This window comes from Streptomyces sp. NPDC053079 (assembly GCF_044546695.1).
Classification (GTDB): Bacteria; Actinomycetota; Actinomycetes; order Streptomycetales; family Streptomycetaceae; genus Streptomyces.
This window is the reverse complement of record NZ_JBITZJ010000006.1, coordinates 394,159-450,794: the sequence shown is the minus strand read 5'-3', so window position 1 is coordinate 450,794 and position 56,636 is coordinate 394,159. Positions and strand designations below refer to the sequence as shown.

50 protein-coding genes, 1 tRNA gene and 2 pseudogenes (2 of these 53 only partly in view) are annotated in these 56,636 nt (G+C 73.2%); 29 read left to right on the top strand and 24 right to left on the bottom strand.

All coding sequences use genetic code 11. The features are described from left to right. Positions 1-251, top strand: partial view of an SLATT domain-containing protein gene (locus ACIGXW_RS24335; protein ID WP_399574989.1) — the end only. The gene continues 379 nt to the left of window position 1, outside the view; the window shows 251 of its 630 coding nt (coding positions 380-630); its start codon lies off the left edge, out of view; its stop codon occupies positions 249-251. Positions 252-266: 15 nt separating this feature from the next. Here the strand turns inward: ACIGXW_RS24335 and ACIGXW_RS24330 are convergent. Then, positions 267-404 (bottom strand): annotated as a pseudogene (locus ACIGXW_RS24330) (IS5/IS1182 family transposase); the annotation flags it as partial. Between the two features lie 97 nt (positions 405-501). Next, entirely contained in the window at positions 502-1,164 is a 663-nt protein-coding gene (locus ACIGXW_RS24325) for a TetR/AcrR family transcriptional regulator (RefSeq protein WP_399574988.1), read from the bottom strand. 157 nt (positions 1,165-1,321) lie between these two features. On the opposite strand from ACIGXW_RS24325, the gene ACIGXW_RS24320 reads away from it, so the two are divergent. The 7 genes from ACIGXW_RS24320 to ACIGXW_RS24290 all read left to right on the top strand — a co-directional run bounded on the left by ACIGXW_RS24320 (position 1,322) and on the right by ACIGXW_RS24290 (position 7,427). Next, on the top strand, positions 1,322-1,837 hold the full coding sequence (locus tag ACIGXW_RS24320; protein WP_399574987.1) for a hypothetical protein: 516 nt from the start codon (positions 1,322-1,324) through the stop codon (positions 1,835-1,837). Positions 1,838-1,944: 107 nt separating this feature from the next. Continuing rightward, positions 1,945-2,895 (top strand): EamA family transporter, encoded by a 951-nt coding sequence (locus tag ACIGXW_RS24315; protein ID WP_399574986.1) that lies wholly within the window; start codon positions 1,945-1,947, stop codon positions 2,893-2,895. A 2-nt stretch (positions 2,896-2,897) separates the two neighbouring features. Then, positions 2,898-3,656, top strand: a complete 759-nt coding sequence (locus tag ACIGXW_RS24310; protein WP_399574985.1) for a 2OG-Fe dioxygenase family protein — start codon at positions 2,898-2,900, stop codon at positions 3,654-3,656. A 220-nt stretch (positions 3,657-3,876) separates the two neighbouring features. Further along, positions 3,877-4,836 (top strand): iron-containing redox enzyme family protein, encoded by a 960-nt coding sequence (locus ACIGXW_RS24305; RefSeq protein ID WP_399574984.1) that lies wholly within the window; start codon positions 3,877-3,879, stop codon positions 4,834-4,836. 2 nt (positions 4,837-4,838) lie between these two features. Then, positions 4,839-5,780 (top strand): fatty acid desaturase family protein, encoded by a 942-nt coding sequence (locus ACIGXW_RS24300; protein ID WP_399574983.1) that lies wholly within the window; start codon positions 4,839-4,841, stop codon positions 5,778-5,780. Beyond that, positions 5,777-6,382: a pyridoxamine 5'-phosphate oxidase family protein gene (locus tag ACIGXW_RS24295; protein WP_399574982.1), complete on the top strand. Its 606-nt coding sequence runs from the start codon at positions 5,777-5,779 to the stop codon at positions 6,380-6,382. The genes ACIGXW_RS24300 and ACIGXW_RS24295 overlap by 4 nt, the downstream gene beginning before the upstream one ends. Before the next feature lie 97 nt (positions 6,383-6,479). After that, positions 6,480-7,427: a LysR family transcriptional regulator gene (locus tag ACIGXW_RS24290; protein ID WP_399574981.1), complete on the top strand. Its 948-nt coding sequence runs from the start codon at positions 6,480-6,482 to the stop codon at positions 7,425-7,427. 36 nt (positions 7,428-7,463) lie between these two features. Here ACIGXW_RS24290 and ACIGXW_RS24285 read toward each other — a convergent pair whose 3' ends face one another. The 6 genes from ACIGXW_RS24285 to ACIGXW_RS24260 all read right to left on the bottom strand — a co-directional run bounded on the left by ACIGXW_RS24285 (position 7,464) and on the right by ACIGXW_RS24260 (position 14,358). Beyond that, positions 7,464-9,506: a M6 family metalloprotease domain-containing protein gene (locus ACIGXW_RS24285; RefSeq protein WP_399574980.1), complete on the bottom strand. Its 2,043-nt coding sequence runs from the start codon at positions 9,504-9,506 to the stop codon at positions 7,464-7,466. 166 nt (positions 9,507-9,672) lie between these two features. Next, positions 9,673-11,244: an ATP-binding protein gene (locus ACIGXW_RS24280; RefSeq protein WP_399574979.1), complete on the bottom strand. Its 1,572-nt coding sequence runs from the start codon at positions 11,242-11,244 to the stop codon at positions 9,673-9,675. Between the two features lie 23 nt (positions 11,245-11,267). Further along, positions 11,268-11,846 carry a hypothetical protein gene (locus ACIGXW_RS24275; protein ID WP_399574978.1) on the bottom strand — a complete coding sequence of 193 codons (579 nt, stop codon included), beginning with the start codon at positions 11,844-11,846 and terminating at the stop codon, positions 11,268-11,270. Next, on the bottom strand, positions 11,843-12,037 hold the full coding sequence (locus tag ACIGXW_RS24270) for a hypothetical protein (RefSeq protein WP_071964682.1): 195 nt from the start codon (positions 12,035-12,037) through the stop codon (positions 11,843-11,845). Before ACIGXW_RS24270 ends, ACIGXW_RS24275 begins: the two co-directional genes overlap by 4 nt. After that, positions 12,034-13,809 (bottom strand): hypothetical protein, encoded by a 1,776-nt coding sequence (locus ACIGXW_RS24265; RefSeq protein WP_399574977.1) that lies wholly within the window; start codon positions 13,807-13,809, stop codon positions 12,034-12,036. The genes ACIGXW_RS24270 and ACIGXW_RS24265 overlap by 4 nt, the downstream gene beginning before the upstream one ends. 75 nt (positions 13,810-13,884) lie before the next feature. Continuing rightward, complete coding sequence (locus ACIGXW_RS24260; protein ID WP_399574976.1) at positions 13,885-14,358, bottom strand: hypothetical protein; 474 nt, start codon at positions 14,356-14,358, stop codon at positions 13,885-13,887. Between the two features lie 181 nt (positions 14,359-14,539). On the opposite strand from ACIGXW_RS24260, the gene ACIGXW_RS24255 reads away from it, so the two are divergent. After that, positions 14,540-16,459: a caspase domain-containing protein gene (locus tag ACIGXW_RS24255; RefSeq protein ID WP_399574975.1), complete on the top strand. Its 1,920-nt coding sequence runs from the start codon at positions 14,540-14,542 to the stop codon at positions 16,457-16,459. Here ACIGXW_RS24255 and ACIGXW_RS24250 read toward each other — a convergent pair. The 11 genes from ACIGXW_RS24250 to sbnB all read right to left on the bottom strand — a co-directional run bounded on the left by ACIGXW_RS24250 (position 16,440) and on the right by sbnB (position 34,449). After that, entirely contained in the window at positions 16,440-20,168 is a 3,729-nt protein-coding gene (locus ACIGXW_RS24250) for a CHAT domain-containing protein (RefSeq protein ID WP_399574974.1), read from the bottom strand. The two genes, ACIGXW_RS24255 and ACIGXW_RS24250, sit on opposite strands and share 20 nt — an antisense overlap. Continuing rightward, entirely contained in the window at positions 20,165-20,818 is a 654-nt protein-coding gene (locus tag ACIGXW_RS24245) for an RES family NAD+ phosphorylase (RefSeq protein ID WP_399574973.1), read from the bottom strand. The genes ACIGXW_RS24250 and ACIGXW_RS24245 overlap by 4 nt, the downstream gene beginning before the upstream one ends. 4 nt (positions 20,819-20,822) lie before the next feature. Further along, positions 20,823-21,473, bottom strand: a complete 651-nt coding sequence (locus ACIGXW_RS24240) for a hypothetical protein (protein WP_399574972.1) — start codon at positions 21,471-21,473, stop codon at positions 20,823-20,825. Further along, the gene (locus tag ACIGXW_RS24235; protein ID WP_399574971.1) at positions 21,470-22,531 is read right to left on the bottom strand and encodes a hypothetical protein; all 1,062 of its coding nucleotides are present in this window, start codon (positions 22,529-22,531) and stop codon (positions 21,470-21,472) included. Before ACIGXW_RS24235 ends, ACIGXW_RS24240 begins: the two co-directional genes overlap by 4 nt. Positions 22,532-22,671: 140 nt before the next feature. Continuing rightward, complete coding sequence (locus ACIGXW_RS24230; RefSeq protein ID WP_399574970.1) at positions 22,672-24,672, bottom strand: BTAD domain-containing putative transcriptional regulator; 2,001 nt, start codon at positions 24,670-24,672, stop codon at positions 22,672-22,674. Between the two features lie 332 nt (positions 24,673-25,004). Further along, positions 25,005-25,427: an aspartate 1-decarboxylase gene (gene panD, locus ACIGXW_RS24225; protein ID WP_360912454.1), complete on the bottom strand. Its 423-nt coding sequence runs from the start codon at positions 25,425-25,427 to the stop codon at positions 25,005-25,007. 63 nt (positions 25,428-25,490) lie between these two features. Further along, a complete protein-coding gene (locus ACIGXW_RS24220; protein WP_399574969.1) occupies positions 25,491-26,423 on the bottom strand; it encodes an ornithine carbamoyltransferase in 933 nt (310 codons plus the stop codon). A 7-nt stretch (positions 26,424-26,430) separates the two neighbouring features. Next, entirely contained in the window at positions 26,431-30,432 is a 4,002-nt protein-coding gene (locus tag ACIGXW_RS24215) for an amino acid adenylation domain-containing protein (RefSeq protein WP_399574968.1), read from the bottom strand. A gap of 52 nt (positions 30,433-30,484) precedes the next feature. Further along, positions 30,485-32,299, bottom strand: a complete 1,815-nt coding sequence (locus ACIGXW_RS24210; protein ID WP_399574966.1) for a non-ribosomal peptide synthetase — start codon at positions 32,297-32,299, stop codon at positions 30,485-30,487. Between the two features lie 78 nt (positions 32,300-32,377). Continuing rightward, positions 32,378-33,379, bottom strand: coding sequence for a 2,3-diaminopropionate biosynthesis protein SbnA (gene sbnA, locus ACIGXW_RS24205; RefSeq protein WP_399574965.1), 1,002 nt, complete (start codon positions 33,377-33,379; stop codon positions 32,378-32,380). Positions 33,380-33,420: 41 nt separating this feature from the next. Beyond that, a complete protein-coding gene (gene sbnB / locus ACIGXW_RS24200) occupies positions 33,421-34,449 on the bottom strand; it encodes a 2,3-diaminopropionate biosynthesis protein SbnB (RefSeq protein ID WP_399574964.1) in 1,029 nt (342 codons plus the stop codon). Between the two features lie 328 nt (positions 34,450-34,777). Between sbnB and ACIGXW_RS24195 the strand changes: the two genes are divergently transcribed. The 4 genes from ACIGXW_RS24195 to ACIGXW_RS24180 all read left to right on the top strand — a co-directional run bounded on the left by ACIGXW_RS24195 (position 34,778) and on the right by ACIGXW_RS24180 (position 37,356). Then, positions 34,778-35,581: a putative protein N(5)-glutamine methyltransferase gene (locus ACIGXW_RS24195; protein WP_399574963.1), complete on the top strand. Its 804-nt coding sequence runs from the start codon at positions 34,778-34,780 to the stop codon at positions 35,579-35,581. Positions 35,582-35,689: 108 nt separating this feature from the next. Further along, on the top strand, positions 35,690-36,442 hold the full coding sequence (locus ACIGXW_RS24190) for an SDR family NAD(P)-dependent oxidoreductase (RefSeq protein WP_399574962.1): 753 nt from the start codon (positions 35,690-35,692) through the stop codon (positions 36,440-36,442). Positions 36,443-36,495: 53 nt separating this feature from the next. Continuing rightward, positions 36,496-37,101 carry an HhH-GPD-type base excision DNA repair protein gene (locus tag ACIGXW_RS24185; protein WP_399574961.1) on the top strand — a complete coding sequence of 202 codons (606 nt, stop codon included), beginning with the start codon at positions 36,496-36,498 and terminating at the stop codon, positions 37,099-37,101. 51 nt (positions 37,102-37,152) lie between these two features. Next, complete coding sequence (locus ACIGXW_RS24180) at positions 37,153-37,356, top strand: DUF5988 family protein (RefSeq protein WP_360912470.1); 204 nt, start codon at positions 37,153-37,155, stop codon at positions 37,354-37,356. Positions 37,357-37,368: 12 nt separating this feature from the next. Here the strand turns inward: ACIGXW_RS24180 and ACIGXW_RS24175 are convergent, their stop codons facing one another. Next, complete coding sequence (locus tag ACIGXW_RS24175; protein WP_399574960.1) at positions 37,369-38,946, bottom strand: helicase HerA-like domain-containing protein; 1,578 nt, start codon at positions 38,944-38,946, stop codon at positions 37,369-37,371. Between the two features lie 88 nt (positions 38,947-39,034). Here ACIGXW_RS24175 and ACIGXW_RS24170 point away from each other — a divergent pair, with 88 nt between their 5' ends. Both ACIGXW_RS24170 and ACIGXW_RS24165 read left to right on the top strand, forming a co-directional pair. Beyond that, positions 39,035-39,331, top strand: coding sequence for a type II toxin-antitoxin system VapB family antitoxin (locus ACIGXW_RS24170; protein ID WP_004929488.1), 297 nt, complete (start codon positions 39,035-39,037; stop codon positions 39,329-39,331). 124 nt (positions 39,332-39,455) lie between these two features. Further along, positions 39,456-40,124 (top strand): LytR C-terminal domain-containing protein, encoded by a 669-nt coding sequence (locus ACIGXW_RS24165; RefSeq protein WP_071964867.1) that lies wholly within the window; start codon positions 39,456-39,458, stop codon positions 40,122-40,124. Positions 40,125-40,193: 69 nt separating this feature from the next. Here ACIGXW_RS24165 and upp read toward each other — a convergent pair whose 3' ends face one another. Then, positions 40,194-40,829, bottom strand: coding sequence for a uracil phosphoribosyltransferase (gene upp, locus ACIGXW_RS24160; protein ID WP_071964866.1), 636 nt, complete (start codon positions 40,827-40,829; stop codon positions 40,194-40,196). Positions 40,830-40,998: 169 nt separating this feature from the next. On the opposite strand from upp, the gene ACIGXW_RS24155 reads away from it, so the two are divergent. The 7 genes from ACIGXW_RS24155 (at position 40,999) to ACIGXW_RS24125 (ending at position 48,877) form a co-directional block, all read left to right on the top strand. Then, the gene (locus ACIGXW_RS24155) at positions 40,999-41,331 is read left to right on the top strand and encodes a hypothetical protein (RefSeq protein ID WP_143170329.1); all 333 of its coding nucleotides are present in this window, start codon (positions 40,999-41,001) and stop codon (positions 41,329-41,331) included. 210 nt (positions 41,332-41,541) lie between these two features. Then, positions 41,542-42,060 carry a hypothetical protein gene (locus ACIGXW_RS24150; protein ID WP_399575121.1) on the top strand — a complete coding sequence of 173 codons (519 nt, stop codon included), beginning with the start codon at positions 41,542-41,544 and terminating at the stop codon, positions 42,058-42,060. Between the two features lie 34 nt (positions 42,061-42,094). Further along, on the top strand, positions 42,095-42,583 hold the full coding sequence (gene tadA / locus ACIGXW_RS24145) for a tRNA adenosine(34) deaminase TadA (protein WP_399574959.1): 489 nt from the start codon (positions 42,095-42,097) through the stop codon (positions 42,581-42,583). Between the two features lie 80 nt (positions 42,584-42,663). Beyond that, positions 42,664-42,753: transfer RNA gene (locus ACIGXW_RS24140), tRNA-Ser, on the top strand. A 338-nt stretch (positions 42,754-43,091) separates the two neighbouring features. Further along, positions 43,092-44,474 (top strand): family 2B encapsulin nanocompartment shell protein, encoded by a 1,383-nt coding sequence (locus ACIGXW_RS24135; RefSeq protein ID WP_071964862.1) that lies wholly within the window; start codon positions 43,092-43,094, stop codon positions 44,472-44,474. Continuing rightward, positions 44,461-45,795, top strand: coding sequence for a SufS family cysteine desulfurase (locus tag ACIGXW_RS24130; RefSeq protein ID WP_399574958.1), 1,335 nt, complete (start codon positions 44,461-44,463; stop codon positions 45,793-45,795). Before ACIGXW_RS24135 ends, ACIGXW_RS24130 begins: the two co-directional genes overlap by 14 nt. A 94-nt stretch (positions 45,796-45,889) precedes the next feature. Beyond that, the gene (locus tag ACIGXW_RS24125) at positions 45,890-48,877 is read left to right on the top strand and encodes a BTAD domain-containing putative transcriptional regulator (RefSeq protein ID WP_399574957.1); all 2,988 of its coding nucleotides are present in this window, start codon (positions 45,890-45,892) and stop codon (positions 48,875-48,877) included. A gap of 304 nt (positions 48,878-49,181) precedes the next feature. On the opposite strand, the gene ACIGXW_RS24120 is transcribed toward ACIGXW_RS24125, so the two are convergent. Next, a complete protein-coding gene (locus tag ACIGXW_RS24120) occupies positions 49,182-49,556 on the bottom strand; it encodes an STAS domain-containing protein (protein WP_071964872.1) in 375 nt (124 codons plus the stop codon). 575 nt (positions 49,557-50,131) lie between these two features. Here ACIGXW_RS24120 and ACIGXW_RS24115 point away from each other — a divergent pair. The 5 genes from ACIGXW_RS24115 to ACIGXW_RS24095 all read left to right on the top strand — a co-directional run bounded on the left by ACIGXW_RS24115 (position 50,132) and on the right by ACIGXW_RS24095 (position 53,617). Next, on the top strand, positions 50,132-50,296 hold the full coding sequence (locus ACIGXW_RS24115) for a hypothetical protein (RefSeq protein WP_360917282.1): 165 nt from the start codon (positions 50,132-50,134) through the stop codon (positions 50,294-50,296). Between the two features lie 64 nt (positions 50,297-50,360). After that, complete coding sequence (locus ACIGXW_RS24110) at positions 50,361-50,654, top strand: Dabb family protein (protein WP_360917284.1); 294 nt, start codon at positions 50,361-50,363, stop codon at positions 50,652-50,654. A gap of 306 nt (positions 50,655-50,960) precedes the next feature. Then, positions 50,961-51,749 carry an RNA polymerase sigma factor SigF gene (locus ACIGXW_RS24105; protein ID WP_360917350.1) on the top strand — a complete coding sequence of 263 codons (789 nt, stop codon included), beginning with the start codon at positions 50,961-50,963 and terminating at the stop codon, positions 51,747-51,749. A 190-nt stretch (positions 51,750-51,939) separates the two neighbouring features. Further along, positions 51,940-52,773, top strand: coding sequence for an RNA polymerase sigma factor SigF (locus tag ACIGXW_RS24100; protein ID WP_071964858.1), 834 nt, complete (start codon positions 51,940-51,942; stop codon positions 52,771-52,773). A 55-nt stretch (positions 52,774-52,828) separates the two neighbouring features. After that, positions 52,829-53,617, top strand: coding sequence for a hypothetical protein (locus tag ACIGXW_RS24095; protein ID WP_071964856.1), 789 nt, complete (start codon positions 52,829-52,831; stop codon positions 53,615-53,617). A gap of 9 nt (positions 53,618-53,626) precedes the next feature. Here ACIGXW_RS24095 and ACIGXW_RS24090 read toward each other — a convergent pair whose 3' ends face one another. Then, on the bottom strand, positions 53,627-53,845 hold the full coding sequence (locus ACIGXW_RS24090) for a hypothetical protein (RefSeq protein ID WP_071964853.1): 219 nt from the start codon (positions 53,843-53,845) through the stop codon (positions 53,627-53,629). A 182-nt stretch (positions 53,846-54,027) separates the two neighbouring features. Between ACIGXW_RS24090 and ACIGXW_RS24085 the strand changes: the two genes are divergently transcribed. Both ACIGXW_RS24085 and ACIGXW_RS24080 read left to right on the top strand, forming a co-directional pair. After that, entirely contained in the window at positions 54,028-54,513 is a 486-nt protein-coding gene (locus ACIGXW_RS24085) for a MarR family transcriptional regulator (protein WP_071964852.1), read from the top strand. 25 nt (positions 54,514-54,538) lie between these two features. Then, a pseudogene (locus ACIGXW_RS24080) lies at positions 54,539-56,330 on the top strand (MDR family MFS transporter). Here the strand turns inward: ACIGXW_RS24080 and ACIGXW_RS24075 are convergent. Then, positions 56,327-56,636: the 3' end of a TetR/AcrR family transcriptional regulator gene (locus tag ACIGXW_RS24075; protein ID WP_399574956.1), read on the bottom strand. 485 nt of this gene lie beyond the right edge of the window; the window shows 310 of its 795 coding nt (coding positions 486-795); its start codon lies beyond the right edge, outside the window — the gene reads right to left on this strand; the stop codon is at positions 56,327-56,329. The pseudogene ACIGXW_RS24080 and the gene ACIGXW_RS24075 overlap by 4 nt on opposite strands.

The following is a 56,636-nucleotide window of genomic DNA, read 5'->3' as shown; positions in this document are numbered from 1 at the left end:
CGCTGGCCCGCGCCCAGTCCGAATGGGTCACCGTGCTGGTGACGCTCGATCCCGCCCAGCCCAGGAAGGAGGAGTTGCGGGAGCTTCTCGCCGTGGTCGAGCGCCTGCACAGCAAGGTGCACGAGACCATGCAGGAGGAGACGTCCGGCTGGATCGGCTACCTAGCCGAGGGTCTGGATGAGCTGAACTCGACCACAGTGACACGCAGTTCGCGCGGCGCCGCGCCCGGGCAGATGACCGGAGCCTCATAAGGTCTGCCTCTTTGGTTATTTGCGGAGCCAGATGAGGATGGCCGTGAGGTGGACTGCAGCCTGGCAGGCGATGGCGAGTTGGTCGGTGCGCATTGCCAGGCCGCGCCACTGCTTTAGGCGGCCGATGAAGCGCTCGACCGCGTTCCGTGACCGTCGGTGGGTGGGCCCAGCCTCACTGACCCAGGTGGACCTTGGGTCACGCCGCCGCGCTCCGAAGCCAAGACCTCCATCTCGCCCCGCGCGACCCCCATCACACCAGCCGCCCCTCCAGCCCGTCGAGGAGGCACTGGAGGCCGAAGCCGAACGTGTCGTCCGGGGCTTCCGCGTAGTCGGCGGAGTCGATGCGGGACCGCAGGCGCGGGAAGCGGGAGGCGGTTTCGGCGGCCTCCTTCATCGTGGCGGCGAAGACCTCCTGCGCGTCGCCGCCGTCGCGCTCGATCCGGCGGGTCAGCGAGGCGGTGGCGGCCGCGCCGGAGGCGTTGCCGAGGACGTAGGTGAAGACGGAGGCGGCGGCCAGGTCGGCCTGGGGGCCGGTGAAGCCGGCCTTCTCGTAGACGGCGAGGTTGTGGTCGTCGTGGCGGGCCTTGCCGGCGCCGTGGAAGAGGTGGGTCGCGAAGGCCTGCACGAGCCAGGGGTGCCGGGCGAACATCGCGTACAGGTCGGTGGCCATGGCGGTGGCCGCGGTGCGCCAGTCGACGGTGTCGAGGTCCGGCAGCCGGATCTCGTCCCAGACCTGGTCGCCGGCGAGCGTGACCAGGTTGTCCTTGTTCTTGACGTGCCAGTAGACGGCGGTGGCGGCCGAGTTCAGGCGCTGGCCGAGGCTGCGCATGTTGAGGCCCTCCAGGCCGTCCGCGTCGAGGAGTTCGACGGCGGTCCTGACGATCTGTTCCCGGGTCAGCGTGTCGCGTGGCATGCGCTCACGATAGGTCACCGCGACCCCGTCTTGCACAAAGTTCAAGAGATCACTTGCACAGTGTTCAAGTCGGCCTCTACAGTTCTTCACGTCGGGACTTGAACTAAGTGCAAGTCCTCGGTGGAACGTCCACCGGCCCTGAGAAGGAGAAGCCCCCGTGAACACGCTCGCCGCCGTCGCCCAGATCCTCGTCGCCGCCGCCTTCGCGAGCATCCCCCTGCTGCGCCACCGCTTCGGCGGCGCCGCCAAGGCCGCGGCCGTCGCCGAGCTGCGGCGCCAGGGCGTGCGTCCGCCCGTCCTGGAGGAGAACGGGCTGCGCTTCGACGCGAGCGGCCACGAGTGGTGGGCGCCCGGGAGCTTCGCCGCCGCCATGCTCACCGCCGCCGCCCTCAACCTGGCCGGCAACCCCTGGGGCACCACCCTGACCTGGGTCTTCTCCTCGATCGCGCTCCTGGCGAACATCGCCATCCTGCAGAGCCAGCTCGGCGCCGTGAAGTCCGTCCGGGCCGCCTTCCGGCGCAAGGGCGACGCCGAGCTCCTGCGGGTCGACGTCCCCGCCTTCCTCGAGGCCGCCGAGGGCGCCTTCCCCGCCTGGACCCGCGTCCTGCAGAACGTCCGCCACACCGTCGTCTTCGCCGGCTCCGCCCTCGCCCTGGCCCTCGTCTCCCTCTAGAGGCCGGCACCCCCTCCGACCTCGGTGTGCGGAGTTCTCGAACAGTCCTTGGGCTGCGGCCGGGCCGCTTCGAGACTGGGCGTGCCGTCGGAAGAGAGGAACGAAGCATGTCCCGACGCCATACGCTCCTCGGGTTGTTCGTCGTGGTCATCTGGGGTGCGAACTTCGTGGTGATCGATACGGGCCTCGAGTCCTTCCCACCACTGCTCTTCGCCGCCCTGCGCTTCACGTTCGTAGCCCTTCCCGCAGTGTTCTTCATCGGGGCGCCGGGCGCTCCCTGGAAACTGGTGGCCCTCGTCGGGCTCTTCCAGGGGGCCGGCCAGTTCGGGCTGCTCTTCGTCGGCATGAACCTCGGAGTCCCGCCGGGGCTCGCCTCGCTCGTGCTGCAGGGACAGGCCGCGTTCACCGTGCTCTTCGCCTATCTGGTGCTGCGCGAGAAGCCGGGGCGGATCCCGGTGACCGGCGTGCTGGCCGGCGTGGCCGGGCTCGCGGTCATCGCGCTCGGTTCCGGATCGTCGCCGGCCGGGGCGCTGCTGGTCGTCATCGCCGCGGGCGCCTGCTGGGCGGCGGCCAACATCACCACGCGGATCGCCCAGCCCGACAGCGGCTTCAAGCTGACCATCTGGTCGGCGCTGGCGGCCCCCGTGCCCCTGGCCCTGCTCTCCCTCGTCTTCGAGGGGCCCTCGCGCGACGCCCACGCGCTCACCCACCTCACCTGGCAGGGCATCGGCTCCCTGGCCTTCACCGTGGTGCTCTCCACGATCGTCGCCTTCGGCATCTGGGCGTCGCTGCTGAAGACGTACCCGGCCGCGCGCGTGGGGTCGCTGTCGCTGCTGGTGCCGGTCGTGGGCGTCGCCACCGCCTGGCTGGTCCAGGACGAGGTGCCGACGGCCGCCGAAGGGGCGGGCGGCGTGCTCATCCTCGCCGGTGTCGTCGCCGTCGTCCGGCAGGACGCCGTCCGCGCCCTGGGGCGCCGCTTCTCCCGTAGCTCACCACCTCAGCAGGAGCACCAGACACACGATCCGGCGGCGCGACCGCAGTCGGCGACGAAGGGATAGCCATGAGCGTTCAGGAACACCGCACGGAGGCACCAGGCCTCGCGAACCCGGTCGTGAGCGGGCTGCGCGACGTGGGCTGGGCCGCCGGGGACATCGACACCGCCCTCGGCACGCCCGTCACCGGCACCGCCGAGTGGGACGCCTTCACCGCCTCCTGGGAGGACCTCGCACGGGACCCCTTCATGGCGGACGGCGGCGACTACCGGCTGCGGCGCTACTCCGAGTTCGACTGCACCGCCGACGAGGTGCGCCTGCTGCCCCACAAGGCCTACGAGCAGGCCAAGGAGATCAACCGCCTCAACGGCGGGGTGCCGCGGCTCTTCGAGCCCTTCTCCGACCGGGTCGCCCACGGCCCCGTCGCCCACACCCTGCTCTCCTGGTGCGCACGGCAGCTGGACGAGACCGAGGACCGGGGGCCGCGGACCTGGTACGCCCAGGTCTTCCAGAACCGGATACTCGCCCGGCCCGGCACGGCCGGCAAGCCCACGCCGGAGGGCGTGCACCACGACGGCGTCGACTACGTCTTCACCGTGGTGATCGACCGCAAGGGCATCACGGGCGGGACGAGTTCGCTGTACGAGGCGCTGCCCGACGGGCGGCACGGCAAGCGGATCGTCAGCGTGGAGATGGCCCCGCCCGGCGGGTTCCTCTTCAACGACGACGTGCGGACGATGCACGGAGTGACCCCCGTGGTCCCGGCCGACGGGGAGAGCGAGGGGTACCGGGACACCTTCATCGCCGTCCTGAGCAGACGGCCCTGAACCCGCCCCGACCATCATTTCGGCAGAGCCGAATCCCCTGGGCCCGTCTCAGGGACCGGAACGGGCAAGGTCGGGCATCCGGGGCAATCCCCCATCGAGCTATCGATCTCTTCGAACATTCGTTGGCTACGGCATCCGGGCGGGCGAGGGTGATCACCCAGCGCCCGCCCGGCTCCGCCGATCAGGGTGTTGACCTGTGCAGACGACCGAGGAGATCTTCATGTCCACGATGACGTCGGAGAGCCTGGCTGCCGGCCGGACCATCACGGAGGCCGATGTCACGGCCGCCTTCCCGCAGGACGGGCAGGCACCGGACCTCCCCACGAGGCTGGCCCTGCTGCGCCGGCTGCACGACCACTACCTCGCCTACATGGGCGGCCCCGAGACGTTCCTCAACGTCCCGCGGCTGAACGCCGACCCCCAGCTCGCCGCCGTCGAGGAGGCCTGGCTCCGCTGGGAGGACTCCCAGGTGGACGAGGCACAACTGCCGAAGACCGCTGCGGAGTTCCGCACCTGGTTCCTGGACGTCGCCGAGCGCCACGTCCAGCCGGAGTTCTGCCGGTACCTCGCCGAGGAGGCCACCCTCAGCGAGATCGCCCTGTTCTTCATGGCCGAGGAGCTCGTCGACAGCAAGTTCGACGACCTGATGGCCATGGTGCAGATCGGCACCGCGGGCGTCACCAAGCTCACCATCGCGGAGAACTACTGGGACGAGATGGGCGAGGGCAAGCTCGACCAGATGCACACGCGGATGTTCGAGCACTCCGCCCAGTACATGCGCAAGCAGCTCGCCGAGCGCTCCGTCGCCATGTCCGAACTGCACTCCACCGAGGTGTACGAGAACGCCTGCCTGCTGCTGATGTACGGAATCCACCGCCACCTCGTGCCGCGCGCACTCGGTGCGATGGGCGTACTGGAGCAGAGCGCCTCGCCGCGCTTCCAGGCGATGGTCGACGGCTGCACACGGCTCGGGGTCCCCGAGGACGTCATCGAATACCAGCGCATCCACGTCCACGTGGACGCCGACCACGGCGCCGAATGGTTCGACGGCGTGTTCGTGCCCCTGGTGGACCGCTCGCCGGAACTGCTGCGCGAGATCAGCCTCGGCGTCGTCACCCGCATCCGGGTCGCCAACGCCTACTACAACCGCATATGGCAGCAGATGAAGGGCGTGCGCTAAGCATGGCCACCCCCACCGTGGAGCACACCGGCAGCGGGGCCGATCCGCTGTTCAGGCGAGGCCGGGTGTCCGCCCGGGACGAGCGTGTGTTCATCGGCAAACTGGCCCTGTGCGCGGCGCTCGTGGCGGGCGGCGCGTTCCTGGCCACACGGGATTCCTGGCCCGCCGTGGCGGCCGGGGTCCTGGTACTGGCGGCCGTGTACACCCACGCGGTCGAACTGCAGCACCAGGCCCTGCACCACTCGGCGTTCCGCCGCCCCGGCCCCCACCGCTGGGTGGGCGTGGTGCTGGGAGCCCCGATGCTCGTGTCCTACTCCCATTACCGCGTGCGGCACTTGCAGCACCACCGCAATCTCGGAACGCCCGAGGACACCGAATTCTTCGGCTTCGACACCCGCCAGGGCGTCACATGGAAGGGCATGCTGCGCGGGCTCTTCGACGTGGTGCGGCTCGCCCGGACCGGCGTGGAGATCTGGCGGGCCTACCGGGGCACCTGGTCGTACGCGTTCGGGCAGATCTCGCCGAAGGCCCAGCGGGCGGTGATCGGCGAGTACCGGATGATGGGCGCCCTGATCGCGGCGGCCGCCGTTCTGTGCGCCCTGGGCGAGTGGCCGCTCGTGCTCACCCTGTGGGTGCTGCCGATGCTCGTGGGACAGCCACTGCACTTCCTGGTGGAGCTGCCCGAGCACCTGCTGTGCGAGACCGACAGCCTGGACGTCCTGCGCAACACCCGTTCCATCAAGGGCAGCAGGATCAGCTCCTGGTACACCAACGGCAACAACTTCCACGTCGAGCACCACGCGGCGATGTCCGTACCGATCAACCGGCTGCGCGACCGGCACGACGAGGTACAGCGCCGCGGCGCCTATGTGGTGCGCAGCTACCCGGCCTTCTACTGGTCGGTGGCGAAGGAACTGGCCTCCCGCAAACCCAGCGCGGTGTGAGCGTGGAAGCCGACTCCTTCTACCACGAGGGCAGCCGCCGGCTGCAGCGGCAGCTGGGCACCGAAGCGCTGGCGACGCACATCGCCGAGCGCTATGTGACGGCTCACCTCATGGACGAACACATCGGGTGGGTCCGTGGCGCCGACGCGGTCTATCTGGCCACGGTGGATCCCGCGGGCCGCCCGGAGTGCTCGTACAAGGGAGGGCTGCCCGGATTCCTCCGGGTGCCCGATTCCCGGACGCTGGAGATTCCCAGTTACGACGGGAACGGCATGTACCGCACCCTGGGCAACGCCATGGCGGCGCCCGGGGTGGGGCTGCTCTTCCTCTTCCCCGAACTGCCCGCGAAACTGCGGGTGAACGGCGACGGCGAGGTGCTCACCGACGCCGATTCCCTCGCCGCGCACCCCGGGGCCGAGGCGGTCCTGCGGGTACGGATCCGGGAGGTCTTCGAGAACTGTCCCCGATATCTGCACGACCGGGCGGCGGGTACGCATTCCGCGCACTGCCCCCGGCCCGACTACCGGCCACCGGAGCCGGCGTGGAAGCAGAAACCCGAATACGAGGGCCTGTTGCCGACAGTCGGCAGGCAGCCTCGATGAGACCCGACGAGAACTGACGCGAAGACGACTGTTCCGCCCCGCCCCCGCTGCTACCGTCGCGCCACCGGAAACAGGTATGACGGAAGAGGCATAGAGCATGACCAGTATTTCCGCTCTGCGGACACTGCGGGAGCTGCGCCGACTCGGTTCCGTGCACGCGGTGGCGCAGGCCATGCACCTGGCGCCCTCCTCGGTGTCCCAGCGCATCAAGGGACTCGGGGAGGAATGCGGGATGCCTCTCTTCGAACGCAGCGGCCGGGGCGGCCGGTTGACCGATACCGGGGAGGCGGTGGCGGAACTCGCCGAAAAGATCACACACCAGTGGGAACGAGGCATGGTCAACATCAGGAACGGCATCGCCCAGGCGCCCCGCCGGTCGGTGAGCATAGGGGCCTTCCCCTCGGCGCTCACCGGCTGTGTGCTGCCGGCCGCGGAGCGACTGCGGGGACAGAACCAATTCCAGGTGGAACTGCTGGAAGTGGACCCGCGCGGGGCGGCCAGCCAGGTGGAGCACGCCGAACTGGACATGGTGCTCACCCTCGGCGAGATCCTCGACGTGGACCAGTCGCTCGACCCCCGGCTGACCGTGCGCGAACTGTGGCGCGAGCCCTTCGGTCTGGTGCTGCCCCGGGCCTTCGCCGCGGCGGGCGACCCGATGGCGCACATCCGCAGCTACGCGGACGTGCCGTGGGTGCTGCCCCGGCGCGGTTCCGCCTGCGACCTCATGGTCGGCCGGCACCTGGCCCGCCTCGGCATCAGGCCGAGGGTGGTGGCCCGCTCGGACGACTGGTCGCTGGTGCAGCGCATGGCCAGTGCGACCCAGGCCGTGGCGCTCGTGCCGGTGACCTGCGTCGAGGAGGAGCGCTGCGACATACGGGTCGCTCCCGTGCGGCGTACGGAGCTGCTGGAGCGCACCGTGGTGGCCCTGGAGTCCGTGGAGTCGGCCGGGTCTCGGTGGCTCCCCGCCGTACGGGCCGAGCTCGACCGTTCGGCGGAGGCGCTGATCGACCACATACAGGACCGGCTGCCGACCATCGTGACCTGACCGGCGCCGGGCCCCGGCGGGGGCCCGGCGGCCGGCCTACTTCTTCAGCGAGCAGGTGGCCTCGGCCGTCCTGGACGGGTCGCTCTCCGAGCGCGCGGTCAGCGTGACCTTGCCGCTTCGCTCCGCGCCCGGTTTCGCGGTCACGGCGACGTCGACCGGGACCGTGGCGCCGGCCGCGGCGGCCGTGAGCCTGCTGGGCAACCAGGCGGACCAGCCGCGCCCGGAGGCCGTCGCCGACAGTCGGTAGACATCGGAGGACAGGTCCGGGGCGACGGTCCCGGGGTGGCCGCCCCGGCCGGGCGGGGCGTTCTGCCCGGTGTTGGCGAGCGCGAAGGTGCACAGGGCCCGGCCGGCGGGCTTGCCCTTCGCGGTGCCCAGGCCGAGGGCGAGCCCGCGCCGCTGCGGTCCCGCGCCGTCCAGCGACTTGACGCCGACGCTGTAGGAGAGCACTCCGGCGGCGTCGCGGCGTACGTCGAGGACGTAGAAGTGCAGCCGGTTGGCCCGGTCGACGTACTCGTACGAGCTGCCGGAGTCGGCGCCCGCGTGGAAGAGCGCGTCGCTGAGCTGCCGGTAGTCCCCCATGGTGATCTTCTGCGGGGTGCCGTCGGGGCGCTTGAAGTCCGTCAGGCCGATGTCCTCGGGGTGCGCGTCGATCACCCAGGCGAACGGGGCGCGGTCCGCGTTCTTGGTCTTGCCGATCAGCACGCCGTTGTCCGGGGTGAAGGAGTCCATGCCCATGCGGTCGACGACCTCGAGCGTGTAGTTCTCGTAGCCGCCGCCGTCGCACAGCGGGTCGGTCGTCCGGTCGCAGGCCGGGGACAGGTCGCGGCCCATGGTGATGTTGACGCCGGCCAGTCCCTTCTCGCCCGGGGGCGCCGAGCGGGCGGTGACGCGGGCGACGACGAGGCCGGAGCCCTTGAGGGCGTCGCGGTCGAGGCGCAGGACGTTCTTGTCGTCGACGATGCCGAGCTTGAGCTTGTCGCGCAGGACGTGCTGGGCGCCCATCGAGCCGCCGGCGGCCGCGGGGACCTGCCAGCGGGTGTGCGGGCCTCCGGGGCCGTTGAACGAGCCGCGGGAGAGCATGCCCCAGATGCCGGTGTAGGCGCGGCTCAAGGGCGTGCCGTAGGGGTTGTTGTAGTTGTCGCCGATGCCCAGGATGTGGCTGAGTTCATGGGCGAACGTGGCCATGCCGGAGCTCTCGGCCTGGGTGGACGAGCCGTTCGCGGCGTTCGGCCAGATGCGGGCGGCCGCCTGCCAGGACGTCCACGGTACGTAGCGGGTCCTGGCGGCGTTGCCCCCGGAGGGGGTGGGGGACGGCGGGCCCCAGGCGGCCGGCACGTCCTGTGCGGTCGCGAACTTCATCTGCCCGAACTCCTGCCAGGCGGAGGACTCGTCCACACCGGCGGTCAGGTAGAAGACGAAGTCGAACCGGCCCGCCTTGTCGGCCCCCACGTCGGCGACCCACGCCGCCTTGCCGTCGGCGCGGATGTTCTTGCCGCAGACGTCGCCGCTCGGGCAGGCGCCGGGGTTCATGTCGGGCTCGATGCCGTACTGGTAGGACTTGAACGGCATGCGGTAGACGCCGAAGGCGGCCAGGTCGACGCCGACGCGGCCGCCGGAGTCCTCCATCCAGTACTCGTTGATGGTGTGGCCGTGGTTGAGGGTGCCGGGCTTGTTCAGGAAGTCCTGGTAGAACCCGGGCAGCCGCTCGCGGGGGACACGGGAAGCGGCGGGCAGCGGATTGCCGAAGATGCTCGAGCCCGGCGGCCTGCTGACCGAGAACTCCTCGTCGGGGTAGTCCAGGAGCACCAGGGCGCCCTTGAACATGCGCTTCGTGGGCTTGACGGCCGGGTTCGCCCAGTCGGTGCCGGGGACGGGGCGGTACTCCGCCCACGTCATGTCGTCGGGGTTGCGCCAGCGCTGCGGGTCGACCGGCTGCACCAGCGGCGGCCGGCCCCGCTGCGCGGCGCCCGGTAACGCCCCGGCGGGCCCGGCGGCGAGGGCGGCCAGGACGCCGAACAGCAGGGCGACGACGGCTGGGCGGCGTAATCGGGAGACGCGTCTGCGGCGGGGGAACAAGACTCACCTCTTGTCTGAACGCATCGGACGAGGGCAGGGCAAGTCGTTCGAGTGGGCGGGCCCACCGCGGTTCAAGGTACGGCGGAGGGGGACGGGACGCCAGAGTGCGAACGAGGCGTTTGTGACGCCAGTACGCCCCTGAAGACGTCAGTCCCCCATCACGACGTCAGTCCCCCATGAAGACGATGCGCCGGGACGGCGCCGCCGCGCCCTGGGCGGCGGCGGAGGAGGTCGCCGTGCGGCCGGCGGGGATGGCGCGCTCGCGGCCCCAGGCGCGGATGTCCTCGATCTGCTCGGGGTTGGTGCGGATCAGCGGGGCGGTGTTGGCGAACTTGTCGAGGACGAACGACGGCTTCAGCGCCGCCACCCCTCCGCCCAGGTGCACCTCCGCCCCGACCTCGTGGAGGGCCGCCTCGATGTCCGCTCCCGCGAAGCCGTCGGAGAGGTCCACGAGCTGGTCGGTCTGGTCCGGGGACGGCTCGGTGCCGACGTAGCGGCGGTAGTAGAGCTCGATGATCTCCTTGCGGTCCCGGGCGTCGGGCAGGTCGACGAAGAACAGCTCGTCGAACCGGCCCTTGCGCAGCAGCTCCGGCGGCAGGCTGCGGACGTCGTTGGCCGTGGCGACGACGAAGGCGCGGGAGCCGGACTCCTGGAGCCAGAACAGGAACTGGCCGATGACCCGCTGCTGGACGCCCGAGTGGTCGCCCTGGCCCGCCAGCCCCTTCTCGATCTCGTCGATCCACAGGATGCAGGGGGCGACGCGGTCGGCGGTCTGCAGCGCCTCCCGGAGCCGGCCCTCGGACTCGCCCAGGTACTTGCCGTGGATGGAGGCCATGTCGAGCCGGTACAGCGGCAGCCGCCACTGCGAGGCGATGGCCTTGGCCGAGAGCGACTTGCCGCAGCCGGGCACGCCGACCAGGAGCACGCCGCGCGGCGGGCGCAGGTTCGTGCCCCGCAGGTCGGCGTGCATGAGTTCGTGCTTGCGCCGCAGCCAGTCCCGCAGGTTCGTCAGGCCCCCGACCGCGTAGTCGGACTCCTTGAGGTCGACCTTCTCCAGGCCGGTGAGATCGCTGAAGATGCGGTCCTTGGAACGGGCCAGCCGCAGGATGTCCTCCTGGCCCACCGCGCCCTTCGCCACCAGCGTGGCCAGCAGGTTGACGGCCTCGCCCTCCGTCACCCCGAGCAGGAACTCGGCGGCCCGCCGGGCGTCGGCCTCGTTCCAGGAGATGGGCACGACGCCCTCGTGGTCGTCGAGGAAGCCACGGATCGTCGCGTACATCTCGTCGGCGTCCGGCAGGTCCAGGGCCATGCTCATGCCCAGACGCTGGAGCCCGCTCCAGATGGGCTTGTCGGTGATCAGCACGACGCTGCCGGCGTTGGCGTCGGCGAGCCGGGCCAGCTCGGCGACGTAGCGGGTGAACTCCGTGTCCTGCTCGAGGTCGTCGGGGTCGACGAGGACCAGCGTGGCGTTGGGGCGGCTGGTGAACTGCGCGGCCGCGTACTCCATCGCGCCGACCAGGGAACGGTCGTCCTGCACCGTGCTGTTGGACCGCAGCTCCCGCAGGCCGGTGGCGCGCGTGTAGATCCAGAAAGGCATTCCGGACCGCCGCGGCTGCATCGCCACTTCCTTCACCAGGCGCAGCGCCCGCGGCTGCTCGATGGTGCGCAGCGCGATCACCGGGACGCGTGCGATCAGGTAGTTGTCCAGGTCGTCCCGGCACTCGGAATAGTTCGACATCTGCTGGCTGGCCTTCGCTGACTTCAGAGGTTGGTGATGACGCGGCGACGGGCGGGCGTCGTGGGGTCGTGGTCCCATCCGGAGGTGCGCACGCCGCCCTGCCCGCCGGCGGCGGCCGCCGGCGGTTCACCGACGACCGCGGTCAGCGGGTTGTCGCGCAGGGTGCGCAGGCGCGCCTCGCCGCGGCGCGGGTCGTGGTGCTCCCGTGCGTCGCGTTCCTGGTCGTGCTGGAGGGTGCGGATCTGGCGGTCCACCACGTCGGTCAGGCCGGCGCGCACCTCCTCCGGCAGCCCCGGGTGGGCGGCGAGGGCCCGTACGGCGTGCAGGCCGCTACGGGCCTGGGCCAGCGCCTTGCCGGCCGAGAACTCGTCGCCGCACGCCGACAGCGCCGCCGTGAGCGCGTCGGCCCATGACTGCAGGCGCGTCTGGAGGGCGTCGCCGATCCGGCGCATGAGCCGCTCCCAGGCGTCCGGGGGGAAGTCCTCCGCCCGGAGCGCGGGGAGGGCGGCCGCTTCGGTGTCGGGGGCGCCCGTCGCCCATCGCTCCAGGTGGCCGGCCCACACGTCGTAGGCGCCGCCCCCGCCACCCCACAGGAACGTCACAGTCCGCTTCCCGGGCGGCGGACCACGATCTCCCCCGGAGGCAGGGGCTCCCAGTCCGGGAGGTCCGCCACCAGCCGGCGCAGCCGGGAGGTGACCTGCTCGGCAGCCGGCTTCACCGGTGCGGACCAAGGGTTGCCCGCCGAGGGGCGCCGCACCGCTCCGATGCCCTGCCCGTACCCGTCCGTCGTCATGCGCTTCCCTCCGCGGTGCCGCTCACGACGCGGCCGTCGTACGGCGACGCGCCGTGCTGCGCGGTCGCCAGTTCCTTGATCAGCTCCCGTGCCTTCGGCATCAGGGCGTCCGCCTCCTGGTAGCGGCTCTGCCAGTCCCGCAGCTCGGCGTACGCGCCCCGCAGGTGCAGGACCGAGTCGTGCTTGGCGGCCTCGAGGGTGACGCGGACGTTGTGCTGGTGCTTCCGGGCCCGGTCGGCGTTCTGGTAGAGGACGCCGCCCCAGATACCGAAGACGATCAGCGCCGCGATGATCGCGAACCAGGCGTTCAGCCCCATGAAGAGCAGGAGCACGGCCCCGGACACCGCCGCGGGGCCGATCAGCTTCCTCTTCAGCGGGTAGGCCAGCGATGCGATCAGCGCGGCGGTGTGGTGGTCCCAGTGGGCCACCAGGGAGTGCTCCAGCTGATCCGGGGGCGTGGTGAACGACCCGGTCCACGGCGGCAGGTTGAACGTCTGGGCGCCCAGCGAGTGCTGGGTGGCGAAGTGGGCCTGGACGTCGGCCGGCACCGACGCCTGGTAGTCACGGCTGAAGCCCGCGTGGGCCCGGGCGAACCAGTCGGCGCAGGCCGCGACGGACAGCCGCTGCGTGGCCGGGGAGGCGCCGATCGCCGCCGGGGTCAGGGCGGAGGTCGTCTGGACGGTGAGGTAGTCCAGCGTCTCCTCCAGGGCCGCGTGGTCGAGGTCCGCGGCCTTGCGGGCCGCGTCCTCGTCCCCGCCGTGGGAGATCACCGCTTCCTGGTAGGCCAGTTCGCGGCGGTGCGGCAGCTCCTCGGTGTCGTACTCCGAGACCAGCCGGTCCAGGATGTCGTCGACGGCGTCCTCCAGCCGCTGCGACGGACGGTCCTCGCGGGCCAGCATGGCGCTGTACTTGTCGAGGAGCGCCCGCTGGGCCCGGGCGGCGCCGAGCGCGGCGTCCAGCTGCGCCCACTGCGGGGAGACGGCCGCCAGCCGCGGGAACTCCTGCTGGGCCGACGGCCCCCGCAGCGACTCGACCTCGGCCCGCCAGCGGGCCACCTGTGCGTCGTCGGCCGACTCGTCGTCGAGCAGCGCCTCGCGCCACTGGGCCAGCGTCGTGCGCAGCAGCTCCCGGCCCGCGCCGCCGAAGGCGCCCTGGGAGATCGACTCCAGGATCACCGCGAACTCGCGGCCGAGCTCGGCCGGGTTCTGCGCGCGGAGGTAGTGCCGCAGCCAGCGCACGGACGTCTCCTGCCGGCCCTGCCGGCGCAGGACCAGCGCGAAGAGCAGCGACGTACGCGCCGGGGAGCGGCGGAACGCCTCCTCCACCGCGCGGTCGCACAGCGAGCGGTCGTCCGCCGACCAGGCGGCCAGCGCCACCAGGGCGGGGGCGAGCCAGTACCGCGGCGACTGGATCATCAGCTCGTCGCTGACGTTGCGGACGACCTCCTCCGAGACCAGCCCGGTGTCGAACGCCTGGAGCATGCCCACGGCCGTGCGGCGGACCTTCTTGTGGTGGCCGAACTCGTGCTGGATCTTGTCCTGCACGACGCCGACGCGCGTCTGGGCCAGCTGGACGTTGGCCGTCAGCTTCGTCTGCCGCGCGAAGGCGAGGAACTCGTCCCGCAGCTGCTGGAGTTCGCCGCGCGCCTGCTGGGTGGCGGCTCCTACGGCGTTGACCTGCCCGGACACGGCGCCGACCTGCTCCTGCAGCTGCACCACGAGCCGATTGACCCGGTCCACCTGGGAGCGCAGGACGTGGTCCACTTCGGACATGTCTCCCCCTTCCTCGTTCCGTTCGTCAGTGCGTGGCGCTCCGGGGAGAGCGCGGTGTGTTGCCGTCCGCGGCCGTCAGGGCCGGACGACGGTGCCGTCCTCGAGCACGGGCAGGAGCGTGCCGCTCGCGTAGACCTCGACGTACGCGTAATGGCCCGTGCGCACCAGCATCCGCGCCCCCGAGAAGGGGTCCGGCATGGGCTGACCGGGGGCGAAGTGGTCGATGATCTCGTGCAGGAGGCTCAGCCTGTGGTCCACGTAGGGCGGGCCGAGGTGGCACTGGGCGACGAAGCCGATCGGTACGTCGCCGAACGCGTCGGCGTACTCGTCGCGGATGCGGCCGGTCAGCTCCCGGAAGGCGGCGGCGTCGAGGCGCGCGTCCAGCCGGCGCACCGCGTCGCGCAGCCCCTGGCCGCGCGGTCCGTAGCGCTCGCGCGCCGGGCGCGGGGCGGCGGCCGGAGCCGTGGTGCGCGCGGTCGCGGGGCTCTTCGGGCCGGCGGCGCCGAAGGCCGGGCGGACCACCCGGCGCGGTCGCTCGATGGATCCCATGGTTCCCCCGATGTCATGGGTACGCGTGATGCAGAAGGTAATCAGGTGACCACAGTGGTCGTTGACGGATCGCCAGTATGGCGAAAGATCGGCCACCGTGGGAGCCGGAACCGGAATGCGCCCGGAGAAAGCCCCGAAGGCGACCCGGCGTCGCCCTGACGTGCCTGCCAGACTCTGCCGCATGGGAACGGTCTACGCACTTCTGGTGGGCATCAACGACTATGCCCAGCGCTCGCTTCCACCGCTCGCCGGATGCCTCAACGACATCGCGGCGGCGCGCGGTTGGCTGCGCGAGCGGCTGGGGGCGCCACCCGTCATCGAGGAGTTGACGGACGGCGGGGCGACGGCCGGGGCGGTCGCCGACGCGATCACCTGGCACCTGGGACAGGCGGGGCCCGGCGACACCGCCCTGCTCTGGTTCTCGGGCCACGGCACCGAATACGCCGTGAGCAGACCGGAAGACCTCCTGATCGAGGCCACCGGGCGGTGCCAGGCGATCGTCTGCGCCGACGAGGCGTTACCGGACAAGCGCCTCGGGGCACTGCTCGACGCCGTCGCCGCCCGCGGCGCCCACGTGGCCGCCGTCCTCGACTGCTGCTTCTCCGGCGGCGGGACCCGCGAACCGGGAGCCGCGGCCCGCTACGCCCCGCCCCTCGCCGAGTGGTCCGCGGCCGTCAAGGACGTGGCCGGGCCGTCCCACCCTCCCCGGCACGTGCTCCTGGCCGGCAGCCGCCTCGACCAGGTCGCCTACGAACGGGACTTCGACGACAGACGGCACGGAATCTTCACCCGCGCCCTGCTCGACGCCCTGCGCGCCGCCCCGCCCACGGCGACGTACCGGGAGGTGCTCGCCGGCGCCCACGGCCGGGTGCAGAGCGAGCGCGAGCACCAGCACCCGGTGCTCTTCCCCGCCGAACCCGGCGGCGTCGCCGACACCCCCGTCCTCGGCGGACTGGTGCGACCGCCCGCCCCACACCTGCTGCGCCACGGCCGGGAGGGCTGGGAGGTCGACTGCGGGAGCGCGCACGGACTGCGCGGAGGCGAAGGCCCGGCGCTGGCCACCGAGTTCACCGTCACGGACGACACCGACCCGGCCCCGCCCTCCCCCGTCGTCCGCGCCCGGTCGGTGCGCGCCGAGCGCACGCTCGTCGACCCCGGGGCGTGGGAGCCGGACCCCGCCAGGACCTACCCGGTGGCCCTGTCGTCCCTGGCCCTGCCGCCGGTCTCGGTGCGCCTGGAAGGCCCGGACGCGCCGCTCGTGACGGAAGCGCTGGCCACCGCGGGCCCCGGGGGAGCGCCCTCGCCGCTCCTGGGACCGGGCGGGGAGCACGGCATGCTGCTGCGGGTGGCGGCCGGGGCCGGGCGGGCGCGGGTCATGCGCAGGGACGGCTCGGCGGCCGTGCCCGACCTGCCGCTGACCGGCCCCGACGACGCCCGCCGCGTCGCCCGCTGCCTGGTCCACCTCGCCCGCTGGCACCAGCTGCGCGACCTGGACAACCCCGGCTCGCCCCTCGCCGGACAGCTCCGCCTGGAGATCGCCCCCTGGACGCCCTACGGGGACGCCTCCCCCCTGACGCCCGACGGCCACGGCGAGATCGTCTGCAGCTACACCGGGCGCCCCGGCGCCTGGCGGCGGCCGGAGGTGTCCATCCGCATCCGCAACCGCTCGCGCCGCCCCCTGTGGGCGGTCCTGCTCGACCTCACCGACAGCCACGGCTGCGACACCGCCCTCTACGAGGGCCACTTCATCGGCCCCGGCGGCACCGGCCACGCCTTCGACGGGGAACAGCCGGTGGAGCTGTCCCTGCCCGCCTCCCGGGACGAGGTCCCCGGGGCCTTCGTGCGCGACTGGCTGAAGCTGATCGTGGCCGAAGGGGAGCTGAACACCGTGCCCTTCCGGCTGCCGGCCTGGGACCCGGCGGCCGGCTTCCGGGCCGCCGGCCACGGCCCGGCCGCCGACGGCGTGCTCCACCTGGCCGCACCGGGTGCGGCCGGGCACCGCGACGCCGTGGCGTCCCGGCGCACCGCCCCCGGCCAGTGGGCGGTGCTCACCGTGCCCGTACGCACGGTGATCCCCCCGGTCAGCGGCCCAGGTGCGTGAAGCCCGCCCATGACGCCAGGTCGTCGGGGTCGATGACGGCCGCCCGCTGCCGCAGGGCGGCGGGCATGTCGTCCGGCAGCCGCCGCGCCGGGTCCAGCATCCACAGCTGGGCCCGGTGCAGCGCCCGCCCGGGCGGCTCGCCCTCGCGGCGCAGGTAGTGGTGGGCCATGAACATCAGCACGGACGTGGCGTCGTCGGGCACCGGCCACAGCGAACCCAGCACGGACCGGGCCCCGGCCACCAGGAACGCCGTCGCCAGGCTGTACGCCTCGTTGTGGCCGCGCCCGGAGACATGGCTGCGACAGGCCGCCAGCACCACCAGCTCGAGCTGGCCCCGGTCGCCGCCGTCCGTCGCCTCGGTCAGCTCCTCGGCCGACAACTCCCCGTCGTACAGCTTCAGATAGGCGCTGCGGCGGCTGTTGGGGGCGACCATGCCGTGGCAGGCCAGGTGCAGCACTCCCCCGGCGTTGCCCGGATCGCGCAGCCAGCCCAGGACGTCGGCCGTGCCCGCCCGGCCGGGCCCGAGGAAGCCGCCCTGCCGGTAGAAGGCCCCGTGCACGGCCGCGGCCTCCTCGCCCGCGTACGCCAGGTCCCCGGTGGGATCGCCGACCACCAGCGCGGCGCCGCCGTGGGTGACGGCGGGCCGGGCCGCCACCTCGCACAGCAGCCGGGCCGAGGCGGCGTACGAGATCTCCGCCTCCTGCACGGCGTAGGCACGGGCGGAGCCCTCCGCGTCACCGGGCGACCAGGCGGCGTGCCAGGGCACCACGCCCAGCGCCCCCATGGGGACGAGCACCAGACGGGGCCGGCGCCCGCTGGGCGGCCGTCCGACGGTCTCCAGCAGGGGCTTGACCGCCGCGTACCAGGCCCAGCCGCACAGCCGGTCGAGCCGCTTGCGCAGGGAGACCCCCGGCGCCGCGCCGGTCCAGGCCGGGCCCATGTCCCGCACCCCGGCGCCCGGCACGGCCGCGTACTCCGCCAGGGCCGGGGCCTCCTCGCGCAGCGCGGGCAGCGGCACGGAGTGGACGCCACCCCCGGCGTCGACCAGCACCGCCCAGCCGCCCCGGCCCTCCTGCCCGGGCATCAGATAGGCGAGCACGTCGGCCCGCACCGAGCGCAGGGCCTCGCCGATCCCCTCCGGCTCCGGCGGCTCGAGCAGCCCCGCGGCGGCCCCGTCCGGGCCTGTGAGGGCGGCCAGGACCGCGCGGCGCAGCTCGCTCGGCACGCCCGTGGCGGCGTCGCCGTCCCAGGCGGCCGCGTCGGGCGCGCTCTCGCCGCCCGCCGCGCGCCAGCGCTCGGCCAGCTCGCCCCGGCCGGCGGCGATCAGCAGGTCGGGCACCGAGCGGGAGGTCGTCGCGGCGTGCAGCACCAGCCCCCGGCAGGCGTCCAGGGCGGCCACGGCCTCCTCGGGAGCCCCGTCCGCCAGGCACCACCCGGCGACCTCCAGCGCGGTCTCGGTGGCCTGGGCCGCGGCCTCGGCGGCATGCCCGGTGCCGGACTGCAGCAGCACCGCCCACGCGTGCCCGCGCAGGGCGTCCAGGCCGACGTGCCGGCCGCGGCGCCGGTCCTCGCCTCCCCCGCCGCCGCGCTCGCGGTAGGCCCGGCCCAGCGTCACGCCCAGCACCGCCCACAGCCGGTGCCCGGGGCCGGCCGCCAGGCGGTGAGCCTTCTCCAGCCATCCGATCCCGGTGTCGAGGGAGCGCCGGCGCTCGTGCGGCAGCACCGAAGCGCGGGCGCAGTGGCCGGTCCCGAGGACGTAGGCGTACCGCAGCCAGTCGTCGCTGCCGTCCTCGGCCAGCTTCAGCGCGTCCTGCACCAGGACCATCGCCTCGTCCAGCCGGCGCATGTCGCCGCTCTGTCCGGCCTGTTGGTAGAGGGAGATGCCGCTGGAGCCGAGCACCCAGGCGTGGTGGTCGCGCGGCAGCGCGGCGGCCTGTCGGCGCAGCTCCGCGGTGGTGGGCCGGCCGGTGAGCGGCGCGGCGGGCGCCGCGCCCAGCCGGCGGGCGAGGTCGGACCGCTTGACGTGCAGGCTGTCCAGCATGGTCCACACCTCGATGCGGGAGGTGTCGTCGTCCGGGAGCGAGGCGTACAGCTCCCGCAGGACGGCCAGGCCCCGGTCGACTCCAGGCAGGTCGCCCTGCTGGTGCGCGCGGTGCGCCTGCAGGCCGGCGTTCTGGCCGTCCATCATGCGCCGCATGTACGGGGTGAGGACGGGGCTGTCCCGCATCCGCTCCCAGTCGTCGACGGCGGAGTCGAGGTCGTCCCTGCCGTCGTGGAGCTGGCCGCGGGTGAAGGAGGCGAACCAGCGGAACATGTCGGTGCCGTCGCGCAGCTCGGCATGCTCGCCGGTGAGCGCGCGGGCCTCGTCCAGTTGCCGGAGCGCCTCGTCGAGGCCGGCGCCGTCGCCCGCCGCCTCGCTCTGGATCCGCTGCCCGGCGGCCATGCTGCGGACGGCCGCCTGCCAGGTGGCGTTGTCCTGGTCGACCGCCAGGGCCGCCTCGGTGAGGGCCTGGCGCTGCCGCGCGCTGACGTGGGTGCCGTGCGGGTCGAGCATCGGGAGGTTGCCGAGCAGGTGCCCGGCGAAGGTGCCGTGCTCCCGGCTGCCCGGTTCCATGGCCTCCCACTGCGCGAAGAGCTGGTGCAGGCCCTCCGTGAGCCGGGACCCGCCGGCCAGATCGTTGACGAGGGCGCCGAACTGCGAGTCGTCGAGATTGGGTGAGGTACGGCCCTCCTGCACGGCCCGGGCGAGCTCCATGTAGGCGTCGCGCGCCTCCCGGGACAGCTCCTGGAGGCCCTCGTCCTCCTCGGCCGTGCCGCGCTGCACCATTTCGCCGCGCGCCCAGGCCAGGACCACCACGGCCATGCCCCGGGCGTCCGGGACGAGGCCGCCGTCCCGGGCCAGCGCGGCCGCCTCCGCCACGACCGGGAGCCGGTCGGTGTCCTTGTCCTGCCGGTAGCGGGCCTGCTCCAGGAGCGCGAGTTGCAGCGCGGCAGGGCCGACGGGGCCGTCGTGCTCGGGTTCCCAGCGCCGGAAGGCCTCCCGCAGCAGGCCGATGGCACGGTCGCGGCCCGCGTCGTCGTCGCGCTGGGCGGCCCGCTCGTACAGCAGCCGTCCGAAGGCGTCCAGCAGCTGGGGCGTGAGGTCGTCGAGGGCGTCGGGCCCGGCCAGGATCGGCTTGAGTTCGGCCTCGGCGGGGCCGGGCTGGGTCTGGTCGTCGAAGTGCCACCACAGCAGGGCGCGGACGAAGACGCCGCGCACCCGGGCGTGCCGGCACCAGCCGGGTTCCTCGCCCTCCTCCGCCCCGGCCCCGGCCAGGGCCTGGCCGAACATCTCCAGCGCCTGGGCGAGCTGGTCGCGGTCCGCGGCGGCGCGGCCGCGGTCCATGAGCGCGTTGCCGAGCGCGAAGCGCAGCAGGGGCAGGTCGCTGCCGGGCGGCGCGGTGCGCAGGGCCTCCCGGTAGTGGTCGACGCAGGCGTCGATGTCCTGTGGCCGGCCGCCGAGTTCGTAGCGCTCGTACGACAGGTCGCCGATCAGCTCGTGCACCAGGGCCGCGTCCGGGCCCTCCGGGTCCTGGCCGCCGAGGGCCTCGCGCAGGCTGCGCAGGGCGGTGTCGAGGGCCTCCGGCGTACGGAGCTCCTCGTAGCCGGCGACGGCGGCGCGGGCGAGCCGCAGGAGCCGCTGCGGGCGGCCGGGGTCGTCGTGCGTCACGCGGGGCCCACCTGTGCGTAGTAGAGGCCGAGGACGGTGTCGAGCCACTCCTGTCCACCGGGTGTGGAGAAGTCGACCGGCGGGGCGCCGCTCTCCTCGACGACGTCCGGCGGGCAGCGGTCGCCGAAGAGGACCGTCACCCGGTCCGCGGGCTCCCGCTTCGACGGCCAGACGAAACCCTGGGCCCACGGGTCGGTGTGGCGGCGGATCCAGTGCCCCCAGGTGCGGGTGAAGGGGTAGTCGTGGGGTTCGGCCTGGACGAGCCAGGAGTCCTGTGCGATCGCCGCCAGGTCCCGCCCCGACATCAGCGAGACGACGTCCACGTCGGCGGTCAGCCGCAGGAAGGCCAGCCGCCTGCCCCGCACCGCCGCCCGGGGCACGGTACGCGGCCCCGCGGAGTCGAACGGTATGGACCGCAACAGCGTCTCGCACACCGCGGACGCCGCTGTGAGGCCCGCGTAGAGGAAGGCGTAGCCGTCGTCCTCCGTGGCGTCGAAGCGCCCGCCGCCGTAGAGCCGGCCGGTCGGCACCGGGTTGAAGGACGTCGCGGGCCACTCGCCGCGGTGCACCCGGAACAGCGGGGTGCCGGCGGGGAGGGTCACCTTGGCGGGCGTGCCCGGCGGGGCGGCCGGGGGCTGCGTGTTGGGCACCGCGTCACTCCCCGTCCGTCAGCGCGTGCGCCACGGCCACCAGCTCGTGGTCCCGGCCCGTGCCGAGGAGGGACGCCGGGGGCGCCGCCAGCCAGGCGTTGTCCGACAGCCACCAGTCGGCCACGCCCCAGGGGTCCTCGCCCGCGGCGAGCAGCTCGTTGACCTCCAGCACCACCAGCCAGGGCAGCGCGTCCTCGGAGAACTGGAACCGCGGCAGCCGCACCGCACCGCCCTCGCCGGTCAGCCTGATCAGCCCGGCGGCGTACGGGTCGCCGCCCTGCCGGATCACCACCTCGTCCGACAACGCCGGTACGGCCAGCAGCCGTTCGCGCACGGGTCCGAGCACCGGGCCGACCATGCGGGTGCGGTCCAGCACCAGCGCGGCCAGGTCCTCGGCCCGGAACCCCGCGGACGAGGCCGTCCGCGGCGCGGCGGCGACGAGCCGCCCGCCCTCCGCGTCCGGCATCGCGTCGGTCAGCAGCCGTGCCGCGTCGCGGGCGGCCGCCTCCCGCCCGGCCGGGGTCCCGCGCAACCGCCGCAGGGCGGCGGCCAGCGCCTGCCGCGCCCGCGGGGAGAGCAGCGGCTCGACGGCGTCCCACTCGGCGGCGGCCGCCGCCAGCACCTCGTACGGGTCGTACGGCCCCTGAGGATTCACGCCCGTCCTCCTTCCAGCATCCGCACGATCACTTCGGCGCTCGTGGGCTCCCGCACCACCAGGTGCACCTCCCACTCGGCGCCCCGCGCCAACTCGGCCTCCACGGCCGCCCACACCGCCGCGAAGCTCACCTCGGGGGCCAGGCCGCCCCGGCCGGCGCCCAGCAGCGGCAGGCACACCGACCGCAGGGGCGGCGCGACGTGCGGGGACTCCTCCGCGAGCAGGGCGAACGACCGGGTGACGGCGCGGGTGACGTCCGCCGGCAGGACGTCGTAGTCGTTCGTGCCCGCCCGGGGCACCGCCACCGCCGCGTGGTGGATCCGCCGTACGCCCTGGGCGCTCAGCGCGCCCGGTCCCGTGACCGCCACGGTCCCGGGCTGGACGGCCCGGCCCGCGGCGCCGTGGCGGACGGTCCACGCCCGCAGTTCGTCGTGGACGCGGTCCTCGATGAGCTCCCCGGTGGGGCCGCGCAGCGCCCCGGCCCGCCGCAGCGACGCCGATATCGACGACTTGTACGGCTCGGGGAGCGCGAAGTAGACGTTGGCCGGCGCCACGATGACGTCGACGTCCCTGAGGAGGTCGACGGGATGGACGTGCAGCGTCAGCCGGTACGGGCCGGCGCGCAGTTCGCGGTGCGTCTCCCCGATCAGGGGCGCTGGGCGTGCGTCCCCGTGCGGCGCCTCGGCGGCCGCGTGCGCCACCTGTTCGGCCACCTGTCCGAGCACCATGGGCTCGTGGTGCTTGCGGAACCGCTCGACGCTCACTCCGTACACCTCGGCGGCCCGGCGGCGCCGGCCGGCGGCGGACCAGTCGCGGGTGCCCTGGGCGAGGCCGAGGCTGTAGGCGGCGGCGTCCCGGAGGGTGCCGCCGTCCAGCCGGGACACGGCGGTGGTGAGTAATCGTTCCACCGCGGGGGCGCCGGGGCCCGGCTGCCGGCCGGAGGCGAGGCGGGAGAGCAGGGGCAGGTCCAGCTCGCGCAGCCGCACGATGCCCGCACGCCTCACGGCCTTCACCTCCCCCAGGATCGCGGCATGGTCGGGGGCGGGGCCGTTCGGCATGGACGGAAGAATGTCACCCTGCCGGGCAGGTCACAACTCTTGTCGCCCTCCGTCCCATTCAACCGTGGCGGCCGGTCGGAATCAGGGTCGCTCCCCGGGCGGATTCCGGCCTTGGGTCCGCACGTGCGCCACGGCGGCCGTCAGCTCACATCCCTCGTCTGCCGCCGCGCGTGGGCGACCCGGCCGTGGACGCGGGCGCGCTCCACGGCCCCCAGGCCCTCGCACAGGGCCTCGCGGACCAGCGGCGGGGCGCATTCGTACGCGCCGGGGCTGCGGGGCGCCTCCCGGAGCAGGCCCGAGCCCAGGGCGGCCTCCAGCCGGTGCCCCACGGGCGTTCCGGGCGGCAGGACCGCGTCCAGAAGGTCGGCGGTGACGCCCTCGCCGGCGACGGCGCACACCCGCACCACCTCGGCGGTCTCCGCGCCCAGGGAGTCCAGCCGCTGCCGTACGACCTCGCGGACGGCCAGCGGCACCGCACCGGCGGCCTCGGTGCGCAGCAGCTGGGTGAGGAAGAAGGGGTTGCCGCCGGTCCGGGTGCGCAGCTGCGCGGCGCTCCCCGGCAGCCGGTGGCCGTCCTCCGAGGCCCGCATCAGCTCGATCACGGCGGTCGGCTGCAGGCCGCCCAACTGGATGGCCTGGACGACCGGTTCGCGCAGCAGCAGGCCCAGGGTGCGGCGCAGTTCACCGCCGAGCTCGGAGTCCGACTCGCGGCTGGTGGCGACGACCAGGACGGGGGCGCCCCGCAGCCCGCTGGCCAGCAGCCGCAGCAGGGAGAGGGAGGCGGCGTCGGCCCAGTGCAGGTCCTCCAGGAAGAGCACCAGGGGCCGTTCGGCGGCCAGCTCCAGCACGATCTGGCACACCGCGTCGTACGTGCGGAACGGCGCGTCGGCCGGGTCGGGGTCCGCCTCGCAGCCCGTCATCAGGGGGCCGATCACGGAGTCGAAGCGGTGGGCGGCGCGGCGGAAGCCCTCGGGGCGGGCCGCGGACAGCCGGCGCAGGAGCTGTGTCCACGGCCAGTACGGCGGTGTCTCGTCCCCCTGGAAGCAGTTCGCCCACAGGACGTCGCAGCCGTCCCCTGCGACTGTTCTGCCGAACTCCGTGAGTAAACGTGTCTTTCCGATGCCGGGTTCGCCGAGCAGCAGCGCCAGTTGGCCCTGGCCCTCCTTCGCGGCGCGGGCCGCGGCGGCCAGCCGGTCCAGCTCCTCGCCGCGCCCGACGAAGGGCCCGCAGCCGGCGGGCTTCTCGCGGGCCGCGGGACGCATCAGGATGAGGTCGCCGGGCCGGCGCCGGGCGGTCGCCCGGGGGGCCGGCGTGCCGCAGGACGTCGCGGCGGGCCGGGCGGGCGCGGGGGACGCGGCGGGCTCCGCGGCCGCGGGGGGCACCGCCGGCGTCAGCTCCTGGCGCAGGATGTCGCGGTGCAGGTCCTGCAGTTCCTTGCTGACCTCCACGCCCAGGTCCTCGTCGAGGCGGACACGGGTGCGCTCGTACACGGCCAGCGCGTCCACCTGGCGCCCGGACCAGTACAGCGCGCGCATGAACTGTCCGATGAGACGCTCCCGCAGGGGGTTGGTGCGCACCTCGTGGTCGAGCTCCTGCACCACGCACTCGTGCAGCCCCAGTGCCAGCCCGGCCTCGGCCCGGCCCTCCACGGCGGCCATCTGCATCTGCACGAGGCGGGCCGACTCGTCGCGGGCGAAGTCGTAGTCGGCCAGGTCCTCGTAGGGCGCCCCCCGCCACATGGCGAGGGCTTCGCCGAAGCGCCGCCGTGCCGCCTCGAAGGCCCCCTTGCCCAGGAGCCGTTGGCCCTCCCGCACCGCCTCGGCGAAGCGGAAGGCGTCGACCTGCTGGTCGTCGACGGCGAGGACGTATCCGGGTGCCCGGTAGCGCAGGATGTCGCCGTCTCCGGCCCGCCGTCCCGCCGCCAGCTTCTTGCGCAGGCGGGAGACGTAGGACTGCAGGGTGGCGGTGGCCCGGTCGGGCGGGGAGGAGCCCCAGACGCGGCGCACGATGTCGTCGAGGGAAACCACGCGGCGCGGGTTCATCAACAGCAGGGCCAGGACGGCGCGTTGCTTCGGCGCCCCCACGTCCAGCGCCTGGCGGCCGAATAATGCCGAAACGCTCCCCAGAACGCGGAATTCCATGGTGTCCTCGCTCGGCTCACGGCTCGGCTCCTGCCCGCCGTCAGCGGGCCTCGTCTGTTGCCAGCACGAAATTTCCGCCAAGCTGCCCATTCGGCACCTCATCCACGTTCCGCTCGGTCACCCCAGGGATGTTCTCCCTGTACATGACCTATAACGGACATCCGAATGGTTCAACCGTCTACCACGGAAAGGGTAAAAACGTCACCAGTGGTATACGGCCGGCGGCCGCGGCAGCGGCCCTCGGCGGTGGGCCGGGCGGCCCCGGCGACCGGCCCGGACGGCCCTGGCGACCGGCCCGGTGACCGGTCGCCCGAGGTGCGTACGGCCGTGCCTTACGCGCCGGCGTGGACCTCGTCGCCGCGGCGCACGCCGGCCACCTCGCCGGTGTCGGCCGGGTCGCCGCCCATGGACGTGATCCGGTTGTGCTCGTCGACGAACACCACCTGGGGCACGGCCTTGTGGGCCTCGCCCTCGGGGGCCATGCGGTAGGCGATGATGATCACCAGGTCGCCGGTGTTGATCAGGCGGGCCGCGGCGCCGTTGATGCCGACGATGCCCGAGCCGCGCGGGCCCTCGATGATGTAGGTCGACAGGCGGTTGCCGTTGTTGATGTCGACGATGTCGACCTTCTCGCCCGCCAGCAGACCGGCGGCGTCCATCAGGTCGCCGTCGAGGGTGAGGGAACCGACGTAGTGGAGGTCGGCCTGCGTGACGGTGGCGCGGTGGATCTTGGACTTGAGCATGGTCAGGTACATGGGTCGCTCCTTGGCGAAGGTGGGGGTGGTGGTGACGTCGGGTGAAGGGGGCGGGAGTCGTGATCAGGCCAGGCACCACTCCAGTACCGCCATCGCGCCGTACAGCTTGTGGGCGGCCTGCCGGAAGGCGATGCTGCGGTCCCCGTCGAGGACCTCGGCGGTCACCTCCTCGCCCCGGTGCGCGGGCAGGTCGTGCATGAAGGTCGCCGACGGGCAGCGCTCCATGAGCGCCGCGTTCACCTGGAACGGGGCGAACACCGTGCGCCACTCGGGGTCGGCCTTGGAGGTTCCGGTGGTCTGCCAGCGGGCGGTGTAGACGACGTCTGCCTCCGGCAGGTCGTCCATGTCGTGCCGCTCCTCGATGAGGGCGCCGTGCGCGGCGGCGTACTCCCGTGCCCGGCGCATCGTCTCCTCGGGCAGGCCGTAGCCGGCGGGCGTGCGCAGGTGCAGCTCGGCGCCGGCGTAGCGGGTCAGCGCCAGGGCCAGCGCGGCGGCGGTGTTGTTGCCCTCGCCGACGTACAGGACGCGCAGGCCCTCCAGCTTGCCGAAGGCCTCGAGCATGGCCGACAGGTCGGTGACGCCCTGCGTGGGGTGCTCGTCCTCGGTCATCGCGTTGACGACGGACATGGTGTCCCACGCGGCGATCGCACGCAGCTCCCCGGCGCTCGCCGAGGTGCGGGCGACCAGGCCGTCCAGCATCAGGCCGAGCACCCGGCCGGTGTCGTCGGCGCTCTCGCCCGTGTTCTCCTGCAGGTCGCCCGGGCCGTAGGCCACGACCTGCGCGCCCAGGCGCAGCGCCGCGACGGAGAACGCGGTGCGGGTGCGGGTGGAGGTGGTGCGGAAGTACGTGCCCACCACCTTGCCGGCGAGCTGCCCGGTCAGGGGGACGGCGTCGCGCGCGAAGTCGCACGAGCGGCGCACCAGCGCGTACAGCTCGTCGTCGGTCAGGTCGGTCAGGGACAGCACATGGCGCCGGGCGGGCGTGGATCGCTGCATGGGGTCCTCACTCACTGAAGGGGGGTCGGGCGGCAAGGCGGGTGAGCAGGCCCCGCGCCGGTTCGGCGACGGCGTCGGGGCGCATCATGGCGTAGTGGCCGGCCGCCACCGTGGACTCGGTGCACGGCTCGGAGGTGAAGCGCCGCCAGTCGGTGCGCACGACGCTGCCGTCGAGCAGGCTGGGCTCGGCGTAGACGGCGTGCAGGGGCGCGCGGACGGGGGCCGGCACCCAGGCGCGGAACATCTCGCTCTGGTGCCGCAGCAGGTGGAAGGCGCCGGGGAAGGCGGCCGCGTCCGCGTCCGTACCCATCGGCCGGGCCCGCTCCCGCAGCGCCGCCAGCAGCTCCTCGTCCACGTGCGTGCCGTGCGGCACCAGCTCCAGGACGGCGGCGTGGGCCCCGGGGTGGTCCCGCTCGGTGTCGGGGCCGTAGGTGGCGCGCAGCGCCATCCGTACCGACTCCCGGTCGCCGGGCGGCTCTTCGGCGTCCACGCAGATGTCCCACAGCTCGACGAAGTCGATCGCGACGCCGCGGGCCTCCAGCTCCGCGGCCACGGCGAGGGCGACCAGGCCGCCCAGCGACCAGCCGAACAGCGCGAGGCGTCGTACGGGCAGCCGCCGCGTCAGCTCGTCGGCGTACCGCACGGCCAGCGCCGCCACGTCGGCCGGCTCCGGGCCCGCGCCGGCCACAGCGGGCGAGCGGACGCCCCACACGGGCAGCTCCGGCGGGAGCAGCCGCAGCAGGGGCTCGTAGGGGAAGAGCTGCCCGCCGAGCGGGTGCAGGACGACCAGCGGCACCGTGGCCGCCGCGGCCTCGCCCGTGCGTTCCGCGCTCGCCGACAGCGGCACCACCAGGGCGTCGTCCGCCGCGTCGTGGGGTCCGGCCGTGGTGGCCGCCGGGGTGAGCGCGTCGGCCATCGCCGCCAGCGTGCGGCGGCCGAAGACGGTCTGCAGCGGCAGCCGGGTGCCGAACTCCGCCTCCACCTGCCGTACGAGCCTGCTCGCGAGGAGCGAGTTGCCGCCGAGGGCGAAGAAGTCGTCGTCCTCGCCGATGTCGTCGCGCTCCAGCAGCCGGGACCACAGGTCCGCCATGCGGCGCCGGCCGGGCGTCGACGGGCGGACGACCTCCCGCCGCTCCCCGTCGCCGGTGCGCGTGGCGGCCGCGTGGGCCGCGATGCGTGCCGTGTCGAGCTTTCCGCTGGCGGTGCGCGGGAGTTGGGGCAGGACGGAGAAGGAGGCGGGGACCATGTAGCCGGGCAGCCGGCCGGCGGCGTGGGCGCGGATCGCGGCGGTGGGCGGCGCCGGGTCGGCCAGGACGAGGGCGGCGTGCAGGACGGCCGAGGGGGTGCCCTGGCCGAGGACGACCACGGCGGCGTCGCTCACGCCGGGTGCGTCGCGCAGCACGCCGGCGATCTCCGCCGGCTCGATGCGGTAGCCGCGCAGCTTGACCTGCTCGTCGCGGCGGCCGAGGAACTCCAGCGTGCCGTCGCCGCGCCGGCGCACCACGTCGCCGGTGGCGTACCGGCGGGTGCCGTCCGGCGCCTCGGAGAACCGTTCGGCCGTGCGCTCCGGCTGGCCGGCGTAGCCGACGGCGAGCTGGGCACCGGACAGGTACAGCTCGCCGGGGAAGCCGACCGGCACCGGGCGCAGCGCCGCGTCGAGGATCTGTGCGGTCACCCCGGCCAGCGGGCGGCCGATGACCGGTTGCGCGTCGGCGTCCTCGATGGGCCAGCCGGTGGCGTTGACGGTGAACTCCGTCGGTCCGTAGACGTTGACCGCGTGGACGTCCGAGCAGGCGAGCTCGCGCCACAGGCCGGGCGGGACGGCCTCGCCGCCCACCACCAGCACCCGGGGCAGGTGCTCGCTGGGGTCGAGCAGGCCCGCGTCCACCAGGGCGGCCATGTGGGTGGGGGTGCCGTCGAGCGCGTCGATCGCGTTCTCGCGCAGGAAGCGGACCATGGCCTCGGGGTCGGCCCGCACCGCGTCGGGCACCGGGTGGACGGTGTGGCCCGCGCGCAGCTGCATGGTGCCCTGCCACGAGGCGTCGAAGGAGAACGGCGCGTTGACCGCCACCCGGGCGTGCCCGGACAGCCGGTCGTAGACCAGCCGGTCCATGGCCTGCCCGAAGGCCGTCAGGCTCAGGTGGCGCACGGCGACGGGCTTGGGGGCGCCGCTGGTACCCGAGGTGAAGATGAGGTACGCGACGTCGTCGGGGGCCACCTTGGCGACCGCCGCGGCGGGCCCGTCGGCCGGTGCCGCCGCGAGGTCCGCGGGGACCCGGCGCACGTCGGCGAAGGCGGGCAGGCGCCCGGTGTCCGCGTCGACGAGGACCGTGCGGATGCCGACCGTGCCCATCATGCGGCGCAGCCGGTCCTCCGGCAGGTCCGGGTCGAGCGCCGCGCACACCGCGCCGGCCGACCAGGTCCCGAACAGCGCGGCGGTCTGCGCGGCGGAGCGGCGCATGGACACGCCGACGACCTCCCCGGGTGCCACCCCGGCGTCCGCGAGGGCGGCGCCGACCAGATCGGCCCGGCGGATGAGCCCCTCGTAGCTGAGGACGTCGTCGCCGTGCACCACGGCCGGCCGCTCGGGATGCAGCGCGGCGCGGTCGCGCACCGCGTCGGGCAGCGGCACGGGCCCGCCCGCGGCGAGGGCGGGCCCGCTCTCCCACTGCCGCACGAGCGCCGCGTCGGGCCCCTCGCCGAGCGCCAGCTGCGACAGGGGGCGGTCCGCACCGGCGCACAGCTGCTCCAGCAGGACGACGACGGCGTCGGCGAGGTTGCGGGCGGTCGAGGCGTCGTACAGCTCGGTGCGGTACTCCACGAAGCTCGGCACGCCGGCGGCGGCGTTGAAGTGGAAGGTGAAGTCGGACTTGGACGTCCCGGGGTGCAGCGGAAGCCGGGTGGCCGCGAGGCCCGGCAGGTCCAGATCCCCTGCCTCGTAGTGGAGTTCGAGCGCGACCTGGAACAGCTGCGCGTGCCCGGCGCCGGGCCGGCCGAGCGCGGAGACGATCTCGTCGTACTCCACCGCGGTGTGCGTCATGGCGTCCAGGACCGTCGCCTGGGCGCGGCGCACGAGCTCCGCCGCCGGGCCGCCCTCCTCGACGCGCAGCCGCAGCGGCACGGTCTTCATGAAGTAGCCGACCAGGTCCTCCGCCTCGGCCTCGGAGCGCATGTTGACCGTGGTGCCGAGCACCACGTCGTCGGTGCGGGCCAGCCGCGCCAGGACGGCCGAGACGGCCGCGGCCACCACGGCGAACGGCGAGGCGTGCAGGGCCGAGGCGGTGGCCCGTACGCCCGCGAACCAGTCCTCGTCCAGGGGCAGGTCGTGCCGCCGCCCGAGGTCGTCGGGGTAGGCGGACAACGGCCGGTCGGTGGGGATCGTCAGCCGGTCGGGCAGGCCGGCCAACTGCTCGCGCCAGTACGCCAGGTCCTCCTGGGCCGACGGGTCGGCGGCCGGGACCTCCAGGGAGCGCTGGGCCGCGAGGGGATCGCCCTCGGGGGCGGGCAGGGGGGTGCCCGCGTAGAGCTCGCCCAGCTCGTCGAGGAGCACCCGGAAGCTGTCGCCGTCGGACACCAGGTGGTGCAGGGCCAGGACGAGGATCCACTCCTCGTCCGCGCAGCGGACCAGGCACGCCCGCGCCGACGGCCCGGCGGCCAGGTCGAAGGTGCGGCTCACGGCCTCCTGCGCGGCCCGCTCACCGAGGTCGCGGGCCTCCTGGAGCGAACGGCCCGGGGCCCGTACGTCCACCTCCTCCAGCGGGAAGGGACCGTCCGGCAGCGTCGCCACCCGGGGCAGGTGGTCGTCGCCCTCCACCATGACCGTGCGCAGCGCCGGGTGGCGCCGGTACAGCTCGTCCAGCGCCCCGGCCAGCGCGGCGCGGTCCAGCGGTCCGGTCAGCCGGAAGGACTCGGCCTCGTTGTAGACGGGCACGTCCGGCGCCATCGCGCAGGCGAGCCACATCGGGCGCTGGATCGCGGGCAGCGGGGAGAGCGCCTGGTCCGTTTCCATGGTCAGTCACCTTTCGGCGGCGGTCGTACGGGCGTGGGGGGTGGGGGGTCCGCTACCGCTCGGCGGCCGGTACGGGGTCCGGGGTGCCGGTGGTCATGACGGCGGCCCTCAGCAGGGCGGCCTGCTCGCCGAGCGTGGGGGCCTGCATCAGCCGTGCCGCGTTCATGCGGACCCCGAAGGCGGCCTTGATGCGCTTGACCATCTGCATGACCTGCAGCGAATGCCCGCCCAGGCCGAAGAAGTTGGCCTCCACGCCGTCCGGCGCGGCGCCCAGCACGTCCTGCCAGATGCCGGCCAGCGCGGCCGTCAGCTCGTCGTCCCAGGCCGTGGCGGCGGGCGCGGCGGCTTCCGCGGACGGGGCGGCGGGCACGGGCAGCGCCCGCCGGTCGATCTTGCCGCTGGGGGTGCGCGGCCAGACGTCGACCCGGACGAACGTGCCGGGCACCATGTGCCGCGGCAGCCGGAGCGCCGCGTGGGCCCGTAGCCCCGCCTCGTCGAAGAGGTGCTCCCGGCCGGGGCGCACGTACGCCACCAGGCGCTGCTCCTCGCCGTCCGGCTGCGGCACCACCGCCGCACCCGCCACCGAGGGGTGCTCCTGCAACCAGTTCTCGATCTCGCCGAGTTCGACGCGGTGACCGCGGATCTTCACCTGGTGGTCGGCCCTGCCCAGCAGTTCGAGCGCGCCGTCCTCGCGGAGCCGCCCGAGGTCGCCGGTGCGGTAGAGCCTGGCTCCGGGCGGGCCGAAGGGGTCGGCCACGAAGCACTCGTCGGTCAGTTCGGGCCGGCCGTGGTAGCCGCGCGTCACCCCGCCGCCGCCGATCCACACCTCGCCGCTCTCCCCCGCCGCGACCGCACGCCGCTCCGCGTCCAGGACGCGGACGGTGGTGTCCGGCAGCGGGCGCCCGACGGGAACGGTGTCCCGCTCGTCGCCGGTGACGAGGTGGGCGGTGGACCAGACGGTCGTCTCGGTGGGCCCGTAGATGTTCCACACCTGCCCGCAGCGCGCGGCCAGTTGCGCCGCGAGCGAGGGCGCGAGCGTCTCGCCGCCGCACAGCCCCACCCGCAGGCCGCCGGCCCATCCGGCGTCCAGCAGCATCCGCCAGGTCAGCGGCGTGGCCTGGAGCACGCTCGCCCCGCTCGCGGCCAGCACCTCGTGCAGCGCCTCGCCGTCGAGCACCTGCTGCTCGGACGCGATCACGATGGTGGAGCCGTGGACCAGCGGCAGGAACAGTTCGATGAGGACGGGGTCGAACGAGGCGGAGGTCACCGACAGCCAGACGTCGCCCGGCTCGAGCCGCACCGCGGCGCCCATCGTCAGCACGCCCTTGACCAGGCAACCGTGGTCGACGGCCACGCCCTTGGGGCGGCCGGTGGAGCCGGAGGTGTACATGATGTAGGCGAGGTCACCGGACGCGACGGCGGGCAGCGCGTCGGCGGCGGCCGCCGTCGCCTCGTCCTCGTCCGGCGCGTCCAGCACCACGACGTCCGCCGTGCCGGCCCGGCCGGCGAGCCGGCCGACCGTGAGCGTGGTCGTGGCCCCGGAGTCGGCCAGCATGTGCGCCTGCCGCTCCCGGGGGTAGCCGGGGTCGACGGGCACGAACGCGGCGCCGGAGGCGAGCACCGCCAGCAGGGCGACCGGCAGTTCCACGGAACGGTCGACCATCACCGCGACCGTATGCCCCGGCCCCACCCCGCGGGCCGCCAGACGGGCGGCGGCCCGGCGGCCGGCCGCAGCCAGGTCCCGGTAGGTCAGCGAGCGGTCGCCGCAACGCACCGCCACCCGGTCGGGGGTGCGGTCCGCCTGTTCGGCGACCAGCTCGTGGAGCGCGCGCCGGGGCCACGGCGGGCTGGAGAGCGCATCAGACATCGCGGACACTCGGCTTTCTGGTTCGTAGGTCGGGAACGTGCGGGGACGGGGCTCCGCCGGGCGCTTCGCCGGCCGGGCTCACCCGGCCGCGCGAGCCGCGGCGACCCGCTCCGGGAGCGGCGACTCCTCCAGCGCGCCCGGGCCGTAGATCTCCCGCACCCAGCTGGGCTGGTACACCGAGTCGAGGTAGCGCTCGCCGAGGTCCGGCGCGATGGCCACCGCCGTGGTGGCGCCGCCCGGGCGGTGCTCGGCCAGCCAGCGCACGGCGCCGCTGACGACGGTCCCGGTGGAGCCGCCGAACAGATACCCCTGGGAGGCCAGCCGGTGGCAGGCGCGGACCGTGTCGACCTCCGGCACGAGCACCACGTCGTCCACGTAGGACTCGTCGAGCATCTGCGGCCGCACCCCCGCGCCGAGCCCGGGGATCATGCGCGGTCCGGCCGGGCCGCCGAAGGAGACCGAGCCGACGGAGTCGACGGCCACGACCGTGACCTCCGGCCGCGTCTCGCGGAAGTAGCGGGCGCAGCCCATGAGCGTGCCGGTGGTGCCGGCCCCCACGAACAGCACGTCGAGCTCCGGGAACCGCTGGGCGACGGCCGGCCCGGTGCGCCGGTAGTGCGCCTTCCAGTTGCTGGGGTTGGTGTACTGGTTCATCCAGACGTAGCGGCTGTCGGATGCGCACAACTGCCGTACGTACGCCAGCCGGGCGCCGAGGAACCCGCCCTCGGGGTCGGGTTCGGTGACGGTGTGCACCCGGGCCCCGAGCGCCTCCATCAGCTGCCGCGTCGCCAGGTTGCAGCGGGTGTCGGTCACGCACAGGAAGCGGTAGCCCCGGCTGGCCGCGATCATGCTCAGCGCCACGCCGAGGTTCCCCGAGGAGGACTCCACGATGACGGAGTCGGGCGCCAGCAGGCCGTCCCGCTCGGCCGCGTCCACGATCTCGGTCGCGGCCTTCAGTTTGACGGACCCGGCGAAGTTGAACCCCTCGCACTTGAGGTACAGCGGGGACGCGAACGCGGGTCGCAGGTCCACGTAGAGGTCCTCGACGTTGAAGTCGTCGGGACGGGAGACGATCGGCACGGAAACCTCCATTCGAAACGGCTTGTGGGTCCGAATGGCGGCTATCCGTGCCGGCGCAGCTCCGAGAAGAAGTCGTCGACGACGTTCAGCCGGCCGGCGCGCAGCGTCTCGTCGTAGACGTGCTTGCCGACGGCGAGGTCCAGCACGCCGAGGCCGAAGGGCGAGAAGACGACGGTCCGGTCCGCCGGGATCTCCACGGTGCCGTTCATGACGTCGCAGAGCGTCCCGTTCACGAAGTCGCGGTTGCCGACCTGCTGTTCGGCCAGGTGCGGCGAGGTGTCGGCCTTCATGCAGTGCTCGACGTCGTCGAGGATGTTGACGGAGTCCAGCACGATCTCCGGGGAGAGGTCGCGCAGGGACACGTGCAGCACGAGCGGGTGGTGCGCGAACCAGGCCGGGTCGGTGACGTGCGGGGTCCCGGCGACGGTCGCGAACACGACGAGGTCCGAGGAGCGGATCAGGCTCTCCGCGTTGCGGTGGACGGTGATCCGGCCGCCGTCGGAGGACGTCTCGAGATAGCCGCGGAAACCGTCGGCGGATTCGGCGGACAGGTCGAACACGCCGAGTTCGTCGAAGGACCAGCCGGTGCCGGCCAGATAGGTGTGGATGTAGCGCGCGATCAGACCGCTGCCGATGAATCCGATCCGCTTGGGCCGGTCCCGGTCACGGCTCAGCCAGTCGGCGGCGAGCGCCGCCGAGGCCGCCGTGCGGGCGGCGCTGATGACGGAACTCTCCAGGCACGCCAGGGGATATCCGCTCTCGTGGTCGTTGAGGATCAGCACGGCCGAGGCGCGCGGAATCCCCGCCTTCACGTTCTCCGGAAAACTGGAGATCCACTTCAGGCCGTCCACCGGCGACTGCCCGCCCAGGGACGCGGGCAGCGCGATGATGCGGGAGGTCGGGCGGTCGGGAAAGCGCAGGAAGTACGACGGCGGATTGACCGTGTCGCCGGCGCCGTGCAGCCGGTAGGCGGACTCGACCAGCTCGACGATCTTCCTTTCCTGTCCGGTCAGGACTTCCTGCACCTGGGCGCCGGATATCACGCCGAACGAGGGGACCGCTGCGGGCATGGGAACTCCATTGGGGGGATGAGATCGGCTCGCCCCGAACGTAAGGCCGCCCCCTTGCGGACCGTCTGACGTTCCGCTGGCCCGTTCCCGCCCCCGGTCTTGACCCTCGCTTGCGTCCTCCTTGCACCGCCTTGCCTCTTCCTTGTGGCGCCTTGATCGCCGGCGTGAGCGATCGGGTAATGTGACCGGTCCCAACAGTGGGCGTAGCTAAGGAGGTGGGACCCATTACCGCTGTATTCGGTCGGGTGCTCCCCTTCTGCGGCCATGTGGTCGATCCGGCATAGGTGACCGGAGGGAGCCCCAGTGGCTTCCCGAAAGGTCTTTCCCTGTGTCCGTCTTCTCTTCTTCCCTCCTGCGCTCCGCCGTCGTCACCCGGCTGCGCGCCGTCGGCTGTGTCTTCGCCGAGGACGAGGCCCGCGTGCTGCTGTCCACCGCCCGTACGCCCGCCGAACTCGCCGCGATGGTGGACCGGCGCGTGGCCGGCCTGCCCCTCGAACACGTCGTCGGCTGGGCGGAGTTCTGCGACCTGCGCATAGCCGTGGACCCCGGGGTCTTCGTCCCCCGCCGCCGCACCGAGTTCCTGGCCCGCCAGGCCGCCGGCCTCGCCCGCCGGGACCCCGCCGCGCCGGAGGCCGTGGTCCTCGACCTGTGCTGCGGCTCGGGCGCGGTGGGCGCCGCGCTCGCCGCCGCCCTGGGCCGGGTCGAGCTGCACGCCGCCGACATCGACCCCGCCGCAGTGCGGTGCGCGCGCCGCAACGTCGCCGCCGCCGGGGGCCGGGTGTACGAGGGCGACCTCTACGGCCCGCTGCCCGCCACGCTGCGCGGCCGCGTCGACGTACTGGTCGCCAACGCCCCCTATGTCCCCACCGAGGCCATCGGGCTGCTGCCGCCCGAGGCCCGCGACCACGAGCCGCAGGTGGCGCTCGACGGCGGCGCGGACGGCCTCGCGGTCCAACGGCGCGTGACAGAGGCGGCACCCGGGTGGCTGGCCCCGGGCGGCCATCTGCTGATCGAGACGAGCGAGCGCCAGGCGCCGCGGACCATCGAGGCCTTCACCCGCAGCGGTCTGACCACGCGCGTCGTCTCCTGCGACGAGCTGGACGCCACCGTCGTCATCGGCACCCGGCCCTGACCGGGCGGGGACGCGCCGCGCCCGGCGACCGCCGCGCGAAAGGGGTAGGGGTCAGGTGAAATCCCCCTGAGGGGGAGAAACGGTCCACCGCCGCGGAAGGGAACCACCATGCGGATCGAGGGTTCTGTCGTGCTCGTGACCGGTGCCAACCGCGGCATCGGACGCGCGCTGCTCACCGGGTTCCTGGAACGGGGCGCGGCCCGCGTCTACGCCGCCGTGCGCCGTCCGGCGGAGCTGGAGCGGCTGGCCGCGGAGGAGGCCGGACGGGTGATTCCGCTGGCGCTGGACCTCATGGACCCGGACACCGTCACCGCGGCGGCCGAAGCGGCCCCCGACGTGACGGTCCTGGTCAACAACGCGGCCACGCACGGCGTGGGGCACCTGCTCGACATGGACTTCGGCCTCGTCGAGCAGGTGCTGAGCACCAATGTCCTGGGCACGCTGCGGGTCATGCGCGCGTTCGCGCCGGTCGTGGAGGCGAACGGCGGCGGCGCGGTCATCAACGTCATCAGCGTCGGCGCGTTCGGCGGGACGCCCGCCCTCGGCGGCTATCCGGCGTCGAAGGCGGCCCTGCTCTCCATGACCCAGGCCGTCCGCCAGGACCTCGCGCCGCGCGGCATCAGCGTCCACGCCGTCTTCCCCGGCCCGGTGGACACCGCGATGATGGACTACGTGATCGGCCACGAGCCGACTTTCGGCGATTTCCCCCGGGCGACCCCCGACGAGGTGGCCCGGGCGACGCTCGACGGCCTGCAGGAGGGCGAGCCGGACATCTTTCCCGACCCCTTCGCCCTCGAGATCCGGGCCGAATGGCTGGCCGATCCCCAGGCCTTGGCGGAGCGGATCGCCCGTATCACCTGAAAGCCGCGGGCGGACGCGTGGCGGGCGGGGCCGGCCGGAGAGATCATCGGCCTATGGACCGTCCTCTCCGGCTCGCCCAGCAGACCGAGGCCGACGCGCTGCTGACGCGCAGCCCGCTCGCGGCCCTGACCGGAATGCTGCTGGACCAGCAGATCCCGATGGAATGGGCCTTCACCGGCCCGTACACCGTCGCCCAGCGCCTGGGCCGCGACGACCTGGACGCGCACGAGATCGCGGAATACGACCCCGAGGCGTTCGTCGCGCTGTTCTCGGAAAAGCCCGCCGTGCACCGCTATCCGGGCTCCATGGCCACCCGGGTGCAGCAGTTGTGCCAGTACCTCGTCGAGCATTACGACGGCGACGCGAGCGCCGTCTGGCGCGACGTCGAGGACGGCGGGGAACTGCTGGAACGGCTCAACGCCCTGCCCGGATTCGGCAAGCAGAAGTCCCAGATCTTCCTGGCCCTGCTGGGCAAGCAGTTCGGCGTGACGCCGAAAGGCTGGCGCGAGGCGGCCGGCCCGTACGGCGAGGAGGGTTCCCACCGGTCGGTGGCCGACATCACCGGGCCCGAATCCCTGGAGAAAGTACGGGCATATAAGCAGGAGGCGAAACGCGCCGCCAAAGCGGCCAAGGCCGCCGGGGCCGACAGGAAAGCGTGAATCCGGCGCGTCGTCGGGCCGTCGGCATCGCACCACCGCGAGACTGTCGCCATGACAGGCACCAAAGCAGTCCTCGAAGGCGGCCCGGACGATCTGCCCGAGCGCATCGTGCCGATCACGCCTCCCGGAGTCGAGCTGAAGATTCGGTTCCGGGGCGGGTACGAGCACTTCAAGGTCACCTCGCGGCACCAGGACACCGAGGTGGGGCGGCTGCCCGTCTACGAGTGGTGGGAGCGCACCGAGATCGCCGAATAGCGCGCCGGGCGCTCACCGCCGGCGCCGGCGCGTCGTGCCGAAGAGCGAGCGGGTGATCTCGCGGCCGATCTGGGTGCCCGCCGAACGGGCCAGGGACTTGAAGATGCCGCTGCCCACGACCTGCTCCACGATCGAGGGCTCCGCCTTCTCCGGCTTCTCCGCCTTCTCCGCAGGGGCCCGGGCGGGCGCGGGTGCCTCCTGCGCCGCGGGCCGGGCCAGCTTCTCGTAGGCCGACTCGCGGTCCACAGCCTGTGCGTAACGTTCGTACAGCCCGGACGCCCGTACGGCCGCGTCCATGGCCGCCGCGTCGACCGGCCCCATCAGCGAGCACGGCGCCCGCAGCCGCGTCGCCGCGACCGGCGTGGGCGCGCCCCGCTCGCTCAGGACCGTCACCACCGCCTCGCCCGTACCCAGGTTCGTCAGCAGCTCCTCGAGGTCGTACGGCGAGGCCGGGAAGGTCTTGACCGTGGCCTTGAGCGCCTTCGCGTCGTCCGGTGTGAAGGCGCGCAGCGCGTGCTGCACCCGGTTGCCGAGCTGGCCCAGGACGTCGGACGGGACGTCCTTGGGCGTCTGGGTGACGAAGAAGATGCCCACCCCCTTCGAACGGATCAGCCGCACGGTCTGGGTGACCGACTCCAGGAACGCCTTCGAGGCGCCGGCGAAGAGCAGGTGCGCCTCGTCGAAGAAGAAGACCAGCTTGGGCTTCGCGACGTCCCCGACCTCCGGAAGACCGTGGAAGAGGTCGGCGAGCAGCCACATCAGGAACGTGGAGAACAGCTGCGGCTTGTCCTGGACGGCGGGCAGCTCGAGCACCGACACCAGGCCGCGGCCGTCGGGCGCGGTGCGCAGCAGCTCCTGGGTGTCGAACTCGGGCTCGCCGAAGAAGGGCCCGGCCCCCTGCTGCTCGAAGGCCGTCAGCGAGCGCAGGATGACGCCGGCCGTCTGGGCGGAGAGCCCGCCGATGTCCGTGAGCTCCGGGCGGCCCTCGTCGGAGGTGAGGAAGGCGACGACGGCCCGCAGGTCCTTGAGGTCGATCAGCTCCAGGCCCCTGGCGTCGGCGTAGTGGAAGATCAGGCCCAGGGACTGCTCCTGGGTGCGGTTCAGCCCGAGGACCTTCGCCAGCAGGACGGGGCCGAAGTCGGTGACCGTCGCCCGCAGCGGAATGCCCGGGCCCAGCCCGCCCAGGGCGTAGAACTCGGCGGGGAAGGCCGCCGGGGCCCACTCCTGGCCCACTTCCGCGGCGCGCCCGCGCACCCGGTCGTCGTCCGTGCCGGGGGCGGAGATGCCCGAGACGTCGCCTTTGACGTCGGCGAGGAAGACGGGCACGCCGTTCGCGGACAGCTGTTCGGCGATGAGCTGGAGAGTTTTGGTCTTTCCCGTTCCGGTCGCCCCCGCGACCAGGCCGTGCCGGTTGAGCATGGCGAGCGGAATCCGGATGGCGGCGCCCGGGTGAGCGGCGTCGTCCCAGATCAGAGCCCCGAGATCGAGGACCGGGCCGCCGAAGGCATACCCCTTGGCGATCTCCGCGGCGGGCGGCGGCAGGGCGGAACCGGGGTCCGCGGGGGAAGGAATGTCGCTCGAAGGTCCCATGCATCACTCCCGGTATGCGGCTGATTGTCACCTTCGCACTACCGCGCCATGGCTGCGCTCGGAGCCGCGGGCCCGGTAGGCTTTCCGTGTGATCTTCAAGCGCATCGGAAACGGGCGGCCGTACCCCGACCACGGCCGGGAAAGCACCCGCCAGTGGGCGGATGTTGCCCCTCGCCCGGTACGCCTGGACCAGTTGGTGACCACCAAGCAGCAGCTCGACCTCGAGACGCTGCTCGCGGAGGACTCGACGTTCTACGGCGACCTCTTCGCCCATGTCGTGAAGTGGCGGGGCGACCTCTACCTCGAGGACGGCCTGCACCGCGCGGTGCGCGCGGCCCTCCAGCAGCGCCAGGTGCTGCACGCGCGCGTCCTCGAGCTGGACTGAGCCCGGCCGGGCGTCCGCCGCGGACCCCGCCATCCGTACGGCTATTGACCCTTTTGGGTAGGGGTCCGCGCAACCCATTGATCATCTAGTAGGCAGCGGCTCCCCTCAGCACTACGCTGCGCTCATGAGCATGCTCACCCCTCCCGGCATGGGTGGTAAGTACCGCATCACGGGCAATCGCTTCCCGCACATGCGTCGCCCTCCGAACCGCCGCAGGATCGTGCTCGTCGGCGCCGCCACGGCCGTCGTGCTCGGGCTGGCCGGATGGGGGACCCTCCAACTCGTCGAGGTCTTCTCGGGCGGCGCGGAGAAACCCCAGGCGGCGGCGCAGCAGCAGCGGGGGAAGAAGAAGGACGGCGACTGCAAGAGCGCCGACGACGACACGCAGACCGCCGGGCGCACGGCCCCCAAGGCGCCGCCCAAGCCCGGTGACATCACCGTCAACGTCTACAACGCCACGCCGCGCGGCGGCCTCGCCAAGATCACGGCGGACGAGCTGGCACGGCGCGGCTTCAAGATCGGCAAGGTCGGCAACGCCCAGGAGGACTACGACAAGAAGGTCGACGGCCCGGGGATCCTGCTGGGCAACCGCGACGCCCTCGACGGGGCCCTGAAGGTGCTCGGCACCCAGCTGGGGGGCACCGAGACCAAGGGCGACGACCGGGAGGGCCAGGACGTGGACCTCGTCCTCGGCACGGCGTACAAGGCGCTGACGCCGAAGGAGGAGGCCGACCGGGCGATGGCCGCTCTCGTGGAGCGGCCCCGGCCCGTGCCGTCCGCCACGAAGTGCTGAAAAGGCCCGCCCCGGTGGGGCGGGCCTTCGGGTCGTACGGGCCGGCGGCGGCCGGCCCCTGGGGCGCTACTAGCCCGCGCAGCCGTACATGCGGTCGCCCGCGTCGCCGAGGCCCGGGACGATGTAGCCCTGCTCGTTGAGGCGCTCGTCCACCGACGCGGTGACGACGGTGACCGGCGCGCCCTCGAGCTCGCGCTGCATGACCTCGACGCCCTCGGGCGCCGCCAGCAGGCAGAGCGCGGTGACGTCGTCCGCGCCGCGCGCGATGAGCTCGTTGATCGCGGCGACGAGCGTGCCGCCCGTGGCCAGCATCGGGTCCAGGACGTACACCTGGCGGCCCGAGAGGTCGTCGGGCATGCGCGTCGCGTACGTCTCCGCCTTGAGGGTCTCCTCGTTGCGGATCATGCCCAGGAACCCGACCTCCGCCGTCGGCAGCAGCCGGACCATGCCGTCGAGCATGCCGAGGCCGGCGCGCAGGATCGGCACGACCAGCGGGCGGGGGTGGGACAGCTTGACGCCGGTGGTCGCCGTGACCGGGGACTCGATGTCCACCTGCTCGGTGCGCACATCGCGCGTGGCCTCGTACGCGAGCAGGGTGACCAGCTCGTCGCACAGGCGCCGGAAGGTGGGGGAGTCGGTGCGCTTGTCGCGCAGCGTGGTGAGTTTGTGCGCCACCAGCGGGTGGTCGACGACGTGGATCCGCATGACATCGACATTAACCGAGCTTCAAGGCTCGAGCGCCCGCCCGGTGCCTCCCGGCGGTCCATGAGCAGTCTGTCGCCGCCCTGGCATCAAACCACCACTTGGGGGGAAAGTGGGCACGTACGCCCGGTCTGTCGCCGGGCGAGGACCTCGGCACGAGGTGGTGCTGCCCATGGCCGGCCATGACAGGCGGGCATCCGGACCGGCTGCCCGGACGCCCCGCGAGAGCGCGGATACCCGCAAAGCCACGGAGACCGAAGAGCGCCGCAGACGGGCGGAGCCCGGCCGCCGGCAGGAGCCGCGCCGCCGGGAGAGGCCCCAGCGGGCGGCGGAGTCCATAGAGCCGGAACCGGACGCGGAGAGCGCCGAGGACCGCCGCCGGCGGCGGGCGCAGTTCCTCCGTGAGCTGAACGAGGCGAAGGAGCTGCGCGACCGGGTGCAGCCGCGCCGGGCCCGGGCGGCCCGGATGCGCCAGCAGATGAGGATGCGGACCTTCCGCTGGTGACGCGTGGGGGCGGGCGGCACCCGTCGCGGCAGGCCGACGGCGGTGCCGGCGGGTGCCCGTACGGACCCCACGTGAGCGACATCTCTTCGGACTGCTGCACGACGCAGCGCGGAAGACCTCTCGCAACGCTCCGGTTTCTGCCACGATTCCGAGTGGGCGGGGTGGTCCCCGTCCAACCCGGCACCGCCTATGACCAGTGGGAGAGTCACGGTGTACTTCGCCGCATTGCTCGCGCGCACCGAAGACGGGTGGGAAGCGAGCGACACAGAACTCGACAACGTGGAAACCCTGACCGATCTCGCCGACCTCGCCCGTGAGCACTCGGTGGACGACGACACGGTCCTGGCCCTCATCGAGCAGGAGGACAGCTGGTTCGCCGTCGTCCGGGTCGACGGCGAGGACGACCCCCGCGTCTACGTCTCCGACGCCGTCGCCGCGAGCCGCAGCTCGTACGGGGCGATGCTCGTCGACGAGCTGATCGGCCGCGAGGAGGACGGGGGCGACGAGCTGGACACCCTCGACCTCGACGGCACGGAGGACGGCGAGCCGGAGGAGCCGGAGGACGACGGGGCCGCCGCCGAGCGGGTCCCCGCCGGGCCGCTGGGCGACACGGCGCTGCTCGGCGACCTGGACGTGAGCGAGAAGGAGCTGCTGGCGCTCAACCGCGACGCGCTCAGCACCATCACCGACCGCCTCGGCTGCCCGGACGTCCTGGAGGCCGTCCGCTGACGGCCCCCGGGCCGCCTTCGCCCACACTGGTGCCATGAACGAAGCCGTCCCCACCAGCACCCACGACCCCGTACGCGATCCGTGGCGCGACCCCATGCGGGCCGCGCTGGAGGAGGCCGTACGGGCCCCCGGGACCGGCGACGTGCCGGTGGGCGCCGTGGTGCTGGCGCCGGACGGCTCCGTCATCGGCCGCGGTCGCAACGAGCGCGAGGCCACCGGCGACCCCACCGGCCACGCGGAGGTCCTCGCCATCCGCGAGGCCGCGCGGGCCGTCGGCGAGTGGCGCCTGACGGGCTGCACGCTGGTGGTCACGCTGGAGCCCTGCACGATGTGCGCGGGCGCCATCGTCCTCTCCCGCCTGGACCGCGTCGTCTACGGCGCGGTCGACGAGAAGGCCGGCGCGGCCGGCTCCCTGTGGGACGTCGTCCGCGACCGCCGCCTCAACCACCGCCCGGAGGTCGTCTCCGGCGTCCTCGCCGACGAGTGCGCAGGCCTCCTCACGCGCTTCTTCCGCGCCCGCTGAGCCCGGTTTGACGAGCGTCACACCGCTTCGCCCCGGAACCGATTTCAGAGCACGGCCCACCGTCCGCTAAGCTCTCTCTCGGTAGCGTGTCCGAGCGGCCTAAGGAGCACGCCTCGAAAGCGTGTGTGGGGGCAACTCCACCGTGGGTTCAAATCCCACCGCTACCGCCAGCAGCACCCCTCCGATCCGCCTCTGCGGAACGGAGGGGTGTTTTGCGTTGCGCGTGCGCCCCCGGGGATCGAATCCGGTCGAGTAATGGTCCGGACCTGGGGGCGGCGGGTCCAAACGACAGCACGACCCGACCCCGCCGGTACTACTTACATACATGTCACAGGCATACGCACCGAGTTGGTTGATCTTCGCACCACCCCGTGCGCTCAGGAATTCGATCATTTCAGGACTGCCCGCAAAGAATGGCTCCTTGTAGCCGGGGCGGACCCGACCGGACGATCGGTCCTCGTCACCCCCGCGGTCGCTTTCCGCGGGGACGCTCGTCGAGGAGGACCACGTGAACGATCGCCTCAGTCTCAGCCCCGATGCCGCACGGCAGTTGGCCACCACCACCAAGACCACCCCGCAGATGCGCGGGATCACGCCGCGGTACGTGCTGCGGGCCCTGCCCTGGGTGGACGTCGAATCCGGCGTCTACCGGGTGAACCGGCGACGGACGTTCATCCTCGGCGACGACCGGATCAGCTGCTACAACGAGGGCGGCAGCCACCGCGTCGTACCGGAGGACCTGCGGGAGCTGCCGTTCCTGCGCGAGGCCGGGGACGGGTTACTCGCCGAGCTGGCGGGCGCCTTCACGGAGGTGCCGTTCGAGGCCGGGCAGGTCATCGCCGACGAGGGCGCGGCCTGCGACAAGCTCTGGGTGATCGTCGTCGGGCGGGCCGAGAAGCGGATGACCGGGCGGTACGGGGAGGACGCGCTGCTGGAGGTGGTCGGCGACGGCCAGTTCTTCTGTCTGGACTCCTGGGCCCGATGTCAGCCCTTGCCGTTCCGGGTCAAGGCGCTCACCCCGGGCCTCGCCCTGACCGTCGAGCGCGCCACGCTGGACGCCCTGGCCGACCGGGACGAGAACCTGCGGGCCGCGCTCGACGCGCACATCGCCGGCGACGGGCCGGTGCCCGGCTCCGAGGCACCGGTGGACCTCGCCGCCGGGCACGTCGGCGAGATCGACCTGCCGGGGACGTACGTCGAGTACGAGGACACGCCCCGCGAGTACCACATGAGCCTCGCCCAGACCGTGCTGCGCGTCCACACCCGGGTCTCCGACCTGTACAACGCGCCCATGGACCAGACCCGGGTCCAGGCCGACCTCACCATCCAGGCGCTGCGCGAGCGCCAGGAGTCGCTGATCCTCAACCACCCCGAGTTCGGGCTGTTCAACAACGTCGCCCCCGGCCAGCGCGTCCAGCCGCGCACGGGCGCGCCGACGCCGGACGACCTGGACGAGCTGCTGTCCCGCGTGTGGAAGCAGCCCGGCTACTTCCTCGCCCATCCCAAGGCCATCGCCGCCTTCGGCCGCGAGTGCACGCGCCGCGGCGTGCCGCCGGTGGTGGACACCCGCTTCGGCAGCCCGCTGCTGACGTGGCGCGGGGTGCCGCTGCTGCCCTCCGACAAGGTGCGGTTCACCGGCTCGGGCGGCGCCGGGCTCACCGAGATCCTGCTGATGCGCGTGGGCGAGGCGGAGCAGGGCGTGATCGGGCTGCGCCCGGCGGGCGTGCCGGACGAGGTGGAGCCGGGCCTGTCGATGCGCAACATGGGCACGGACCGCAAGGCCATCACCTCGTACCTGCTGACGGCGTACTTCAACGCCGCGGTCCTCGTCGAGGACGCCGTCGCCGTCCTGCAGAACGTCGAGGTGTCCAAGTTCCATGACTATTCCTGACGTTCGGCCGTACGGGCACGGGGCACCGGAGACAGCCGCCCGCACCACACCGCCGTCCACCACACCGCCCCGCGCGGGCGGCGGCTTCGACCCCGAGACGGCCCGGCGCGACATTCCCGTCCTGCACCGCACCGTCAACGGCCATCCGCTCGTCTGGCTGGACAACGGCGCCACCACGCAGAAGCCGCGCCAGGTCATCGAGGCCCTCACCGCCTACTACAGCGCGGCGAACTCCAACATCCACCGTGGCGCCCACACGATGGCCCGCGAGGCCACCGAGACGTACGAGGCGGGGCGCCAGGCGGTCGCCGACCTGCTCGGCGCCGGCACCCCGGACAGCGTCGTCTTCACGCGAGGCACCACCGAGGCCATCAACCTCGTCGCCCAGACCTGGGGGCGCGCCAACATCGGCCCCGGCGACGAGATCCTGGTCCCGGTGCTGGAACACCACTCGGACATCGTCCCGTGGCAGATGCTGGCCAAGGAGAAGCGCGCCCGGCTCGTGCCGGTCCCGCTCCTGCCGGACGGCAGCATCGACCAGGAGGCCTTCGCGCACCTGCTGTCCTTCCGCACCCAGCTCGTGGCGATCAGCCACGCGTCGAACGTGCTGGGCACCGTCCCGCCCGTCAGGGAGATGACGGCGCTCGCGCACCGGTACGGGGCGAAGGTCCTGGTCGACGGGGCGCAGGCGGTGGCCCACTTCCCCGTGGACGTCCAGGAGCTGGACGCGGACTTCTACGTCTTCTCCGGGCACAAGCTGTTCGCCCCCACGGGCATCGGCGCGCTGTACGGAAAGCCGGAGGTACTGGCCGGGATGCCGCCGTGGCAGGGCGGCGGCAACATGATCGACCAGGTCGACTTCACGGGCAGTACGTACGCGCCCGTCCCGCACCGCTTCGAGGCCGGCACCGGTCACATCTCCGGGGTGGCCGGGCTGCTGGCCGCGATCAACTGGCTGACCGGCTTCGACCGTGACGCCGTCGCCGCGTACGAGAACGGGCTGCTGGCCTACGCCGAACAGGCCATGTCCGTACTCCCGGGGCTGCGGCTTCTCGGCTCGGCGCCTGGGAAGATCGCGGTGCTGACCTTCACCCTGGCCGGCCACGACCCGATGGAGATCGCCCACTGGCTCGACCAGGACGGCATCGCCGTCCGCGCCGGGCACCACTGCGCCCAGCCCTCGCTGCGCCACTACGGCGTGGAGAGCGCGGCGCGCGCCTCCCTCGCCCTCTACAACACCGCGGAGGAGGTGGACCAGCTGGTGGCGTCCCTGCGCCGGATGCAGGAACAGCGGCCGGCGCAGACCGCCCGTCAGCCGTGAGCCGGGCCCGGGCCGCACCGCCGCGCTTCCGGTGCGGTCCGGGCATCCGACGGTATTGTTCGTATCAGCTCTGAAATGACCGAAATGGGCTGAAATGAACACTACGCACGGCGAGGAGCGTCTCCGGTTCCATGTGCTCGGCCCGGTGCGGGCCGAGCGGGACGGCAGACCGCTGCGGCTCGGCTCCCCGCAGCAGCGGGCCGCGCTCGCGCTCCTCCTCCTGCGCGGCGGCCGGTCCGTCACGGCCTCCGAGCTCGTCGAGGGCCTGTGGGGCGACGACCCGCCGCAGGGCGCGGCGGGCACGGTGCACAGCTACGTCTCCCGGCTGCGCACCGAGCTCGAGCCGGATCGCCCGCCCGGGGAGCCCGCCCGGCTGCTGGTCTCCTCCCCCAGCGGCTACTCCGCACAGGTCCCGGCCGCCACGCTCGACGCCACCGTCTTCGAACAGCATCTGACGGCCGCTCTGGCCGCCCGCGACGCGGGCGACGTCGCCGGGGCGTACGAACGGCTGAGCGCCGCCCTCGCCCTCTGGGAGGGCACTCCCCTGGCCGCGCTGCCCGGCCCGTACGCGACGCGCGAGCGCGAACGGCTCACCGACCTGGGCGCCCTCGCCCGCGAGGAGTTCTTCGGCTGCGCCCTCGCCCTGGGCCGGGACACCGACGCGGTGAGCGAACTGCGCTCCCTGGTCACCGAACACCCCTTGCGCGAACGGGCCCGGGCCCTGCTGATGGTCGCCCTGCACCGCGCCGGGCGGCAGGGGGAGGCGCTGGCGGTCTTCGACGACGCCAAGCGCCTGCTGGCCGCGGAGCGCCGCGGCGCCCCGGGGCCGGAACTCACCCGCATGCACCAACAGGTGCTGGCCGGCGACCCCACCCTGTCGGCGGCGCCCACCGCGCCCACGACCGGGGCCACGACCACCACCAGGACCGCGACCGGGCCCGACCGGCTGCCGCCCGCCGTCGCCGGCTTCACCGACCGCGAGGACCTCGTCGCCGAGGTCCGCTCCGCGCTCATCACCGGCGACGGCCGGCCCGTGGGCGTGGCCGTCCTGACCGGGCCCGGCGGCGCCGGCAAGAGCGCGCTGGCCGTCCACGTCGCCCGCGCCGTACGGGCCGCCTACCCCGGCGGCCGCTTCCACCTCGACCTGCGCGGCACCGGCGACGCGCCCGTGACCGGCGACGCGGCCCTGGCCCGGCTGCTGGCCACGCTCGGCGTCGCCGACAGCGACCTGCCGGAAGGACCGGCGCGGCAGGCCGCGCTCTTCCGCTCCCTGACCGCCGAGCGCCGCGTGCTCCTGCTGCTCGACGACGCGCGGGACGCCGCGCAGGTGCTCCCGCTGCTGCCCGCCGCGCCGGGGTCCGCGGTGCTGGTCACCACCCGGTCGGCGGAGCTCGACGTGCCGGGCGCCCGGCACGTCGCCGTGGAGGCGATGGAGGAGAAGGAGGCCCTCGCCATGCTGGAGGCGGTCGCCGGGGCGACCGGCGCGGGCGCCGCCGCGACGTCGGCGCGCGCGGTGGTCACCGCCTGCGGGCGGCTGCCGCTCGCCCTGCGCCTCGCGGGGGCCCGGCTCGCCGAGGCGTCCTGGACGCCGGCCGACCTCGCCGCCCGGCTCCACGACGAACGGCACCGGCTGGAGCAGCTCCACGCCGCCGACCTCGACGCCGAGTGCGCCTTCCGTGTCGCCTACGACGCCCTCGACCCCGAAACCGCCCGCGCCGCCCGCCTCCTGGCCCAGCCCGACGCCACCGACCTCGACGCCGAGTGCGCCGCGGCCGTCCTCGACGTCCCCGAACCGGCGCCCGCGGACGCCGGCGCGCACGCCGCGGACGTCACCGCCCGCCTCGCCGCCGCCGGCCTGCTGGAGGGCCTGGGCGAGGGCCGGTACCGCTGTCACGACCTGCTCAAGGAGTTCGCCCGGCGGCAGAGCGAACGCACCGACAGCCCGCCCGTACGCGACGCGGCACTGCTGCGCCTGCTCGACCTCCACCTGGCCACCGCCGTCACCGCGTTGCGCCGCATCCGCCCCGACAGCCCCGAACCCCGCCACCTGCACCACGACCTGGCGACCACGGGCCGCCCCCTCGCCGACGCGGACGCCGCCCGCGCCTGGCTGCGGGACGCGCACCCGGACCTCTCCGACGCCGTGCGCCAGGCCCTCGCCCTGGACGTCCCCGACGCGCTGCGGCCCGCCGTGGACCTGCTGACCGTCTGGGGCCGGCTGACCGCGGGCACCCCACGCCACCAGGACCTCGGCCCGCTCGCCGGACAGGCGCTGGAACGGGCGCGGCAGCACGCGGACGACGCGAGCGCCGCCCGGGCGCTGCGGCTGATCGCCGCCCCGCGCTACGGAACCGACACCTACGAACGCGCCGAGCGCGACCTGCGGGCGAGCCTGCGCCTGGCCGAAGCGGCCGCCGACGCGTACGTCCTGACCACGGCCTCCCACGAACTGGGCGTCGTCCTGCTGGCCCTGGGCCGGCCCGAGGAAGCCCTGCCGCAGCTCGTCCGGGCCGAGGAGGGCTTCCGCCAGGAGGGCGCGACGAGTTACGCCCTGGAGGCGCTGGCCCACACGGCCCGCGCGTACATCGCCCTGCGCCGGGCGGACGAGGCCATCACGGCCGTCAACGACGCCGCCGTGCGGGCCAGAGAGCTGGGCCACGGACCGACGCTGGCCCTGGTCCTCCACGAGGCGGGCCTCGTCCACCTGCGGGCCGACCGCTCGGCGACGGCCGCGGACCGGCTGCGGGAGGCGCTGGGCGCGGAGGGCGTCGAGCCCCGTCTGGAGGCCCTGCTGTGGGCGCGCCTGGCCCGGTGCCGGCTGGAGACGCGCCAGCACCGCGAGGCCGTGGGCGCGGCCGACCGGGCGCTGGCGATGGAGGCCGGCCTGGGCGACGCGTACTGCCGCGGCCTGGCCCTGGCCGCCCGCGGCCGCGCCCAGCTGGCACTCGGCGAACCACGACTCGCGCTGGGCTCCCTGCGCGAGGCCCACGACACCCTGAAGCGCCGCGGCGCCGCGGAGGCGGCAGAGGTGGAACGACTGCTGGACGAGGAGTTCCCCCACCACCGCGAGCCGGCCGGCTGAGCGGACGAGGGCGGGACGCACTCACCCGGCCACGACGCCGTACGGGCCACCGCCCCGACGAAATGCACGGACGCCCCGTGGCACCAGGCATACGCCTGCCACCCGGACACGAACGGTCCGCGCCCGGCGGAACACGGCCCGCCCGGTCGCGACGCGACACGGGCCACCGCCCCGGCGAGGCGCACGGACGACTCCCGACACCGGTCATACGGCCGGGCCCTGACGCGGCGTGAGCCCGTCCGGGCACGCCGCACGCCCGGTTCGAGCAGGGCGTAAGCCCGTACGGGCACCGCGCACGCCCGGTTCAGGCAGGGCGCGAGCCCGTCACGCTGCCCACGGCCGTCGGCGGGAACTCGTCCAGCCAGGCGAACGCCGGCTCGACGCCGGCGATCCGGATCACCTTCGAGACCATCGCCCCGCCCCGCACGACGCGCAGCCGCGCCCCGCCGCGCAGCGCCCGGGCACGCGCCCGCAGCAGCAGCCGCACGCCGCTCGCGTCCAGAAACGTCACTCCGCGCAGGTCGATGACGAGATCTCCCAGGCACCGCCCCGCCAGCGCCTCCACGCGCGGGCCCAGCACCTGCTCCGCCAAGATGTCGAGCTCCCCCAGCAGTTCCATGACCACCGCTCCCCCCACCACGCGCTCCCGCATGGTGAAGGCGAGCTCGTGCACGCCCATGGCGAACCTCACCGCCCTCCCACATCGGGCACACCGTGTGCCTTTCTGGTGCCCCGGCAGTGGGCCGATTTCACCTCGGCCGCCCACCCGTCTCCCGGACATCGCCGCCGGGGCCGCCGACCGGGCCCCGGGCGTGCGGGGCCTGCACGAAAGCCCCGGCTCCGTCACCCGTGCGCGGTGTCGGAGCCGGGGCTTCCGGCAAACGCAGGACGAGGGAGACGGCGTCGGGGGGACAAGCCGTCTCCCCCGACGAGGACACGGGCTCCAAGTCCGGGCCGCGGTCGGGGGGAAGACGCGGCCGGACCCCGCAGTGAGGTCCGTATCCCTGGCCCGCAGGATTCCTGCCAGATCCGCGGGCGCACGTCCATCCTCCGCCCCCGCGCGGGCCCGCCGGGCAGGCGAAGGGCCCGCTTTGCAGGGTCTTAAGTCCTTAAAGATGACGTGAGGGGTGTGAATCCCTCCACACCGCGCACCCCACCCCCGCCGGCCCCGGACACGCCGACTCCGACCATTCGCACGCACGCACGGTTAGACTCTCGCGACCGCACTCGGGACAGCAGGGGAGTGAGTGCCTCATGGTGCAGACAAAGAAGGTCGTTCTCTGGGCCCTCGGCATCTTCGTGGCGTACACGATCATCCACTCCCCCGCACGGTCGGCCGAGCTCGTCCAGATAGGGTTCGAGGGGATCTCGGACGCCGCCAAGAACGTCGGCGAGTTCATGACCCAGCTGATCAGCTGACCGGCCGCAGCAGCCGGCCCGGCGGCGAAGACCGGCGAGAGCCGAAGAGCGGAGAAGGCAGCCAGTGATCCGTCACCTCGTCCTGTTCAAGCTCAACGAGGGCGTCGAGCGCGACGACCCCCGCGTCGTCGCCGGTGTGCGGGCGTTCGAGGAGCTGGGTGCGCTCATCCCCGATCTGCGCTCCTGGGAGTGCGGCTGGAACATCTCGGACCGGCCCATCGCCTATGACTACGCCATCAACTCCTCCGTCGAGGACACCGACGCGCTGCGCCGTTACCTGGAGCACCCGGCCCACCAGGCAGGCGTCGGCCAGTGGCGCGAATTCGCGACCTGGGTGATCGCCGACTACCCGTTCTGAGCCGGCCCGGCCGCACGGCGACGGCCGGTCCGCCGCACGCCTCTCCTCCCCTCACCACCTCGGTGAGGGGAATTTTTTGTCGTCAACACGGAGTTATGCGGTGCTTGCACACAGTGCACATGTCTTGTGATGCTATGACCGCTTTTGCCGGATGAGTTGATCGAAAATGACCACAAAGGGGTGGTGACCGTGCCGGCCCGTACAGCGCCCGAAGCCCCCCTCCGGCGCGACAATTCCGCCGACGAACCGGACCGGAGCGACGACATCGCCGAACCCGGCCCCGCCGACCACACCGAGACCGGCACCGTGCAGGGCCCCCGGGCCCGCGAGAGCCGCGGGGCCGACGCCCGGGCCCTGACACAGGTGCTCTTCAAGGAGTTCGCCTCCCTGGAGCCCGGCACGCCCGAGCACGCCCGCGTGCGCGCCGCCCTGATCGAAGCCAACCTCCCCCTCGTGCGGTACGCCGCGGCGCGTTTTCGCAGTCGCAATGAGCCGATGGAGGACGTGGTCCAGGTCGGCACCATCGGACTCATCAACGCCATCGACCGTTTCGACCCCGACCGCGGGGTGCAGTTCCCCACCTTCGCCATGCCGACCGTCGTCGGGGAGATCAAGCGCTACTTCCGCGACAACGTCCGCACCGTGCACGTCCCGCGCCGCCTCCACGAGCTGTGGGTGCAGGTCAACGGCGCCACCGAGGACCTGACGGTGCTGCACGGCCGGTCCCCGACGACCGCCGAGATCGCCGACCGGCTGAAGATCGCCGAGGACGAGGTGCTCGCCTGCATCGAGGCGGGCCGCTCGTACCACGCCACGTCCCTGGAGGCGGCACAGGAGGGCGACGGCCTGCCCGGCCTGCTGGACCGGCTCGGCTACGAGGACCCCGCGCTGGCGGGGGTCGAGCACCGCGACCTCGTACGTCACCTGCTCGTACAGCTGCCGGAGCGCGAACAACGCATCCTTCTACTGCGCTACTACAGCAACCTGACGCAGTCGCAGATCAGCGCCGAGCTGGGGGTGTCGCAGATGCATGTGTCCCGGCTACTCTCACGGAGCTTCGCCCGGCTGAGGTCCGCAAATCGAATCGACGCCTAACCCTCCCGGGTGACCCCTGCCCTGATGTCATGGGGAAGATATGTCGACTTGACGCTACAGCGTGTTGCCGACATGTGACATTCTGCAGGAACTGCGTTTGCCACAGCGCAGCCTCCGGTATTCAGGTGGAGGCTGAACGCCCTCACCCGAGGGAGTTGCTGTGACCCGTCCGCGACCTCAAGGGGGTGGCATGTCCGTAGACCTGGGCAGCGCGAAGGTGCTCGCCAACGACGCACCGCACGCCGTGCTCGACGACTGCGAAGCCATCGACACCCGCACCCTCTCCCGCTCCCTCTTCCTGCGGCTCGCCACGCTCGAGCGGGACAGCGCCGAGCGTACGTACGTCCGCGACACCCTCATCGAACTCAACCTCCCCCTCGTGCGGTACGCGGCCGCCCGCTTCCGCAGCCGCAACGAACCGATGGAGGACATCGTCCAGGTCGGCACGATCGGCCTGATCAAGGCGATCGACCGCTTCGACTGCGAACGCGGGGTCGAATTCCCGACGTTCGCGATGCCGACCGTCGTCGGTGAGATCAAACGCTTCTTCCGCGACACCAGCTGGTCCGTGCGCGTGCCGCGCCGCCTCCAGGAGCTACGGCTCGCCCTCACCAAGGCCAGCGACGAGCTCGCACAGAAGCTCGACCGCTCCCCGACCGTCCCCGAACTCGCCCTCTGCCTGGGCGTGTCCGAGGAGGACGTGGTCGACGGCCTGGCGGTCGGCAACGCCTACACCGCCAGCTCGCTGGACTCCCCCTCCCCCGAGGACGACGGCGGCGAGGGCTCCCTGGCCGACCGGCTCGGCTACGAGGACACGGCGCTGGAGGGCGTGGAGTACCGCGAGTCGCTCAAGCCGCTGCTGGCCAAGCTGCCCCCGCGCGAGCGCCAGATCATCATGCTGCGCTTCTTCGCCAACATGACGCAGTCCCAGATCGGCGAGGAGGTCGGCATCTCCCAGATGCACGTCTCCCGGCTGCTGACACGCACGCTCGCACAGCTGCGCGAGGGACTCATCGCCGACTGACGCGCTCCGGCCCGGACATATGTACAGCTGACGCACCGTCAGCCACACTGGGCCGATGCGACGGATGACGCTCGTCTCCGCTTCGGCCACGGCGCTCTGCCTCTGTCTGGGGGCGGCGCTCACCGGCTGCGGCGGCAGCGATCGCGACGGCTATGTCGCCACGGGGGCCGCCGGGCCCGGCGCGTCCCGGCCGGCGGACCGGGCCGTGCCGCCGAAGGGCGGCGTGGAGCTCGTACCGCTGGACGGCGCTCCGTCCGCACCGGCGCGTTCACCCGGACGTTCACCTGCACCGACACGGAGCGGGAGCCCCGCTCCCGCACACCCCGGCCCCGGAACGGCCACCGGCAGCCCGGGTGGCACGCGTACGACGCGCACTCCCCACGACATACGGCCCCTCCCCGCCACGAGCGGGGCCACGGGACCCTCGGGCATCAGCGGCGGTACGACACCCACCCGCACGCCGCGCCCCTCAAGCCCCTCGCGCCCCGCACCTCCGGGGCCCACGGGCCCGACCGGCCCCGGCACCCCGGCCCCGGCGCCCGCCTCGCTCGACGTCGGCGAACCGCGCCGCGAGCCCGGCACGGACCGCTGGTGCGAGCAGGTCACCCTCACGTTCACCAACTCCGGCGGCAGCCCCGTCACCGGCGGCACCGTCACCCTGGGCACGCACGTCATCGGCGCGTTCGGCACGGACTGGGCCACACTCACGTCCACCCACCCGCTCCCGGCGCCGATCGACCCGGGGCGGTCGGTGGAGCAGTCCTTCCCGGTGTGCGTCGACGCCTGGCGCGTCCTGCCGGGAATGCGCATCGAGACGCGCGACGTCTCGGTGGACTGGGTCTGAGCCGACCGGTCAGGCCATCGCGAGGAGCACGGCCCCCACGACCACCGCGATCGCGACGACCACACCGACGATCACTCCGGCGCCCGGCCCGGACTTGCGGCCGCGCCCCGCGGCCGCGGCGGACCGCCCGCCGCCCGGCGCCCCCTCGTCGACGAAGGCGCGGAACATCTGAGTGCTGCCCGCAGGGTCGTAGTTGCCTTCGGGGCTCTGCTGATGGTGGTTGGCCATGGGCCAGGACCCTAGCGAAACGCCCCGGCCTCCCGTGCACAGGGCCACCGCTTTGCGGGCAGCCGGGCAAGGCTTGAGCCTTCCTTTACCCGATTTGGGCGCTATTCGTTTGCCTTCAGCAACCAAACGTCCGTATGGTTGCCCGAAGCAACCTAACCTTTCGGATCCGAGGAGCCGAGCCCATGGCCGCACAGGAGCAGTACGAAGAGCTGGCCCGGCAGCTCAGCGCCCTCGGCGCCGTCAAGCGCGGCCTGAGCCGGTCCCTCCCCCAGGACTGCTCGCCCGCCACCGCCATGCTGCTGGCCCTGCTCAAGCAGCACGGCGACATGCGGATGAGCCGGCTCGGCGAGCTGCTGGGCATCGACGCCTCGGTGACCAGCCGGCACGTCGCGTACGCCGCCGAGCGCGGCTGGATCGACCGGCAGCCCGACCCGCTCGACAAGCGGTCGCGGCAGCTGAGCCTCACCCCCAGCGGCGGGGCGCTGCTGGAGGAGGTCTCGGCGCGCTACACCCAGGCGCTCGCGACCTGCCTGCAGGACTGGTCCGACGCCGACGTCGGCCACCTCATCGGCCTGATGACGCGCCTGCGCGAGAGCTTCGGCGAGTGCCGACCGCGCCTCGCGCCGCAGCACCACCCGGCCGAGCACGCCACCCGTACACACGCCTGAAGTACCGCAGCGAGAAAGGGAGTCCATGGCCAACACCACACCGGCAGGTGTGCGGGACGCCTCGACAGACACCGCAGCACCCATGACGCACCGCCAGATAATGGAGGCCCTCTCGGGCCTGCTCCTCGGCATGTTCGTGGCGATCCTCTCCTCGACGATCGTCTCCAACGCGCTGCCGGAGATCATCCACGATCTGCACGGCAGCCAGTCGTCCTACACCTGGGTCGTCACGGCCTCGCTCCTGGCGATGACCGCGTCCACCCCGCTGTGGGGCAAGCTCTCCGACCTCTTCAGCAAGAAGCTGCTGGTCCAGCTGGCCCTGGTGATCTACGTGGCCGGCTCGGTCGTGGCCGGCCTCTCGCAGAACACCGGCATGCTGATCACCTGCCGGGTGTTCCAGGGCATCGGCGTCGGCGGCCTCTCCGCCCTCGCCCAGATCATCATGGCCGCGATGATCTCCCCGCGTGAGCGCGGCCGTTACAGCGGCTACCTCGGCGCGACCTTCGCCGTCGCCACCGTCGGCGGCCCGCTGCTGGGCGGCGTCATCACCGACACCGACTGGCTCGGCTGGCGCTGGTGCTTCTACGTCGGCGTACCGTTCGCGATCATCGCGCTCGTCGTCCTGCAGAAGACGCTGAAGCTGCCCGTCGTGAAGCGCAAGGTCAAGGTCGACTGGCTGGGCGCGTTCTTCATCACCGCCTCCGTCACCCTGCTGCTGATCTGGGTCACCCGGGCCGGCAAGGGCAAGGACTACGACTGGATCTCCTGGCAGACCGGCGCCATGGTCGGCGGCTCGCTGCTCCTCGCCGCGCTCTTCGTCCTCACGGAGTCGAAGGCGTCCGAACCGATCATTCCGCTGCGGCTGTTCCGCAACAAGACGATCGCCCTGTCCTCGCTCGCGAGCCTCTTCGTCGGCGTCGCGATGTTCGCCGGCACGGTCTTCTTCTCGCAGTACTTCCAGCTGGCGCGCGGTGAGTCGCCGACGATGTCCGGCGTGCTGACCATCCCGATGATCGCCGGCCTGTTCGTCTCCTCGACCGTCTCGGGTCAGATCATCACCAAGACCGGCCGCTGGAAGGCCTGGCTGCTCAGCGGCGGCGTCCTCGTCACCGCGGGCATGGGCCTGCTCGGCACGATGCGGTACGACACCCCGTACTGGCACCTGGCGATCTACATGGCGCTCATGGGTCTCGGCATCGGCATGATGATGCAGAACCTCGTGCTGGCCGCCCAGAACCAGGTCGAGCCGAAGGACCTCGGCGCCGCCAGCTCCGTCGTGACCTTCTTCCGCTCCCTCGGCGGCGCGGTGGGCGTCTCCGCGCTCGGCGCGGTCCTCGCCAACCGGGTCCCCGAGTACGTCAAGGACGGCATCACCGCGCTCGGCCCGAAGGCCGCGGCGGCGATGGGCCACGGCGGTACGGGCGGGGGCGGCATCCCCGACCTCGACGCGCTGCCGGCGCCGATCCGCACGGTCGTCGAGAGCGCCTACGGGCACGGGGTCGGCGATGTGTTCCTCTACGCCGCGCCGTGCGCGCTGATCGCCTTCATCGTGACCCTCTTCATCAAGGAGGTCGCCCTCAAGGGCGGCAGCGGCCCGGCGGCCGCCACCTCCGCGGACCCGGCGGCCACGGACGCCGCCGAGCCGGCTCGGCAGGCCGGCTGACGAACCCCGGCCGGCAGCGCGCTACGAGCGGAGTCGCGCTGCCCGGCCGGACGGCCCGGAACCTGAACGGCATGGACGGTTCCGGACCCTGGGCCCCGGTGGGGGTGCGCACGAACGGCAGGGGACGGCCGGCGCACCGCCACCGGGGCCTTAAGCGTGCGGGGGCGCGCCCGCGGCGTCCCCGGCCCGGGAACGGTCACGCATGACCTCCATCCCGGCGATCATCATCTCCAGCGCGTACGCGAAGTCCTGCTGCCGCTGCTCGGCGACGGACTTCGTCATGCGCGCCTCCATGAGCTCGGCCGCCTCCCGGTGCGTCTCGGCGAAGTCCGGCTGGTTCGCGACCACGCCCATCACCTGCGCGAAGTACTCGTCCTCGGTGATCCCGGCCGCCCGGCAGCGCTCCTTGAAGAGCACCTCGATCGTGGAGAAGCCGTAGACGAACTGGAAGACGACGTTG

Bases quoted from the DNA above. Each gene is read 5' to 3' on its own strand.
- panD (WP_360912454.1), bottom strand. From the start codon at position 25,427: ATGTACCTGACCATGCTCAAGTCCAAGATCCACCGCGCCACCGTCACG.
- ACIGXW_RS24115 (WP_360917282.1), top strand. From the start codon at position 50,132: ATGGTGCAGACAAAGAAGGTCGTTCTCTGGGCCCTCGGCATCTTCGTG.
- ACIGXW_RS24165 (WP_071964867.1), top strand. From the start codon at position 39,456: ATGAGCATGCTCACCCCTCCCGGCATGGGTGGTAAGTACCGCATCACG.
- sbnB (WP_399574964.1), bottom strand. From the start codon at position 34,449: ATGCCCGCAGCGGTCCCCTCGTTCGGCGTGATATCCGGCGCCCAGGTG.
- ACIGXW_RS24290 (WP_399574981.1), top strand. From the start codon at position 6,480: ATGACCAGTATTTCCGCTCTGCGGACACTGCGGGAGCTGCGCCGACTC.
- ACIGXW_RS24130 (WP_399574958.1), top strand. From the start codon at position 44,461: ATGACTATTCCTGACGTTCGGCCGTACGGGCACGGGGCACCGGAGACA.
- tadA (WP_399574959.1), top strand. From the start codon at position 42,095: ATGAACGAAGCCGTCCCCACCAGCACCCACGACCCCGTACGCGATCCG.
- ACIGXW_RS24215 (WP_399574968.1), bottom strand. From the start codon at position 30,432: ATGGAAACGGACCAGGCGCTCTCCCCGCTGCCCGCGATCCAGCGCCCG.
- ACIGXW_RS24280 (WP_399574979.1), bottom strand. From the start codon at position 11,244: ATGTCGAACTATTCCGAGTGCCGGGACGACCTGGACAACTACCTGATC.
- ACIGXW_RS24310 (WP_399574985.1), top strand. From the start codon at position 2,898: ATGAGCGTTCAGGAACACCGCACGGAGGCACCAGGCCTCGCGAACCCG.
- ACIGXW_RS24155 (WP_143170329.1), top strand. From the start codon at position 40,999: ATGGCCGGCCATGACAGGCGGGCATCCGGACCGGCTGCCCGGACGCCC.
- ACIGXW_RS24220 (WP_399574969.1), bottom strand. From the start codon at position 26,423: ATGCAGCGATCCACGCCCGCCCGGCGCCATGTGCTGTCCCTGACCGAC.
- upp (WP_071964866.1), bottom strand. From the start codon at position 40,829: ATGCGGATCCACGTCGTCGACCACCCGCTGGTGGCGCACAAACTCACC.
- ACIGXW_RS24315 (WP_399574986.1), top strand. From the start codon at position 1,945: ATGTCCCGACGCCATACGCTCCTCGGGTTGTTCGTCGTGGTCATCTGG.
- ACIGXW_RS24100 (WP_071964858.1), top strand. From the start codon at position 51,940: ATGTCCGTAGACCTGGGCAGCGCGAAGGTGCTCGCCAACGACGCACCG.
- ACIGXW_RS24255 (WP_399574975.1), top strand. From the start codon at position 14,540: ATGGGAACGGTCTACGCACTTCTGGTGGGCATCAACGACTATGCCCAG.
- ACIGXW_RS24260 (WP_399574976.1), bottom strand. From the start codon at position 14,358: ATGGGATCCATCGAGCGACCGCGCCGGGTGGTCCGCCCGGCCTTCGGC.
- ACIGXW_RS24185 (WP_399574961.1), top strand. From the start codon at position 36,496: ATGGACCGTCCTCTCCGGCTCGCCCAGCAGACCGAGGCCGACGCGCTG.
- ACIGXW_RS24085 (WP_071964852.1), top strand. From the start codon at position 54,028: ATGGCCGCACAGGAGCAGTACGAAGAGCTGGCCCGGCAGCTCAGCGCC.
- ACIGXW_RS24125 (WP_399574957.1), top strand. From the start codon at position 45,890: ATGAACACTACGCACGGCGAGGAGCGTCTCCGGTTCCATGTGCTCGGC.
- ACIGXW_RS24120 (WP_071964872.1), bottom strand. From the start codon at position 49,556: ATGGGCGTGCACGAGCTCGCCTTCACCATGCGGGAGCGCGTGGTGGGG.
- ACIGXW_RS24305 (WP_399574984.1), top strand. From the start codon at position 3,877: ATGTCCACGATGACGTCGGAGAGCCTGGCTGCCGGCCGGACCATCACG.
- ACIGXW_RS24300 (WP_399574983.1), top strand. From the start codon at position 4,839: ATGGCCACCCCCACCGTGGAGCACACCGGCAGCGGGGCCGATCCGCTG.
- ACIGXW_RS24095 (WP_071964856.1), top strand. From the start codon at position 52,829: ATGCGACGGATGACGCTCGTCTCCGCTTCGGCCACGGCGCTCTGCCTC.
- ACIGXW_RS24180 (WP_360912470.1), top strand. From the start codon at position 37,153: ATGACAGGCACCAAAGCAGTCCTCGAAGGCGGCCCGGACGATCTGCCC.
- ACIGXW_RS24175 (WP_399574960.1), bottom strand. From the start codon at position 38,946: ATGGGACCTTCGAGCGACATTCCTTCCCCCGCGGACCCCGGTTCCGCC.
- ACIGXW_RS24090 (WP_071964853.1), bottom strand. From the start codon at position 53,845: ATGGCCAACCACCATCAGCAGAGCCCCGAAGGCAACTACGACCCTGCG.
- ACIGXW_RS24265 (WP_399574977.1), bottom strand. From the start codon at position 13,809: ATGTCCGAAGTGGACCACGTCCTGCGCTCCCAGGTGGACCGGGTCAAT.
- ACIGXW_RS24190 (WP_399574962.1), top strand. From the start codon at position 35,690: ATGCGGATCGAGGGTTCTGTCGTGCTCGTGACCGGTGCCAACCGCGGC.
- ACIGXW_RS24325 (WP_399574988.1), bottom strand. From the start codon at position 1,164: ATGCCACGCGACACGCTGACCCGGGAACAGATCGTCAGGACCGCCGTC.
- ACIGXW_RS24270 (WP_071964682.1), bottom strand. From the start codon at position 12,037: ATGACGACGGACGGGTACGGGCAGGGCATCGGAGCGGTGCGGCGCCCC.
- ACIGXW_RS24230 (WP_399574970.1), bottom strand. From the start codon at position 24,672: ATGGAATTCCGCGTTCTGGGGAGCGTTTCGGCATTATTCGGCCGCCAG.
- ACIGXW_RS24210 (WP_399574966.1), bottom strand. From the start codon at position 32,299: ATGTCTGATGCGCTCTCCAGCCCGCCGTGGCCCCGGCGCGCGCTCCAC.
- ACIGXW_RS24235 (WP_399574971.1), bottom strand. From the start codon at position 22,531: ATGCCGAACGGCCCCGCCCCCGACCATGCCGCGATCCTGGGGGAGGTG.